Genomic DNA, 56,594 nt, shown 5'->3' with positions numbered 1-56,594 from the left:
TGGCGGCGGGGGGGGGGCGGCGTGCGCCGGGGCGCGGGCGCCCGGCGGCCGGCGGCGGCCGGCGGCCGGCGGCCGGCGGCCGGCGGCGGGCGGCGGGCGGCGGCCGGCGGGCGGCGGGCGGCGGGCGGTTGCCAGTAGCGGAGCCTTTGGAGCTGATGTCGCAGACGAATCAGTCCGCCAAGCGCCCGCCGCCCCCGACCCTTCCTGTTGATCAAGAGGTTTCCGTCAACAATCACGCGCAGAATGACGCAAACCTCTTGATCAACAGAATGATCGACTCGGGTTCCCGGAAACCGGGGTGTCCTGGTCGCTCGGACACCCCGGTTTCCATCAAGGCTAGTCGATCAAGGTTGGGTGCGGGCGAACGCGCCGTGGCCCCTGCCTTGCCGACGAGGCCCCGTAGACGCCGCGCCCCGCGCACCTCCCGCGATCTTGCACTTACTGTCGCGACCAAAAGGGCATCGCACGCATTCTGGCAACCGAAAGTGCAAGATCGGCGGGGGCGCGCGGGGCGGGGGCAGGGCGCGCGGGCGCGCGGGCGCGGGCGCGGGGCGCGCGGGCGCGGGGCGCGCGGGCGTGCTCGGTTCTCAGCCTGGTTCGACGACGATCAGTTCGCCGACCTGTTCGCCGATGGTGGTGCGGGCCTCGGCGGGCAGCCCGGCATCGGTGATCAGCACGTCGGCGGCCTCCAGCGGGGCGATGGTGGCGATGCCGATGGTCTCCCACTTGGTGTGGTCGGCGAGCACCACGAGCCGACGGGCGGCACCGATCAGGCAGCGGTTGACCCCGGCCTCCAGGAGGTTCGGGGTGGTGAAGCCGGTCCGGGGGCTGAGGCCGTGCACGCCGAGGAAGAGCAGGTCGACGTTGAGCGCGCTGATCGCCGCCTCGGCCACCGGCCCGGTCAGCGCGTCCGACGGGGTGCGGATGCCGCCGGTCAACACGACTGTCTGGTCGGCGCGCGGGTTCTGGTAGAGCGCGTCGGCGACCGGGATCGAGTTGGTCACCACGGTCAGCCCGCGTACGTCGGAGAGGAGCGTGGCAAGCGCGGCGGTGGTGGTGCCGGCGGAGAGCGCGATGGCCATCCCCGGCTCCACCATCGTCGCCGCCCGCTCGGCGATGGCCCGCTTCTCCGCCTGCTGGCGGATCGACTTCGCGGCGAAGCCGGGCTCTTCGGCCGATCCTGGCCCGGCCAGTGTCGCGCCGCCGTGCACCTTGTCGACCAGGCCGCGCTCGGCCAACACCTCCAGGTCACGCCGGATCGTCATGTCGGACACGCCGAACCGACTGACCAGGTGGCTCACCCGCACCCCGCCACGTTGGCGGATCAGGTCGAGGATGGCGGTCTGCCGCTGTTGGGCGAGCATGTGGGGAACTCCTTCGCGCGGTGGCGGTCAGGCCGGGTCGTGTGGCTGGTCCTCGCGGACGACTGCCACCTCGCCGGCCGGCAGCGTCAGCTCACCGGCACATCGCGATCCGGTCAACAGCTCGACGCCGCTCACCGGGAGCCGGACCCCGGTCGGGGTGTGGTTGATCGCGAACAGCCAGGTCCGGTCGCCGTCGCGGCGGCGGACCACCTCCACCCCGGACGGCGCCGGCACGGCCGGGCGGACGCCGGCCTCGTCGACGAGCCGGGCCACCAGCCGGTCGGTGGCCGGCTCGTCCAGCCGGGTGCCGACATACCAGGCGGCGCCGTCGCCCACCCGGTGCCGGGTCAGCGCCGGCACGCCCGGCAGGGGCCCATCGGTGTACGAGGCGAGCACCTCGGCGCCGTCGGGGTGCAGCCACTCGGTCCACACGTCGGCGGTGCTGCCGTCGTCGAGTCGGACCTGCTCGCCCTCGCGCAGCGGGAAGAACTCCTCGGTCCGGACGCCGAGCAACTCCCGGAACGCGCCCGGGTAGCCGCCCAGCCGGATGTGGTCGTTGGCGTCCACGATGCCGCTGAAGTAGGTGACCGCCGCGATCCCGCCGCCCTGAACGTAGCGGTGCAGCGCCTCGACGTCGGCGTCCCGAACCAGGTAGAGGGTCGGCACCAGGACCAGCCGGTAGCGGGCGAGGTCGGCCGACGGGTGGACGATGTCGGCGGTCACACCGGCCCGCCACAGCGAGCCGTACAGGGCGTTGAGCCGGTCGGCGTAGGTGACGTCGACGCTCGGGTGCGAATCCAACTCGACGCCCCACCACGCCTCCCAGTCGAAGAGGATGGCCACGTCGGCGTCGACCCGGGCGCCGCGTACCTCCGCGAGGGCCTTGAGGTCCGCGCCGAGCTGGCACACCTCGCGGAAGACCTTGGTGTCCGGCCCGGCGTGCGGCACCAGCGCGGAGTGGAACTTCTCCGCGCCCGCCCGGGAGGCGCGCCACTGGAAGAAGAGCACACCGTCCGCGCCGCGGGCGACGTGGGCCAGGCTGTTGCGGCGCAGTTGGCCGGGCAGCTTGGCGACGTTGCGGGGCTGCCAGTTGACCGCGCTGGTGGAGTGCTCCATCAGCAGCCACGGGTCGCCGCCGGCGACGCCCCGGGTGTGGTCGGCGGCGAGCGCCAGCCCGAGGTGCCCCTGCGGGTCGGCCGCGGTCAGGTAGTGGTCGTTGGACACGAGGTCGACGTCGGAGGCCCAGGAGTGGAAGTCCAGGTGCTTGACGTCCAGGCCGATCATGAAGTTCGTGGTGATCGGCTGCCGGACGAGGGTCTGCAACACCGCACGCTCGGCGCGCAGCTGGGCGCGCTGCTCGTCGGAGGAGAACCGCAGGAAGTCCAGTTGCTGGGTGGGGTTGGCGAAGGTCGGGGCGGTGCGTGGCGGGTTGATCTCGGCCCAGTCGCCGTAGCGCTGGCTCCAGAAGGCGGTGCCCCAGGCGTCGTTGAGCCGGTCCAGGTCGCCGTACCGCTCGCGCAGCCACCCTCGGAACGCCTCGGCGCTGACGTCGCAGTAGCAGTGCACGTTGTGGCAGCCCAACTCGTTGGAGATGTGCCACATGACCACGGCGGGGTGCTCGGCGTACCGGTTGGCGACGGCACGCACCAGCTCCAGCGACCGCTCCCGGAACACCGGGGAGCTGGGGCAGTACGCCTGTCGTCCGCCCGGCCAGAGGATCGCACCGTCGGCCCGGCGGGGCAGCGTCTCCGGGTGCGCGCGGGCCAGCCAGGGCGGTGGGCTCGCGGTGGCGGTGGCCAGGTCGACCTGGATGCCGCCGTCGTGCAGCAGGTCCAGCACCCGGTCCAACCAACCGAACTCGAACCGGCCCGGAGTGGGCTCCAGCAGGGCCCAGGAGAAGATGCCGACGGAGACCAGGTTGACCCCGGCCCGGCGCATCAGGGCCACGTCCTCCGCCCAGGTCTCCTCGGGCCACTGCTCCGGGTTGTAGTCGCCGCCGAAATAGATGCTGTCGCCCTGCCATCGCCGCATGACAGCTGAGGGTGCACCCGCCGGCCCGGCGAAGTCAACAGGTTCCAACATCGAACTTCTCTTCGACACGCATCAGATCACGGCCGTGTCACGACTGGATTATCAGAGGCGATCTGCCCTCTTGACAGCGCCCGACCGCAGGGTAGCTTGAGGCCCCAATGGCCGTTCGTGTTCGCCAATGTGGATTCTCGGTGGATCTCAATGTGTGATCACGACGCCGGACCTGCCTTCACCACCCCTGACGGCCCTTGGGCGTAGCTCCTTCTCATCCGCAGGAGGCACAGATGTCCCGTCCCCAATCTCAAGCCGAGTACCTGGCTCGGCTCGTACCGCCCTCAGTCGCCGGCATCAACCGACGATCGGTGCTGGCCGGCGCGGCCGGCACGGGTGCGCTGCTCGGCACCGGCCTGCTCGCCGGCTGCGGCGACGACTCCGGCTCCGGTGGGTCCAGCAAGGACGTGTCGCTCGGCTCGAACCAGTCCGACCCGAAGCCGAAGGACGTCCTGGTCAAGGTCACCGACGGGTTCAAGGGCTCGTCCGGGGTCCAGGTCGGAATCAACACCGTCGACCACAACACGTTCCAGGAGAACATCAACAACTACCTGCAGGGCAAGCCGGACGACGTGTTCACCTGGTTCGCCGGCTACCGGATGCGCTTCTTCGCGCAGAAGGGCCTGGCCAGCGACATCAGCGACGTGTGGAGCAAGCTCTCCGGCTACTCCGACGCCTTCAAGAAGGCATCCACCGGCGACGACGGCAAACAGTACTTCGTACCGGGGACGTACTACCCGTGGGCTGTCTTCTACCGCAAGTCGGTCTGGCAGCAACGCGGCTACCAGGTGCCCACCACCCTGGACCAGTTCACCGCCCTCGGCGCGCAGATGAAGAAGGACGGCCTGACCCCGATCGCCTTCGCCGACAAGGACGGCTGGCCGGCGATGGGCACCTTCGACATCCTCAACCTGCGCATCAACGGCTACCAGTTCCACGTCGACCTGATGGCCGGCAAGGAGGCCTGGACCTCCGACAAGGTCAAGAAGGTCTTCGACACCTGGGCCGGCCTACTCCCCCTGCACCAGCCCGACAGCCTCGGCCGCACCTGGCAGGAGGCCGCGCAGTCGTTGCAGCAGAAGAAGAGCGGCATGTACCTGCTCGGTCTCTTCGTCGGTCAGCAGTTCAGCAACGACGAGCAGGACGACCTGGACTTCTTCACCTTCCCCGAGATCGACCCGGCGATCGGCGCCAAGGCGCTGGACGCCCCGATCGACGGTTACATGATGGCCCGCAAGCCCAAGAACGAGGACAACGCGCGCAAGCTGCTGGAGTACCTCGGTGGCAAGGCGGCCGCGGACATCAACCTCAAGAACGACCCGGCCGTGCTCGTCGCCAACAGTGGCGCGGACGTCGGCGGCTACACCGCGCTGCAGAAGAAGGCCGCCGAACTGGTCGGGTCGGCCACCGAGATCGCCCAGTTCCTCGACCGGGACACCCGACCGGACTTCGCCTCCACGGTGATCATCCCGGCGATCCAGCAGTTCATCAAGAACCCCAAGGACATCGGCGGGCTCACCTCGTCCATCGAGAACCAGAAAAAGTCGATCTTCACTGACTGACGGCGGAAGGGGGAGGACATCGTGTCCGACCTGCCCCTGATCCAAGCGGATCGCGCCGTGCCACCGCCGGCCACGACCACCTCCACGGGTGGTCGTCGTCGGCGGCTACGGCTCCTGTCCCGCACCGACCGCGTGGTCATCACGCTGATGGTGCTCGTCCCGCTGCTGCTCGTCACCGGGTTCGTCTGGTTGCCGGCGGCTGCCACCGTGCTGCTCTCCGGCACCAACTGGGACGGCATCGGCCCCCTCAACGAGATCGAGTTCGTCGGCGCGCGCAACTACAGCGACGTGGTGAACATCTACCCGCCGTTCGTGCCGGCGATCCAGCACAACCTGCTCTGGCTCGCGGCGCTGTTCGTGGTCGCCACCCCGTTCGGCATGTTCCTGGCCGTGCTGTTGGACAAGGAGCTGCGCGGCAGCCGCTTCTACCAGACCGCGCTCTACCTGCCGGTGGTGCTCTCGCTGGCGCTCATCGGCTTCGTCTGGCAGCTGCTCTACTCCCGCGACCAGGGGCTGATCAACGCGGTCTTCGGTAGCAGCATCGACTGGTACGGCGACTCGAGCGTCAACATCTGGGCGGTGATGATCGCCTCCGGGTGGCGGCACGTCGGGTACATCATGCTGCTCTACCTGGCCGGCCTGAAGGGCGTCGATCCATCGTTACGCGAGGCCGCGGCTGTCGACGGCGCCTCGGAGAGCCGGACGTTCTTCCGGGTCGTGTTCCCGGTGCTGCGGCCGATCAACATCATCGTGCTGGTGGTGACCGTGATCGAGTCACTGCGCGCGTTCGACCTGGTCTGGGTGGTCAACAAGGGCCGCAACGGGCTGGAGCTGATCTCCGCGTTGGTCACCCAGAACGTGGTGGGTGAGGCGAGCCGGATCGGGTTCGGCTCGGCGCTGGCGACGATCATGCTGGTCGTCTCGCTTGTCTTCATCACCATCTACCTGGCGACAGTGATGAGGGAGAACCGGGAATGAGCGTCGACACTCCGGCCCGTCGCCGCCGGCTGACCCCGGCGCGGCTACTGCTGCACGGTTTCCTCATCGTCGTCTCGCTGGCCTGGCTCTTCCCGATCGCCTGGGCGGTGCTGACCTCGCTGCGCTCGTACGACTACACCGCCGCGAACGGCTACGTCTCCCTCGGCGGCTGGACCTTCGACAACTACCTCACCGCCTGGCGGACGGCGGAGTTCGGGCAGCACTTCCTCAACTCGGTGTACATCACCGTGCCGGCGGTGCTGCTCACCCTCTTCCTCGCCTCCTGCGTGGCGTTCGTCATCGCCCGGTTCAGTTGGAAGCTCAACCTCGTGCTGCTCGGGGTGTTCACCGCGGCCAACCTGCTGCCTCAACAGGCGCTGCTCATCCCGCTGTTCCGGCTGTTCACCGAGGTGCCACTGCCGGAGTTCATGAGCGACTCCGAGCTGCTCTACGACAGCTACTGGGGCCTGATCCTGATCAACGTGGCCTTCCAGTGTGGCTTCTGTGTCTTCGTGCTCAGCAACTACATGAAGGCGCTGCCCCGCGACCTGTACGAGGCGGCGATGGTGGACGGGGCGAGCATCTGGCGGCAGTACTGGCAGGTCACCATGCCGCTGTGCCGGCCGGCCCTGGCCGCGCTCGCGACGCTCGAGGTGACCTGGATCTACAACGAGTTCTTCTGGGCCACCGTCCTGATGCGCACCGGCGACAAGTTCCCGGTGACCAGCTCGCTGAACAACCTGCGCGGTGAGTTCTTCACCGACAACAACCTGGTCTCGGCGGGCAGCGTGCTCGTCGCGATCCCCACCCTGGTGATCTTCTTTATGCTCCAGCGGCACTTCGTTCGGGGCCTGACCTTGGGAGCCTCAAAGGGATGACGATCCTGCACCTGCGCCGCGCGCGGACCAGCCTGGTGCTCGACGCGCGCGGCCCGGGGCTGCCCCGGGTCGTGCACTGGGGCGGCGACGTCGGCGACCTCGACGACGACGGCCTGCGCCACCTCACCGACGCGACAGTACCGCCGGTGGTGCCGAGCAGCTTCGACGAACCGACGGTGCTGTCCCTGCTGCCCGAGGCGAGCGCCGGCTGGAGCGGCCGACCGGGGCTGGCCGGGCACCGCGACGGGCGGGACTGGTCCACCTCCTTCCGCCTCGACGGCGTGGACGTACACGACAGCGGGGCCGACGCCGCGCTGCTGACGGTGCGGGCGTCGGACCCGGCCGCCGGGTTGAGCCTGGCCACCGAGATCACCCTCGACCCGCACGGCCTGCTGACCGTTCGGCACCGGCTGCGCAACGACGGCGACAGCGCGTACGAGCTGCGGGAGCTGACACCGGTGCTGCCGGTGCCGGCGGTCGCCACCGAACTGCTCGACCTGACCGGCCGGTGGTGTCGGGAACGGTCCCCGCAGCGGCACCCGTGGCCGCACGGCGCCTGGGTCCGCGAGGGCCGGCGCGGGCGCACCGGGCACGACGCGACCCTGCTGCTGGTGGCCGGCACCGCCGGGTTCGGCTTCGGCCACGGCGAGGTCTGGGCGGTGCACACCGCGTGGAGCGGTGACCACGTGACGTTCGCCGAGCGGCGGCCCACCGGCGAGTCGACACTCGGCGGCGGCGAACTGCTGGCCCCCGGGGAGGTCCGGCTCGGCCCCGGCGACTCGTACCACACCCCCCTGCTCTACGCGGTCTGGTCCGACGCCGGCCTGGACGGACTCAGCCACGTGCTGCACCAGCACGTACGGGCCCGCCCCGGGCATCCGCGCTCCCCCCGCCCGGTGACCCTCAACGTCTGGGAGGCGGTGTACTTCGACCACGACCTGGACCGGTTGCGGGCGCTCGCCGACCGGGCCGCGCAGATCGGCGTGGAACGGTTCGTGCTCGACGACGGCTGGTTCCGCGGCCGCCGCGACGACACCGCCGGGCTCGGCGACTGGTACGTGGACGAGGGGGTCTGGCCGGACGGCCTGCAACCGCTTGTCGACCACGTCACCGGCCGGGGGCTCCAGTTCGGCCTCTGGGTCGAGCCGGAGATGGTCAACCCCGACTCGGACCTGTTCCGTGCGCACCCCGACTGGCTGCTCTCCGTGCCGGGGCGGCTGCCGCCGGCCTGGCGTCACCAGCAGGTGCTCGACCTGAGCCGCCCCGAGGCGTACGACCACGTCGTGGAACGCCTCGACACGCTGCTCACCGACCACCCCGGCATCAGGTATCTCAAGTGGGACCAGAACCGGGACCTCACCGAGGCCGGGCACCACGGCCGCCCCGGCGTGCACGGGCAGACCCTGGCCGTCTACCGACTCTTCGACGAGTTGCGTAGCCGGCACCCGGGTGTGGAGATCGAGAGCTGCTCGTCCGGCGGGGCCCGGGTGGACCTGGCCATCCTGGCGCGCACCGACCGGGTCTGGGCCAGCGACTGCAACGACGCGCTGGAGCGGCTCAGCATCCAACGCTGGACGGGGCTGCTGCTGCCACCGGAGCTGATCGGCACCCACGTCGGCCCGGAACGCTCACACACCACCCACCGCGTACACGACCTGGGTTTCCGGGCGGCGACGGCGCTCTTCGGCCACCACGGCATCGAGTGGGACATCGCCTCGATCAGCGCCGCCGAGCAGACCGAGCTGGCCGCCTGGGTGGCACTGCACAAGCGGCTGCGCCCGCTGTTGCACGCCGGTCGGGTGGTCCGGGTCGACCACCCGGACCCGGCCGTCTGGGCGCACGGCGTGGTCGACCATGACAACACCCGAGCGGTGTACGCGGTGGCACGACTGACCACGTCGGTGACGCAGGTGCCCGGCCCGGTGCGGCTGCCGGGCCTCGACCCCGACCGGCGGTACCGGGTGCGACAGGTGTCGGGCGTACCGGCCCCGGCGACGATCGACCTGGCGGCGCCCGCCTGGCTGGCCGGTGGGGCCACCCTCAGTGGAGCGGCGCTGGCCCGGGTGGGTGTGCAACTGCCCGCTCTGCACCCGGAGCAGAGCCTGGTGCTGGAGGTCGACGCGGTCGGCTAAGAATTCTTCGCTCGGGGTGTCGAGAACGGCGGCGCCTGCTTCTACCTCAGGGTGAGAGCACCGACCAGGGTGCGCGGGTGTGAGGAGCCAACCATGAAGTACATGCTGCTGATGCAGTTCAGCGCCGCCGGGACCGACTTCCCGGGCATCGACACCTGGACGCCTGAGGAGATCCGGGCGCACATCGCGTTCATGGGCGAGGTCAACGCCAAACTCACCGCCGCCGGGGAGTGGGTCGACGGGCAGGGCCTCGGTGGCCCACAGCAGGCCCGGATCGTCCGCGCCGGTGAGGGTGGAGTGCCGGTGGTCACCGAGGGGCCGTTCGCCGAGACCAAGGAGTTCCTGGCCGGGTTCTGGATCGTCGACTGCGAGAGCCCGCAGCGGGCGGTGGAGCTGGCCGCGCACATCTCCACCGCACCCGGCCCCGGCGGCCGACCGCTGAACATGCCGATCGAGGTGCACCCGGTGATGTCCGCCCCGCCGCAGGAGCTGTGAAGGGCTGAACACCGAACCCGACGTCGAGGACCTGCTGCGCGAGTTGGCGCCGCAGGTCCTCGGCGTGCTCAGCCGCCGCTTCGGTGACTTCGCCACCGCCGAGGACGCGGTGCAGGAGGCGCTGCTCGCCGCCGCCACCCAGTGGCCGACCGAGGGGCTGCCGGCGAACCCCCGGGGTTGGCTGATCCAGGTCGGTTACCGCCGGATGATCGAGCTGGTCCGCGGTGAGCAGGCCCGACGCCGCCGGGAGGACCTGGTCGCCCGCCAGGATCCGGAAGACCGCGGGTACGCACCGGCCGCAGACGAGGAGTTGACCGCCGAGCGGGACGACACACTGGTTCTGCTCTTCCTCTGCTGCCACCCGGCGCTCGCCCCGACGTCGGCGGTGGCGCTGACCCTGCGCGCGGTCGGCGGGTTGAGCACCGCCGAGATCGCCCGCGCGTTCCTGGTGCCCGAGGCGACGATGGCGCAGCGGATCAGCCGGGCCAAACACCGCATCCGTTCGTCCGGGCTGCCGTTCCGGATGCCCGAGCCGGCGGAGCGCGCGGCGCGGCTGATCGCCGTACGACAGGTGCTCTACCTGGTCTTCACCGAGGGGCACACCAGCACCGCCGGCACGGACCTGCGCCGGGTCGACCTCGTGGCGGAGGCGATCCGGTTGACCCGCGCGCTGCACACGCTGCTGCCCGACGACAGCGAATCGGCCGGGCTGCTGGCGTTGATGCTGCTCACCGAGGCACGCGGCCCGGCACGGACCGGACCCTCCGGCGAGCTGATCTCGCTCGCCGACCAGGACCGCAGCCGCTGGGACGCGACGGCGATCGCCGAGGGCATCGCACTTGTCACCCGGGCCCTGCCGCGCGGGCCGGTCGGCCCGTACCAGGTGCAGGCCGCCATCGCCGCCGTGCACGACGAGGCGCCGAGCACCGAACAGACCGACTGGCCGCAGATCCTGGCACTCTACGAGGTGTTGGAACGCCTCGCCGGCAGCCCGGTGGTGGCCCTCAACCGGGCCGTGGCCACCGCCATGGTGTACGGCCCGACCGCCGGCCTGGCCGCCCTCGACGCGCTCGCCGACGACCCACAGTTGACCGGACACCACCGGCTGGCCGCCGCGCGTGCCCACCTGCACGAGATGGCCGGCGACCGGGCCCAGGCGATCGCCGACTACCGAACCGCCGCCGCCCGTACGAACAGCCGCCCCGAACAGCTCTACCTGACCATGCGGGCAGCCCGGCTGGCCGCCGAGTCCGCGCTCAGCGGGTGGTGTTCCGCGCCGCCTTCGGAGCTAATGCCATAGACGAGTCATCGCATCGGAGGGGTCCCAGGTCACGATGCGGGTGCGGGCGCTTTGGAGCTGATGCTGTAGACGATTCATCCATCGGGACGGGCGGGCGGCGCCCTGCGCGGCCGATTCGTTTGTGACATCAGCTCCAAAGGGGTGCCGTGGCAGATGTTGGGGCCGCGCGGACGTCACGCTGACGGACGGCGGCTGGACGAAAGCGTCGTCCGCACTAGCCTGGGCGGCGACGGGTTGACCGACCACGGAGGACCGAGGGGACGCATGGCGTACGTGCTGCTGGGGATCGCCATCCTCGCCGAGGTGATGGCGACCAGCCTGATCAAGAGCACCGCCGGCTTCAGCCGCCTCTGGCCGACGGTGGCGTGCCTCGGCGGGTACGCGCTGGCCTTCCTCCTGCTGGCCCAGGCCGTCAAGGAGATCCCGGTGGGGGTGGCGTACGCGCTCTGGTCGGGTCTGGGCACCGCGGCGATCGTGGCGATCGGGGCGGTGTTCCTGGGTGAGTCGGTGGGGCTCGCCAAGCTCACCGGCATCGCGCTGATCATCGCCGGGGTGGTCATCGTGAACCTGGCCGGGGAGCACTGATCGGTACGGTTCCGGTGGTCGGGTCCAGCACCGGACCCGACCACCGCTCCGACGGTCAGCTCGCCGTGCAGCTCACCGCCGGCGGGCTGTTGCTGCCGGTCCAACTGCCGAGGAAACCGAAGCTGACGCTGGCCCCGGCGGCCAGCCGCCCGTTGTAGTCGGTGTTACGCGCGGTCACCGTGGTTCCGCTGCTGGTGAGGGCCACATTCCAGGACTGGGTGACACGTTGGCCGTTGGCGAAGGTCCACCCGGCGGTCCAGCCGGTGATCGCCCTCGCGCCGGCGGTCACCCGCACCTCACCCTGGAAGCCACCCTGCCACTGGTGGGTCACCGCGTACGTCGCCGTGCAACCACCGGCGGGCGGTGGCGTCGTCGGCGGTGGCGTCGTGGGTGGGGGTGTCGTCGGCGGGGGTGTCGTCGGCGGGGGTGTCGTCGGCGGCGGGGTGCCGCCGAAGACGCTTGCCTCGCGGGCGGTCTGCCGGATGCCGTTGGCGCCGTTGAAGAGACGCTGACCCCAGTCGGTCAGGCTGGCCGGGTTGAAGTTGGTGGCCAGGTCGAGATACTCGACGCCCCCACCGTTGCCGCTCCACGACCAGCCCAACCAACCGATGCCGTTGGCCTGGCTGTACGCGAGGATGGCGTCCTCGTCCGGGTTCCCGTCGGAGTGGTTGAAGCCGAACTCACCGACCACGATCGGCAGCCCCGCAGTGCGGAACCGACCCAGGTAGTCGCTGATCTCCGCGGCGGTGTCGAACACCCCGTACATGTGCACTGAGAAGACCGTGTTGCGCGCCGGGTCGGCAGCGAAGACCGACGCGGCGTTGTCGCGCATCAGGAACCCCCAGTCCTGCCCCCAGTTCGGCGCGTCCACCATGATCGTGTGGGTCAGGCCGCCGGCCCGCAGGCGCTTGATAGCACTGGCGTTGTCGGTGGCCCACGAGCCGTAGTTGTAGTTGCCGTACGGCTCGTTGCCGATGTTGACGATGACGTAACGCTCCTGGCCGGCGAGGACGTCGGCGAGGCTGAGCCAGTAGTCGACCGCGCGGGCGAGGGTGATCGCGCCGCTCTGCTCGCCGTACCCGGTGGTGTCGTGCACCTCCAGCACGCAGATCAGCCGGTTGGCCTTGCAGAGCGAGATGACGTTTGCGACGTCGGCGTTGGTGTTGCGGGTCCACCTGTCACCGCTGGAGAGCACCACCCGCACGGTGTTCGCGCCGAGCGCCTTGACGTCGGCGAACGAGCTGGTCTGCTGCGGGTACCAGGTGTGCGCGTGGTTGACGCCGCGCATGATGAATTCGGCGCCGTTGGCGTCGTACAGCTTGCCGCCGGAGACGGAGAAACCAGCCGCAGCGTGCGCCGGCTGGCCGAACGCCAGCACGGTGACGAGCAACGCGAGCAGTGTCGCGCCGGCGGCGGAGAGTCGAGTCTTCATGGCCTTCCTCAGGGAGGACCCCCGGTGCCCGACAGGGGTGGGGACGTGACAGGGAAGGCGGCTGCAGCCCGGCAGCCGCGCCCGGCTCCCGGCGCAGGCATCAGCGTAGGACGATGGACTGGCCCTCGCAACCGGTTCAGTTGGCAGGCCCGCAGCCCGGACAGCCGCAACGGCCCACGCAGGCGCAGGCCGTCACGGGGCGGTCATCCCCACCACAGGATGTGCGCCACACCCGGCTCTTAACCGGTTAAGAGCGACGGTAGGCAGGTGGCCGCGATCCGTCAAGCATCGCGGTGGCCGAACCGGACGCGAGGGTTGAGGGTCGTGCACCGGGGTATCCCGGGAACGATTCGTCAGCGAGAGGGGCAACCACATGGTCAGCGTCGGCTACACCCTGATGAGCGAGCAGGCCGGGCCCAAGCAGCTGGTGGACCATGCGGTACGGGCCGAGGCGGCTGGCTTCGACCAACTGGTGGTGTCCGACCACTACTACCCCTGGCTGGACTCCCAGGGGCACTCCCCGTACGCCTGGTCGGTGCTCGGCGCGGTCGCCCACGCCACCTCCCGCGCGGAGCTGATGTCCTTCGTGACCTGCCCGATCCGCCGCTACCACCCGGCCGTGGTCGCGCAGAAGGCAAGCACCATCGGTGCGCTCTCGGACGGCCGGTTCACCCTCGGCCTGGGCGCCGGGGAGAACCTCAACGAGCACGTGGTCGGCGGCTGGCCGCACGTCCAGCAGCGGCACGAGATGTTCGAGGAGGCGTTGCAGATCATCCGGCCGCTGCTCAACGGGGAGACACTCACGTTCTCCGGCAACCACTTCGACGTGCCCGACGCCTACGTGTGGGACCGCCCGGACCAGCCGGTGCCGATGGCCATCGCCGCGTCCGGTCGGCAGTCCGCGACGCTTGCCGCCGAGTACGGCAGCGGCCTGATCTCCACCGAACCCGACCGGCACATCATCGAGATGTACGACGACGCCGGGGGCGCCGGTCAGCCCCGCTACGGTCAGGTGGCGATCTGCTACGGCCCCGACGAGGCGGAGTGCCGCAAGATCGTGCACGACCAGTTCCGCTGGTTCGGGATGGGATGGAAGGTCAACGCCGACCTGCCCGGCCCGGACTCCTTCGCCGCCGCCACCCAGTTCGTCCGCGAGGAGGACGTCGCCGAGGGCATCTCCTGCGGTCCGGACGTGGACGCGCACGTCGAGGCGTTCCGCTCGTTCGTCGACGCCGGCTTCACCCACGTGGCGATCATCCAGGTCGGTGGGGAGACCCAGCCGATGTTCCTGGACTGGGCGCAGGACCACCTGCTGCCCCGGCTGCGCGAACTGTGAACCGCGGCAGCATCAGCCGGCGGACAGGTCCATCGTGGCGAGCAGCGGATAGTGGTCGGAGGCGGTGGCTGGCACGCCGCCACGGACCACCCGGCAGTCGCGTACCCGTTGCGCCACCGCGAGACTGCCGAACAGGTAGTCCAGCCGCATACCCGCGAACTCGGCCCCGCCGAGTTCGGTGGGCACGGTGAGGCCGGCGGCCTCCGGCGCGTCCGCGTTTGCCGACGGCCAGAGGTCGACGAGACCGGCGTCGAGCAGCCGGGCGACCGCGCGGGTGTCCACCGCGTCACCGGAGCGACGGAGGTGTCGCCGCCGGTAGAGGGTGGGCATGCCGGCCAGCCGCTCGGTGTGCTCGACGGTCGGGTCGAGCGAGTTGAGGTCACCTGTGACGATCGTCAGCGGCCCCTGGTTGCGGCGCATCGCGGCGACCAACCAGTCGACCTCCATCCGTCGCCGGCCCCCGGAGTACGGGTAGAGGTGGGTGCCGAGCACCGTCAACGGACCGGCGGACGTGGCCACCACGACCCGGGCGGCGGCGTGGTGGAACGGGCGGCGCACCGGCCCCGCGTCGACCACCCGGTACGGCGGCCGGACCAGCACCGCCACCGGCTGACCGAAGCAGGACCGGGCCAGGTGGGGGGTCATCCCCACCCGGCCCGCCACGGTGGCCATCAGCCCGTCCCGCTCGAAGCCGCGCAGCTCCTGCAGGGCCAGCACGTCCGGTGCCTGCTCGTCGACGACCTGGACCACCTGGTCCAGCCGGTCGCCGCCGCCGCGATCCCGGCCGCCGGTGCGGATGTTCCAGGTCATCACCCGCAGCACGACGGCCGCGCCTAGTCGGCTCGGCCGGCCCGCGCCAGCTCGTCGTCGAGGGTGTCCACGTCCTCCGACTCAATGGCCGGTTGGTTGCCGTCCTTCAGGTCCTCGTTGGGGCGGATCACCAGGTAGAGCAGGCCGATCCAGAGCGCGGAGAGCAGGATCGCGCCCATGAAGTCGGTCGGGTGGTGCATCCCCCGGTACATCCGGGAGGTGGCCACCCCGACCGGCATGAGCACGGCCAACCCCACGAAGATCCAACGCCACCACCGGTCGGTACGGGGGAACACGATGAGGGTGATCGCCAGCCAGACGCAGATCGTGGCCGCGATGTGCCCGGACGGGAACGACGACGTCGGCATCTGCCCGTCCAGGTTCTCCACCGGCGGACGCGGCCGGTCGACCGCGCGGGCCGACGCGAGGAAGAGGGTCAGCTCACCCACCATCGCCAGCGCCACGAAGAGCACCGGGCGCCAGCGCCGCCAGACCGCCAGCACCAGCGGGCAGAACACCAGCGAGATCAGCAGGATGGCGTGGGTGTCACCGAACTTGCTCCACCACCAGCTCACCTCGGTCAGCACCTCGGTGTGCCGCTCGGCGAACCACCGCGGCACCTCGGTGTCGAGGGTGTCGAAGAAGGTGCCCTTGGCGTGGTAGCTGACGTACGTGCCGAAGCCGTACAGCGCGCCGAACACGATCACCCAGCCGACCAGCAGCTCGGCCACCGCCGATCGGGGGTGGGCCAACACGTGTTCCTCGGCCGGGGCGGGCGCGATGTCGTGCCCCGCCTCCGGCTCCAGGCCCTCGGTCAGCGGCGGCACCGGCTTTCCCCGCTCCCGTCGCCACAGCCGGAAGGCGTACGCGGTGACGCCCAGCCAGGCGGCCCCGAGCAACCAGGCGGCCAACACGTCGGAGACGAAGTGCACGCCGAGCGCGATCCGGGTCAACCCGATGAGCGCCACCAGCACACCGACGCCGACGATGGCCGGCTTGCGCCAGCGCGGCGCCATCGCCGGCAGGAACACCAGCAGCAGCGCCCCGTACGCGACGAAGGAGCCGAGCGCGTGCCCGCTCGGGAAGCTGTTGCCGGGTGCGCTGGCGATCGGCACGTCCACCACCGGGCGAAGCCGGCCGACGAGCGTCTTCAGCGACGGGTCGAGGATCAGACCCCCGACCCCGGTGATGATCAGGTAGACGGCGAGTCGGGGTTGGCGCCGGATCAGCAGCCCGACCACGGCGATGGTGACCAGCCAGATGAGGATCGGCCGGCCGCCCAGGTCCGTCACCGCCTGGAGCACGGTGACCAGCGCGTGGTGGGGAGCGACAAGCCCGTTGAACCACTCGGCGAGCGCGTGGTCGGCATCCTGGAGCGGGCTCCACCGCACCCGGACGAGCAACAACAGCAGCCCGAAGGCCACCCCGGCACCGGTGACGGCCACCAGACCGGCAATGCTCCGTTCGGCGAAATGACCGATCGGACGGTGTGCCACCTCTTTGACCGCGGCCACCCCGCACCTCCCTTTCCTGTCTGGCGAGGCGCTTTACCCGATCCGCGTCAGTCGTACACGCGGGTGCCGGCTTCGGACCCGCGGGTGCCGTCAGAGCGCCGACATGTCCCCGGTGTCGTACAGCTCGGCGCGGTCCGGGTCGGGCTCCCACAGGTCCGGTTGGGCGGGCTCCTGCACGCCGATGCGCAGCGCCTCCAGTTGGGCGGCGAAGGCCAGCCCACCGAAGAGCGCCATCCCGGTCAGGTTGGCCCAGAGCAGCAGCGCCATCATGCCGGTCAGGGCGCCGTAGGTCTGCCCGAAAGCGTCACTGAACCGCACGTACGCGGCGAGCAGCAAACTGGCCAGCCACCACAGGGCCGTGGCGATGCCGGCGCCGAAGAACAGCCAGGACAGGCCGGGCTGGTTGCGACGCGGGGCGTGCCGGAACAGCACGGCCACGGCGACGACGGTCAGCCCGAGGCTGAGGGGAAAGCGGACCACGTCCCAGATGACGTTTGCGAGCGCGCCCCACTCGTAGTGTTCGCGGACCGAGTCGCCCATCGCGCCGCCGCCGACCAGGATCAGGAAGCCGGCAAGCGCGGGCAGGCCGGCGGTGACCGCCAGGACGGCGGCACGCAGGTACTTCCGCAGCGCCGGGCGGTCCCGTTCGACGCCGTAGATGCGGTTGGCGCCCCGCTCGATCTGCGCCATCGTGGTGGTGAGCGCGAACAGACCGGTGAGTAGACCGAGGGTCAGTGCCAGCTCCCCGGCGTCTTCGACGCGTTCGCCCTCGCCGAGCAGGTCACCGACGACCTGGTCGCTCTGACCGGGGGTGAGCGCCAGCACGGTGTCGGCGACGACCCGGCCGCCCTCCGCGACGCCCAACTCGCTGATCAGGCCGGTGAGGGCGATCAGGAACGGCACCACGGCGAGGCAGAGTTGCAGCGCGAAGGCTCGGGAGTGGCTGAAGCCGTCGCCGTAGCGGAACCGGATGAACGCGTCCCGCAGCAGGTGCCAGCCGCCCTGCCGGCGCAGTGTGTGCCAGGCGTCGTCGGCGGACAGCTCCTCGTCGGCCATCAGCCGGGTCTCCGGCACGATGCGGGTGCTACTCACGGCGCGCTTCCTCGATCAGCTGCTCGCCCCGCTCTCCGGCGCCCTGTGCGTCGACGGCGAGGTCGGGGTCGTCCTCGGGCTGCGGTACGCAGAGCCAGAGCGCCTGGGGCCGGACCTCCGCGTGCAACTGCCGGCCCGGGGAGATCAGGTCGCCGTCCAGCTCCCGGGGCTGCGCCCGGTTGCTGCTGACCACCACACGTCGACCCCGGAACACCTCAAGCTGGGGCACCTGGCCGCTGCGGCGGATCACCGCCCAGCCGAGCGCCAGCCAGTGCCGCAGGTTCTTGGGGGTGAGCACGGCGACGTCGAGCCAGCCGTCGTCGGGCTCGGCCTCGGTCAGCAGGGTCACCCCGCCCTGTAGCCGGCCGACGTTGGCGATCAGGACCGAACGGGCCCGGCGGCGCACCGGCGGTCGGTCGTCGATCCGGATCTGCACCCGCATCGGCCGGTCCCGTAGGTGGCGGACGGCGCCCATCACGTACGCCGGCCAGCCGATGCGGGCCTTTGTCGTCTCGTTGGTGGCGGCGAGCATCTGGGCGTCGAAGCCCATGCCGGCCATCACGGTGAAGTACTGGTCCTCGACAGCGCCGACGTCGAGCAGTCGCCGGCCGCGTTCGACGGCGACCTGGAGCCCGGCGGCCAGGTCGGTGGAGAGCCCCAGGTTGGCGGCGAGCAGGTTGCCGGTGCCCTGCGGCAGCACCGCGAGGGCCACGTCGGTGCCGACCAGCCCGCTGACGCAGGCCATCACGGTGCCGTCGCCGCCGCACGCGAACACCAGGTCGACGCCGGCCTTGACGGCCTGCTCGGTCTGGCCCCGGCCGGGGTCTTCGACTGTCGTCTCGTACCACTGCGGCTCGGGCCAGCCGGCCGCTTTGAGGGCGTCGTCGACGGTGCGGCGCAGCTCGTCGAGATCGTCGACCTTCGACGGGTTGACCACCACGGCGGAGCGCAACCCGCCATCGCCGCCTGCGGGCCGCCTGTCCTGTCCAGCATCCACGGCGACAGTGTGCAGCACCGGGACGGCTTCAGCGACCCGGCGACCGGCAGGCGTCGGAAGTGCCACAGACAGGTTTCAGAACGGCCCGACCCGTCAGGCCGCCGCCCGCAGCGCGAGCTCCACCCTCCGCCGTAGATCATCGAGGTCGACGCCGGACTCGGTGAGCACCAACGCCCCCAGCCCCTGCCCCTCCCGCAGCACCCCGAGCAGGATGTGCTCGGTGCCGATGTGCTTGTGCCGCAGACGCAGGGCCTCCCGCAGGGACAGCTCCAGCGCCTTCTTCGAGCGGGCCGAGAACGGGCCGCCGAGGTAGCGCTTGCGCCCCCATCGGCGGCGCGGCGCCGGCACCGCCTCCCGTAGTGCGTCCGGACCGAAGGACTGCTCGATGCGGGCCACGATCGCGGCCAGGTCGATGCCGATCTCCCGCAGCGCCGCCGCGTCCGCGTCGCCGAGGCCGGCACCGCCGCTGACGGTGTGCCGGCGGACGCGTTCGCGCAGGTCGTCGGCGCGTACCCCGGCGTCGGCGAGCACCCGGCTGGCCAGCCCGGCGTCGTCGGCGAGCAGAGCGAGCAACAGGTGCTCGGTGCCGACCGGCCGCTGGCCCTCGGCCCGCGCCTCCTCAAGCGCCCGTCGCACCACGTCGCGCGCCCGGTCGGTGAACCGTTCGAACATCACGCCTCCCAGGATGAGTTGACCGCCGGTCGCCCGGCGTGCTTCTTGTGCACCGCCTGTCGGCTGACCTCGAGCGCGTCGGCGATCTCCTGCCAGGACCAGCCCTGTCGTCGGGCGTTGTCGACCTGGACCACCTCAAGCCGCTCGAGCAGCCGGCGCAGCGCGCGGACGGCACGCAGCCCGACCCGGGGGTCGGTGCTGCCGGCGGCCGCCGCGAGTTCCGTCGCCTGACTCATGCCGTCAACATAGGTTGACAGCACGCCCCGTGTCAACCCTCGTTGACATCGCTCGTGCGCAACGACGGCAGCCGTCGCGCGCCCGAGCCCTCCCGACCGAGCACGTCGCGGGGATTGGTCAGGTGACAGACCCGCAGCGACAGGCACCCGCAGCCGATGCACTCGCTGAGGTCGTCCCGGAGGGCCTGCAACTGCGCGATGCGCGCGTCGAGTTCGGTACGCCAGGCCGCCGACAGCCGAGCCCAGTCGTCGGGGGTCGGGGTGCGCTCCCTGGGGAGCCGGTCCAGGGCGTCGCGGATCGTCGTCAGCGAGATGCCGACGTGCTGGGAGGCCCTGATGAACGCGACCCGCCGCAGGGTGTCGCGGCTGTACCGGCGCTGGTTGCTCGCCGTCCGGGTGCTGCTGATCAGGCCCTTGCGCTCGTAGAAGTGCAGCGCGGAGATGGCGACACCGCTGCGGTCGGCGACCTGCCCGACGGTGAGTTCGTGGAACGTGGTGCGGGGCCTCGGCATGGATCGACGGTACCGCTTGACCTCAACCGTGGTTGAGGCCAGAGGATCAGCGTCGTCCCCGAACCGCGACCGAGGAGTCTTCCCGTGACCACCGTTCTCGTCACCGGCGCCACCGGGCGCCAGGGCGGCGCCGTCGCCGACCTGCTGCTCCAGCACGGCCACGCCGTCCGCGCCTACGTGCGCTCACCCGAGTCGCCGCAGGCCCAGGCACTGGCGGTCGCCGGTGCCCGACTCGTCGTCGGTGACCTCGGCGACCTGGAGGCGCTCGCTGCCGCCACCCGGGGCGTCGAGGCGATCTTCGGACTGTCCGTACCGTTCGGCGCCGGCGGCAAGGACGAGGAGATCAGCCGGGGTCGCCTCCTTGTCGACGCGGCGGCACGGGCCGGAGCGCACCTCGTCTACTCGTCCGTACGCGGCGCCGATCGGCTGGTCGAGACCGACATCGACCACGCCGACAGCAAACAGCACATCGAGGCGTATCTGCGCGAACGGCAGACCCCCGCGACAGTCCTCGGCCCGGTGTACTTCATGGAGAACGTCCTCAACACCGGGTTCAGCCGGCTCACCGACGGCGTCCTGGCCAACCCGCTCTCCGCGGGCAAGCCGCTGGACCAGGTCACCGTGCGGGACATCGCCGGCCTGGCTGTGCACGCCATCGAGCACCCCGAACGGTTCGTCGGCGAGCGGGTCGACCTGGCCTCCGACCGGGTGACCGGCGAGGAGGCGGCCCGCATCCTCAGCGACGTGCTCGGCCGCGAGATTCCGTACCGGCAACTGCCGTTGGACCAGATCCGGCAGTGGGCCGGCGACGAGATCGCCGACATGTTCCAGCGCTTCGAGGAGAACACCGACTTCGTCGACGTCGACGCACTGCACGCCAGGTACCCCGACGTCCACTGGCACCGCTACGCCGACTGGGCCCGCACCGTCGACTGGGATCACGTCCTGAACGGCGGCACGAGGGTGCGATAACGCAACGACGCCGCGCCGCCGTGCTCATCCGACTACCCTCGGTCAGGGGACAGCTTGGTCGTGCCGGGCGCGACGCCCGGGAGGTGATATCGGATGGCCGCACCCGCCGACGCAGCGGTGCTCGTCGGCCTCGGGTCGGAGCTCGACCTCCCGGTCGTCGAACAGGCCGCGCAGGAGGCCGCCGGCCACGGCCGGCCACTGCACCTGCTGCACACCTTCGACTGGCGCGCTGCCTTCGCCGCGGAGACCGTGGCCGCACCCCGCGACCAGGCCGAGAAGCTGATCACCCGCGCCGCCCAGCTCGCCCACCAGACCGAGCCGGAGTTGACCGTACGCGGGGAGATCGTCGAGAGCGCCATGCTGCCCACCCTGATCCGCCGCTCGGAGGCCGCCTTCCTGCTGGCCGTCGGCGACAGCGGCATGGCCGGCAGCGGCCAGTGCGTGCCGGCCGAGACGACAGCCGTGCAGTTGGCCGCCCGGGCCGGCTGCCCCCTGCTGGTGGTCCGCCGTGAGCCACCGCCGCAGGGTCCGGTGCTTGTCGGCGTGGACGGCTCCCCCAGCTCACACCTCGCCCTGCAGTGGGCGGTGCGGTGCGCGGCCGGTCGGGGTGCCCGGCTGCTGGCGCTGCGGGTCGTGGAGTACGACGAGGACACCGACGCGGTCGCCGAGCAGCTCGGTGAGGCACTGGCCCAGCACACCGACCGCAACGGCGCGGTGCCGACCGAGTGTCGGGTGGTCCGCGGCGACCCCGCCGAGGTGCTGATCGACGCGTCCCGTACAGCGCAGGCGGCACTTGTCGCCGCGCGCGGCGACGAACCGGGCCGGGCCATGCTGGGCGCGGTCGCCCAGTCCCTGCTCTACCACTCCCCGGCCCCGGTGGTCGTCGTCCGCGGCCTGGCCCAGGCACCGCTGGCCGGGCCGGTGCGGGACCAACGACCCTGACCCCGGGCGTCCGCAGTGGCCAGGCCGGAGCCCGCACGTCCACTCCTACCCGCGAGAGGCAGCATGATGGAGACCGCTCTCGACGTGCACCGCGCCCTCACCGACGACGAGCTGCGTCGGCTGGACGCCTACTGGCGCGCGGCGAACTACCTCACCGTCGGGCAGATCTACCTGCTGGACAATCCGCTGCTACGCGAGCCGCTCACCCCGGACGACATCAAACCCCGGCTGCTCGGGCACTGGGGCACCAGCCCCGGCCTCAACCTGATCTACGCCCACCTCAACCGGGTGATCGTGGCGCGCGACCTCGACGCCATGCTCGTCACCGGCCCCGGCCACGGCGGCCCGGCCATCGTAGCCAACACCTGGCTGGAGGGCACCTGGTCGGAGCGCTACCACGACGTGGCGCGCGACGAGGTCGGGATGTCCCGGCTGTTCCGCCAGTTCTCCTTCCCGGGCGGCATCCCCAGCCACGTCGCCGCGGACGTGCCGGGTTCGATCCACGAGGGCGGCGAGCTGGGGTACGCGTTGAGCCACGCCTACGGCGCGGCGTTCGACCACCCGAACCTGCTGGTGGCCTGTGTGATCGGCGACGGGGAGGCGGAGACCGGGCCGCTCGCCGGCAGTTGGCTCTCCGACGTGTTCCTCAACCCGGCGCGCGACGGTGCGGTGCTGCCCATCCTGCACCTCAACGGTTACAAGATCGCCAACCCGACCGTGCTGTCCCGGATCCCCGAGACCGACCTGATCGACCTGCTCCGCGGGTCGGGCTACCAGCCGTTCGTGGTGGCCGGTGACGAGCCCGACCGGGTGCACCGGACCCTCGCCGCGACGCTGGACCGCGTGCTCAACGAGATCACCGAGATCCAGCGGCGGGCCCGCTCCGGAGGCGTCGTCGAACGCCCCCGTTGGCCGATGATCATTCTTCGGACGCCGAAGGGCTGGACCGGCCCACGGGAGGTGGACGGCGTCCGGGTGGAGGGCACCTACCACGCCCACCAGGTGCCGCTGTCGGGCGTACGTGACAACCCGGCGCACCGGGCCGAGCTGGAGCGCTGGCTGCGCAGCTACCGGCCGGAGGAGCTGTTCGACGCGACCGGCGCGCCGGTGGACGAGCTGCTCGCGCTGCCACCGCGCGGTGACCGGCGGATGAGCGCCAACCCGGTCACCAACGGGGGTCTGGTGCTGCGCGACCTGGCCCTTCCGGACTTCCGCGACTACGCCGTGGAGGTTCCCGAACCGGGTACGCCGATCGCCGGCGCGACCGGGGTGCTCGGCCCGTGGATCCGCGACGTGATCAGCGCCAACCCCGAGACGTTCCGGCTGTTCGGCCCGGACGAGGTGGCGTCCAACCGGCTGGGGGCCGCGTTCGAGGTGACCGACCGGGTCTGGGTGGCCGCCACCGTGCCCGGCGACGACCACCTCTCCCCCGACGGGCGGGTCATGGAGGTGCTCTCCGAGCACCTGTGTCAGGGCTGGTTGGAGGGCTACCTGCTGACCGGCCGGCACGGCGTGTTCACCAGCTACGAAGCGTTCATCCACATCGTCGACTCGATGCTCAACCAGCACGCCAAGTGGCTGAAGGTGACCCGGGCCATCCCCTGGCGGCAGCCGATCGCCTCACTGAACTACCTGCTGTCCAGCCACGTCTGGCGGCAGGACCACAACGGCTTCTCCCACCAGGACCCGGGCTTCATCGACCACGTCGTCAACAAGAAGGCGGAGGTGGTGCGGGTGTACCTGCCGCCGGACGCGAACACGCTGCTCGCCACCATGGACCACTGCCTGCGCAGCCGGCACTACATCAACGTGGTGGTGGCCGGTAAGCAGGCCGCGCCGAACTGGCTGACGATGACCGAGGCGATCCAGCACACCCGTCGTGGTCTGGGGATCTGGGAGTGGGCCAGCAACGACGGCGACACCCAGCCGGACGTGGTGCTCGCCTGCTGCGGAGACGTGCCCACCCTGGAGACCCTGGCCGCAACCGAGTTGCTGCGCCAGAACCTCCCCGAGCTGAAGGTGCGCCTGGTCAACGTGGTCGACCTGATGCGACTCCAACCGGACACCGAGCATCCACACGGCCTGACCGACAACGAGTTCGACACCATCTTCACCGAGGACCGGCCGGTCATCTTCGCGTACCACGGTTACCCGTGGCTGATCCACCGCCTCACCTACCGCCGCAGCAACCACGACAACCTGCACGTACGCGGCTACAAGGAGGAGGGCACCACCACCACTCCGTTCGACATGGTGATGCTCAACGACCTGGACCGCTTCCACCTGGTCATCGACGTCATCGACCGGGTGCCCGGGCTGGGTGCCCGGGCCGCGCACCTGCGCCAACGAATGGTCGACGCCCGACAGGCGGCCCGCGACTACACCCGCCAGTACGGCGAGGACGACCCCCAGGTCGCCGAGTGGCGCTGGATCCGCGAGACCGACCCCACCACCCCCTGAAGGAGGACGACGTGCGCGATGCGGAGATCCTGGTCGGCTACGACGGCTCCACCGACGCCTCGGTCGCCCTGAACTGGGCGGTGGAGGAGGCTCGGCACAGCGGCCAGCCGGTGCGGCTGGCGTACGTCTTCGAGTGGCTGACCGTGGCCAGTTGGGTCGGCCCGGGTGTGGCGCCCGGCGTGTGGCCCGACGACACGGCCCGCCGGCAGGTCGACGACCTGGTCCGTACGGCCGCGGCGGACGCCGCCACCGCGAACCCCGGCCTGACGGTCACCGGCGAGGTGTACGACGGGCCGCCGGCGCTGGTGTTGCAGGAACGCTCGGCCGAGGCCGGGTTGCTGGTGCTCGGCAGCCGGGGGCACGGTGGCTTCAGCGGTCTGCTGGCCGGGTCGACGGCGGTGTCGGTCGCCGCGCACGCGCACTGCCCGGTCGTGGTGGTCCGGGACGGGACGGCCGGCGGGCGGGTCGGCCCGGTGGCGGCCGGCGTGGACGGCTCGGACGCGTCGCGGGTGGCGCTCGGTTTCGCGGCCGAACGGGCCGCGCAACGGCGGGTGCCCCTGCGAGTGCTGCACGCCTGGACACCCGGGCCCGGCGGAGCCGCCGGGGTCCCCGACGAGCGGGCGTCCGTCGAGGCGGCGCTGGAACCGTGGCGGCGGACGTTCCCCGAACTGGACATCACCGTCGACCTCGTCGGGGGCAGCCCGGCGTCGATGCTGATCGAGGCGAGCGGCGACGCGCAACTGGTGGTGGTCGGCAGTCGGGGCCGGGGCGGGTTGGCCGGAATGTTGCTCGGCTCGGTGAGCCAGCAACTGATCCAGCACTCCCACTGCCCGGTCGCGGTGGTCCGGGAACGCTGACCGTTGACCTCGGCGCGGACCACGGTCAGGAGGCGAGCACCGTGGCCTCAAGCATCGGGTCCAGTCCGACCGAGCTGCGGTGCGGTCGCCCGGCGCGCGGCGGAACCGCACGACGACGCGGGGGACCAGTTCGCACCGGAGTCACCGCACCACATCCGCGCCGGTGAGCAGGCCGAGCTCCGCGCGCGTCGGCAGGCCCTCCCAATCGCCCGCGGTGGACACCGCGAACGCCCCGCAGATCGCGCCGCGGGTCAACCGGCCCACCGGAGGCAGCCCGTCCAGCAGACCCGACAGGTAGCCCGCGACGAATCCGTCGCCCGCCCCGACGACGTCCACGGCCGTCACCGCGACGGCCGGCACCCGTGCCACGTCGCCACCGGACAGCACGAGGGCGCCCTCCGCCCCGAGCTTCACCACGACCTCCTCGGGACCGAGCTCGGCCAGCCCACAGGCCAACCGCACCGCGTCCACCGACCCCGGTCGATCGAGCACGAGAGCGGCCTCCTCGACGCCGGCGAACACGGTCGCGGACCCCGCAACCAGTCGACGCAGCACCGGCCGGGCCTCGACCGCCGACCACAGACGACGCCGGTAGTTGACGTCGAAGGAGATCCGGGTGCGGGACCGGCGGGCCGCCGCCACGATCGCCTCGACCGCGGCACGTGGTTGTTCCCCGAGCGCCGGGGTTATCCCGGTCACGTGCAGCACGCGCGCCGGCAGCGCGTCGGCGGGAACGTCCTGCGGCCCCACCGCCACCCCGGCGCCGCCCGCGCGGTAGTAGGCCACCACCGCCCGGTCCGCGGTACGCCGATGACGGACCAGCAGACCGGTGGGCCGGCCCGCGTCGCGAGCGACCGCGTCGACACCAACGCCTTCGGCGCGCAGCGCGGCCAGGATCATGTCACCGAAGGCGTCCGAACCCAGACGCCCGATCCACCGCGCCGAGTGGCCGAGCCGACGGACCCCGATCGCGACAGTCGACTCCGCCCCGGCGAACGACAACTGCGCCGCGGCGCCGGGCTGCGGCGGGCGCATGGCCGTGGCACGCACGACCGCCATGGTCTCGCCAAGCGTGACCAGATCAGGCATCGACCGGCTCCTTCTCCGCGGTGCTGCTGGTGGTGGCGTGCGTCCGGCCGCCTCCGGGTCGGCTGTGCCCCGCTCACCCGCCGAGCGGCTTGGCGGCGAACCTCAGCTTCTCGACCTCGTGGAAAGCCTGGCCTCCTTCGTGGCCGTTGAACGGGTAGACGCAGATCTGCTTCGGTCCGGCGTAGTGGTTGTACGAGGCATACACGGTCGAGGGCGGGCAGGCCTGGTCCATCAGCCCGACGGAATAGAGCGCCGAGGCGCTGGCCCGCTTGGCGTGGTTGACCGTGTCGAAGTACGAGAGCGTTCGCATGACCTGCTCCCGTTCGTCTCGGCGGACCTTGAGATAGCTGGTGATCTCCGCGTACGGCGAGGCGTCGGTGATGGTCAGCGCACGGGGAAAGTCGGCGAGGAACGGAACGTCGGGCATGGCGGCCACCAGACCTGAGGCGAGGCCGGCCACGGCGGTGGCGATTCCGCCGCCCTGGCTGGTCCCGGTGACGGCCACTCTGCTCGGGTCCACATCGGACAACTCCCGTACGGCGTCGATGGCCCGGACCCCGTCGGTGAAGACCCGGCGGTAGTAGTAGGTGTCCGGACTGGCGATGCCTCGGGTGGTGAAGCCCGCGATCGCGGGGTCACCAGTGGGGTCGGGATCGGGTGTGTCCCCCCTGGGGCCCTTCGCGCCCTGACCTCGGGTGTCCATGATGAAGTGGGCGTATCCGGCCATGGCCCACAGAGGTCTCTCGTGCGGCAGGCCGCGTCCCCCGCCGTATCCGACGTACTCCACCACGGTGGGCAGCGGACCGGTGCGGGTGACCGGCAGGTGCAGCCACGCCTTGACCGGGTTGGCGTCGTAGCCGGCGAAGGTGACGTCGAAGGTGTCGATCAGCGCGAGTTCGTTGTCGACCGGAGTGACGGTGAGGTTCAGCTGATGGGCGCGCGCCTCCTGGAGCGTCGCGCTCCAGAAGCTGTCGAAGTCCTCCGGTTCCGCGACGGCGGGCCGGTAGCTGCGTAGAACGTCTTCGGGCAGGTCGAACAGTGCCATGGCATCTCCACGGTGGCTGGTTGGTCGGGAGTCGGATGGGCCGTCACCACTCGGTGAACGCGCCGTCCGGGCCGCGCCAGACGGGCGAACGGAACCGGTGGCCTCGTGCCGCCGCTTCGCGCACCGCCCTCTCGTCGACCTCGATGCCGAGGCCGGGCGCGTCGAGGCGCTCCACGTGCCCGTCGCGCAACCGCAGGACGTCGGCGTCGACGAGATAGTTCAGGCCGTCCTGGCCGTTGTTGTAGTGGATGCCAAGGGCCTGTTCCTGAATGAGAAAGTTGGGTACGGCCAGGTCGATCTGGAGGCATGCGGCCAGGGCGATGGGGCCGAGCGGGCAGTGCGGGGCCAGGACGGCGTCGTACATCTCGGCGACCGCGGCGATGCGCCGGACCTCGGAGATGCCCCCGGCGTGCGAGAGGTCGGGTTGGACGACGGCCACGCCGGCGTCCAGGACGTCCCGGAACTCGCGCCGGGTGTAGAGCCGCTCGCCGGTGGCGATCGGCAGCGACGTCGCCGTGACGATCCGGTCGATGTCGCTGGAGTACTCCGGCCGCAGCGGTTCCTCGACGAACAGGGGCACGTACGGCTCCAGCAGTGGCAGGAGGCGACGGCTGGCGGCGATCGAGGCCCGGCCGTGCAGGTCGATCGCCACGTCGTTGTCGGGGCCGATCGCGTCGCGGACCTTGGCCAGGAGATCGACGACGGATCGCAGACCCGCGGGTGTGTCCAGGAACGCCATCGGGCCCGGCGGTGCGATCTTGACGGCGGTGTAGCCGGCTGCGATCGCCGTCGCGGCGGCTTCGGCGACCTGTTCGGCGGTCTCACCGTACGCCCAGCCGTACATCCGGATGCGGTCGCGGACCGGGCCGCCGAGCAGGTCGTGGACCGGCGCCCCGCGGACCTTCCCGGCGATGTCCCAGAGCGCCTGGTCGATGCCGGCGACGGCGCTGGAGAGTACGGGGCCGCCGCGGTAGAAGCCACCGCGGGTGAGGACCTGCCAGTGGTCTTCGATGCGCATCGGATCGCCGCCGATGAGCAGGGCGGACAGCTCACCGATCGCGGCCTGGACGGTCTCGGCGCGGCCTTCCACGACCGGTTCGCCCCAGCCGACGACACCGTCATCGGTGGTGATCTTCAGGAAGAGCCAGCGGGGCGCTACGAGGAAGGTCTCGAGACGGTCGATCCTCATGGGGCCACGATCCCGCCGTCGAGGTGCCGTACCTGGGCCGACCACCGTTCGTGGCGGTGCTCCTCGGGCGGGTACTTGGCCGCCTCCGCCTCGTCGAGGTCGATGCCCCACCCGGGTGCGTCCGACGGATAGAGGAAGCCGTTGCGGGGTGCGAGCGTGCCCGGGAACACCTCGTGGACGGCGGGCGGGTACTCGTGGCCCTCCTGGAGGACGAACGCCGCGCTTGTCACGTCGAGCGCGACGTTCGCCGCCGCGCCGACCGGGGACACGTCGGCCGGCGAGTGCCAGGCGGTGCCCACACCGTGGAGTTCGCACAGGGCGACGAGCTTGCGCGCCGGGCTCAAACCACCGATCGACGAGATGTGCAGACGCAGCAGATCGACGCCGCCACCCGTCAGGAGCCGGGCCGCGTCGGCGACCGACGCCAACTGTTCCCCGGCGGCGATGGGCATGGGTGCGGCCGCGCGGACCTCGCCCAGCCGGTCGTAGAACTCCGGGGCGATCGGATCCTCCAGGAAGAACAAGCGGTACTCCTCGAGCTGGCGGACCAGTCCGACAGCCTGCTTGACGGTCAGCCGGGAATGGACGTCGTGCATCAGGTGCGGTTCGGGCCCGAGGGCCGCGCGGGCCTGCGCGAACAGGTCCGGGGTGTCACGCAGGTAACGGTGCACGTCCCACCCGCCGGGGTGCGGTGTGCCGGGGTACCCGCCGGGCGTGGCCGGAGCGCCGTAGGTTCCGGCGCCGGGGCTGCCGACCTGCAACCGGACGTGCCGGTACCCCCGGTCGAGCAGGACGCGGGCCTGCTCCAGGGTGGCGTCGACGGTGGCCCCGCCGGCGTGCAGGTACGTGTCGGCCGCCGCTCGGACCCGCCCGCCGAGCAACTCGTAGACGGGCATGCCGGCCCGTTTACCGGCGATGTCCCACAGCGCCTGGTCGACGCCGGACAGGGCGTTGTTGGTGACCGGGCCGCTGCGCCAGTACGACGAGAAGTGGATCATGCGGAAGATGTCCTCGATGTCGGCCGGATGGCGGCCGACGAGCAGCGGCGCGACATGACTGTCGACGGTGGCGGCGACCGCGTGGAACCGCTGGGTGAATGTCGCGCACCCGAGCCCGTACAGGCCGGGATCGGTGGTGTCGACCCGGACGACGACGAGCGGCACGCCCTCCGGGGCGGTGACGATCGACCGGACGCCGGTGATGCGTAGCCGGTCACGGCCGGGCCAGGGCGCCTGTGTCTCCGGCATGGGTTCGAGGGGCACTGACGTGGTCTCCTGTTCCAGGAACGGTGCTTCGATGGGCTGCGACGGCAGACCGTCAGGCGTAGGCCCGCACGGCGATCAACTGGGCCGAACCGGTGCCGTTGGTGGCGGTGACGACAACCCTGATCCGGTCGGTCACGATCGGCGCCGCGAGACTGTGTGTGCGGCGCCGCTGCCGGTTGTCGGCCACCGACACGAGCGGTTGCCAGCCGACCCCGGCGACGCCGGCCTCGATCCGGTAGTCGCGCACGAGCGTCGGCATGAGCGTGAACGGCATCCGGTGCCGGGGCAGATTGATCAGGTCCTCGTTGACGTCGTCGTTGGCGATGATCTCGACCCGGCTCACCGTCACCGGCTCCGCCCAGGCCAGTTGCAACCACGGCTCGCCGTCCGTGGCGAGGGGCCGCGACATCCACAGGTGCGGTCCGGCGAAGGGCCGCAGGTAGCCGTCGACCACCTTGTCGGCGGAGTAGGCCGCCGTCGGACCGGTGCGCAGGCAGAAGGTCCGGCGGCGCAGGGCGGCGCTCTTCCACTCGAGCACCGGTTGCCGCTCCCTGCGGTCCGTCGGCGGCGGCACGTGGGACAGGGACAGGACGCCGGGGACGGCCGTGTCCGCGACGTGCAGGGTCACGGCACGGTTGGCCCGTACCCGCAGGAAGGCGTTGCGCGCGGTGGGCGGCTTCCACGCCAGCGGAAGGCGCACCCACTGCCGGGCGCCCGCGGCGACCGGGACCTCCGCGGTGTCGATCAACGCGCCCGGTACGTAGTTCTGTCCGAGACCGGTGTCGTGGAGGTCCACCACGAGCGTCGTGGCCTCGGCCGCGTCGACGAGAAGCTCCGGCTCCGCCAGGGCGGGATCGACCGGCAGCACGATGCCGGCGTCCGCGCCCAGCGGCCACGGTTCAGCCGGTTCGGTCACCTCGATCCCGTCCTGCGTCGAGGACGCCGTCACCAGCGCCGCGCGGGCCTGGTCGGTGGGGTCGGCCGCGGCCACGCCGATGAGGGACGCGTCGGAGCGCAGCAGGGTCTGCTGGAGGTGCCCCGCGTCGAGATCGCGTGGGGCCACCTGCCGGTCGAGGCACAGGGCGGCGGCGGTTCCCGCCGCCTGGCCCAGCGTCGCGCAGGTGGCCATCACCCGGGTCGACCCGAACGCGATGTGGCTGGCCGAGACGTTGCGTCCGGCGAACAGCAGGTTCGTGGTGTTCACCGAGTACAGGCAGCGGTAGGGGATGGGGTAGACGCCGTCCGGGTGCAGGTGTTTCGAGGCGGCCTCCGTCGCGTACATGCCCTGCGGGGGATGCATGTCGATGGACCAACCGCCGAAGGCGACCTGGTCGGGGACCTCCGTCTGGCCCATGATGTCGTGCTGGGTCAGCACGTGGTCGCCGATGAACCTCCGGTACTCCCGCTTGCCGGGGACGGCCCCGACCCACTCCAGGGTCATCGTGTCCGCGTCGAACCGGCCCGAGTTCTTGATGTGGTCCCAGATGCCGTAGATGACCGACCACAGTTCGTCCCGGATGACGTCGTTGTCGTGGACGGTGTCCAACTCCCCGCCGTACTCGATCCACCAGTACGCGGTGCCGTTGTCGCCGGCCCGGATCAGACGCTGCTGCGGGATGCTGGTTTGCGTGATGTCCTTGGCGAACGACGGCGCCACGTAGGTGACCGGCTCACCGGCGTCCTTGGTGTAGAAGAGCAGGGTGCTGCCGAGGGTGATGTCGTCGGCCTCGACGGGCGCCCAGGGTTCGCCGTACTGGCTGCTGGCCTCGCGGCCGATGCGGTACTCGGCGCCGGCCAGGTGCCCGACCAGGCCGTCGCCGGTGCAGTCGAGGAAGATCGGCGACGAGAAGTGGATGAGCCGTTCCGAGCCCATCATCCACCCGGTGACGGTGTGGATCCGCCGCGCCTGCGGCGGCCCGTCCGCGTCGACGTCCCGGACGTCGGTGTTGAGATACAGGGAGATGTTCGGCTCCGCCCGCACGGCGTCGAGCACGACCGTGTCCCACACGTACGGGTTGCCCTGCGGGTTGCGGTACTGGTTCTCCACGAACAGCTCACCCATGATCCCGCCTTCGCGGGCGTAGTGGTTGTCGCCGTGGCTCGTGGCGCCGACCACCCAGACCCGCACCTCGCTGCTGGAGTTGCCACCGAGCACCGGCCGGTTGTTGATCAGTGCGACCGTCCGGCCGAGGCGGGCGGCGGCGATGGCGGCGCAGACCCCCGCCAGACCACCGCCGACCACCGTGATGTCGTGTCCGGCGTGTTCAACGCGCATTGTGGTGAGCCTCCGTCGGTGTCACTTGAGCCCGGTGCGGCTCAGTGCGGACAGGAACTGGCGCTGGAACACGAGGAACACGATGATCATCGGTACGACCGACGAGGTGGCTGCGGCCATGGACAGGCCACCGGCGAGGCCGCCGTCGCCGTCGACGAATCGGGTCAGGCCGACGGGAAGCGTGTAGTTCTCGTCGGTGGACAGCATGATCAGCGGTGTCTCGTAGCTGTTCCACGACCAGACGAAGCCGAGGATCGCCAGTGCCGCGAGGACGGGCTTGGCCATCGGTAGGTAGATGCGCCAGTAGATCGACCACTCGCCGGCACCGTCGATGCGGGCGGCCTCGGCGAGTTCCCCGGGTACGGCGGAGAAGTGCTGGCGCATCAGGAAGGTGCCGAAGACGGTGAACATGCTCGGCAGGATCAGCGCCCACAGGGTGTCGTACAGGCCGACGGCCTGAAAGAACATGAACCGGGGCACGAGCAGCAACTGGGTCGGCACGATCGAGGTCGCGATGTAGAGCAGGAAGAGGCGGTCGCGACCCTTGAACCGCATGCGGGCGAAGGCGTACCCGGCGAGGGAGGACGTGAACAGCTCGCCGGCGACGGCGACGACCGCCACGATCAGCGAGTTGCCGAAGTAGCGCAACAGGGGCGGGTCACCGGCCCAGACGTCGAGATAGTTGACCCACCGGACCGGATCGGGAATCCACGTCACCGGGAGCGTGAACACGTCGATGTTGCGTTTGAGCGAGGCCGAGATCATCCACAGCAGCGGAAGGGCGAAGAGCACCGCGACCGCCCACATGACGACACTCAGCACCCAGTCGTGCAGGCTCCGGGCATTACGGCTGCGGGTCATGTGTAGAGCCCCCGTCCCTTCTGGAACCGCCACAGCAGCAGCGTCAGCAGCAGCACCGCGGCGAACGTGACGACACCTATCGCGGCGGCGTAGCCGAACTTGTAGGCCTGGAATCCGGACTGGTACATGTAGTAGGCCAGCACGGTGGTGGACTCCCCCGGGCCGCCGCCGGTCAGGAAGGCGATCAACCCGAACCCCTGCGATGTGCCGATGAACGACGTGATCGCCAGGAAGATGGTGGTCGGCATGAGGCTCGGCCAGGTGATGGTGCGGAACCGGCGCCACGCGCCGGCCCCGTCGATCATCGCCGCCTCGTGCAGGTCCTGGGGCAGCTCCTGGAGAGCGGCCAGGTAGATCACCGCCTGGTAGCCCATGCCGGCCCACACCTGGATGAGCACGAGCGCCGGCAGAGCCCAGTCCTCGGAGACCAGCCAGGTCGGCGGCTCGGACAGACCCAGGAACCGCAGGGCCTGGTTGAGCAGCCCGGCGCTGGGGTTGAGCACGAGCAGCCAGACCATACCGATGGCCACCGTGTTGACCATGCTGGGCACGAAGAACACGACCCGCAGCGCGGCCCGGCCGACAAGCGGCCGGTTGAGGGCCAGTGCGAGCAGCAGGCCGAAGGCGATCGACAGCGGTACGCCGAGGCCGGCGAAGAACACCGTACGGCCCAGGGCCTGCCAGAACTTGGGGTCGGCGAACAGCTCGGCGAAGTTGTCCAGGCCCACCCACTCGATTCCGCCCAGGCCGGACAGCACGTTCCAACGGGTGAACGCGATGCCCAGCCCGGCCAGCATCGGCCCCAGGGTGAAGGCGACAAGTCCGACGAGATTGGGGGTGATGAAAAGCCACGGCAACCAGGAACGAACCTCGGAGGGCCGGCGCCTCTTCTCCCGTACGACGGGCGCCACCGGTGACCGGGCCGGCCCAACCAGAGTCTCCATGTGTCTCTAGCCCGCCTTTTTGATCGCTGCGTCGCACTGTTCCTTGGCGGTCCGGGCCCACTGGTCGAGGCTGATGTTGCCGAGCAGGACCCGCTGGTTGAGCCCGTTCACGATCGTGGAGATCTCCGCGTGTGCCGTCTGGATGGTGTCCACGGGGATCCGTGCGTCCGAGGTCAGCAGGTTGCTGACCAGCGACGTGTCGTCGAACAGCTTCGCGGCGTCGGGTCCGCCCAGATCGGCGGCCAGTTTGGCGGTGTCGCCCCCGGGCAGCGACGGGAGCCGGCCGCCGGGCACCATGTGTGCCGCGCCCTCACCGAGCCAGAACCGCAGGAGCGTGAAGGCGGCGTCCTGGTGGCGGGACTTCTTGGTGATGGCCACGTTGTCGCCGTAGCCACCGGTGTTCCAGAACGGCACGCCCTTCTGCGGCGCCGGCATCGGCAGCAGGACGGTCTGGAAGTCGTGCGGATACTCCTTGGTGTCCTTGATGTAGCGCAGGACGAACGGCTGGGAGATCCACATCGCCACCTTCCCCGTGAGGAACGGGGTCTGGGCGAACACGTCCCACTTCTGCGCCACGATCTCGGTCATCGGCGCGGCCGACTTCTCGGCCATCATGTCCAGCCGGAGTTGGAAGTTCTCCCGGAACGCCGGGTGGTCGAAGTTGGACTCGCTGCCGCCGGCCTTGTAGGTGAAGTCCGGGCCGATCTGCTGGCGGGCAAGGTCCGGCGGGATCAGACACCCGTACACGCCGTTGCCGGAGAGCTGTTTCGCGATCGCGCGGAAGTCGGCGGTCGTCCAGTCCGCCGGGACGGTGACGCCGGCCTTGTCGAGCAGGCTCTTGTTCGCCAGCACCGTCTCCACGCTGCGGCTGGCCGGAGCGGAGTACGCCTTACCGTCGAAGAAGTTGTTGCTTGCCGGTTGCGCGCCGGGGGCGAACACCTTCAACGCGGTGTCACCGGCGAGCCGGTCGGTGAGGTCGGTGAGCAGACCCGCCTCGACGCGTTTGGCCAGGGCCGAGCGGGCGTACGACACGACCACGTCGATGTCGAGACCGCCCTGCAGCGCGGTGTCGAGCTTGAGGTTGCCCTGATCGTCGTTGACGTAACGGGTGTACTTGACCTTGATGTTCGGGTGCTTCGCGGTGAACGCGGCGAACAGGGCGTCGGGCCCGCTCTCGGCGGGGACTCCGCCCCACACGTTGAGGGTCACCGTGCCGGCGTCACCGGACTCGTCGCCCTTGCCGCAGGCGGAGAGGACGGCGGCGGAGGCCAGTCCGGCCGCGCCCGCGAGCAGGCGTCGGCGGCTGATCGTACGTGTCATGGCGTCACTTCCTGAGGTGAGGTTGGTGGCTGTCCGGGAGGGGACAGTGGGTGAAGGTGCTCGGGGGTGAAGCCGAGCAGCCGGGTGGCCCGACCGGTGTCGATGGCGACGCTCCGGCCGGGCAGTCGCGTCCGCCGGGGCACCCCCGGCAGGTGCTCGTCAAGCAGCGCCTCCGTGTCGGTGGCGCTCAGGGTGTCCGGGGCGGCGACGAACACCGGGTGGAATCCCGTCACCGGGGCGGTGAGGGCCAACAGGCCGGCGCGGGCGGCGTCGCGGGTGTCCAGGTAGGCCCACATCTCCTTGGCCCCCCACGACGGGTGTTCGGCGTAGTTGCGGGCGTAGGTGTCGAACTGGTCGCCGGGACCGCCGAGCAGTGGCAGGCGCAGTGCGACGACGGTCATGCCGTGCCGGCGGGCCATCATCGCGCCGATCGCCTCGTCGGTCTGCTTCGACAACGCGTACGGGTCGGCCACCTGTAGTGGCAGATCCTCGTCGACGGGCAGGTAGGCCGGTGTCCGCGGGTGCGGCGACCAGGGCAGACCGGTGACCGACAGGCTGCTGGCGAGCACGGCCCGGCCGACGCCCTGCTGAGCCGCCTCCTCGAGCACGGTGAACGTCGCCTGGGTGTTGGTGGTGAACACCTCGTGCGGTGTGCCGAGGGTGGGGGCGGGGATCGCCGCGCAGTGGAAGACGGCGTCGACCCCCGCGAGGGCGTCGCGTACCACGATCGGGTCCCCGGCGGATCCGGTCACCATCCGGTCCGCCCGGGTGTCGCCCGGGTCGTGCAGGTCGAGACCGGTGGTGGGGATGAGCCGGTCGGCGAGGAGCGTCAGGGCCGCCCGCCCCAGCCGTCCGGCCGCACCGGTGACCAGGATCCGCCGGGGCCCGCTCACGGCGCCATCACCTGCACCGGCCGGAACTCCGCGGTGTTCTTGGCCAGCACGATGCCGCCGCCCCACTGGATCCAGCCGGCCCGGCCGATGCCGTCGTCATCATCGTTGACCACGAAGGACAGAGCGACCGGTGCGGTCGGCGGACCGCTGAGCCCGAGTGCGGACCAGGGCACCGACACCCGGTAGGAGGTGGTGGTCCCGCTGCGGACGATCGCCGCCGTCGCGCCGGGCGTCGCACCGGCCACTCCGCCGGCCGGTGGCGTGAAGGTGTACACGGCCGGACCGGTGCCCAGCAGCGCCGCACCGATCTCGACGCGGGAGGTCGAGCGCCCCGGCAGGTCGGGGCTGACCGCCAGTTGGATGGAGTCGCCGTCCCACATGCTGCCGGCCGTCTTCGTCTGGGCGTGGTTGTTGTCGGTCACGTCGGCCGTCAACCACAGGGCGTCCGCGGTGCGGGTGAGCTTGACGGTGCCGGACAGGTCCGACGCGCCGCCGTAGGGAACCCGCCGGTAGTCGACCGCACCGTCGGCCGTCAGATTCACCGGGCCGGCGGCGTTCTGTCCGTCGGCCTCGATCGGGTTGAAGCCGACGGGCCCACCAGCACGGAAGGCGCCCAACTGTGCCGTGTCGACGCGCACCGACATGTCGTAGGACTTCCACGGGACGATCCCCGAGACCGGGATGTCGACCGAGGTGACGGAGTTCGGCGGGACCGGGGCGACACCTGTCGCCGTGCCGCTCTGCGTCCCCACCGTCCAGGCGATCTGGGAGACGTTCAGAGCGGTCGCCGACTTGTTGTTGGTGATCTTCACCCGGAGCGAACCGCCGAGCGGCCCGACCGACGTCACGATCGGATCGACTGTCGCCACGACCGGGTCGGTGATCATCGCGTCGTCGCGCAGCACCATCGACGCCGATCCCCCGGACCCGGCCCGCACGTGCACCGTTCGCGGGCCCTTCACCGTGCTACCGGGAACGCTTACGGTCTTCGTTCCCACCTGCCCGGCCGGCGCGTACACCGCATAGGTGTCGTCCTCGACGTGGAAGTTGGTCCACGTGCCTCCACCACCGTGGGTCCGGTCCACCTTCAGCGTCACCGGGATGTCGTCGCCGACGGCGACCGTGTCCGGCACCGAGACGGAGTACACCTTCGGGTTGCTCACCGCGAGGGCCGTCGGCTTGCCCCGGGTGAAGACCGGGTGCTCGGTCAGGTCCAGCGTCACCTTGCCCTGCAGGGGTTCCAGGGTGTTCGACCGGCCGTAGGCGTTGGTGACCGTGACCGGGGTGGTGGTGCTCAGCTCCACCTGGGTCGGTGTGGTCGCCCACATCACCCGGACCGGCACCTTGCCGGGCCCCCCGGCGAACTCGTACGAGTGGACACCCGAGCCCAGGTTGTCGGCGGCCCGGAAGTCCAGACCGGCGAGCTGGCGGATCAGCACCGACTGCGTGACAAGTGCCGGCTTCGGCGCGTAGGCGTTCATCCCCAGGTACCCGGGACGGCGCATCACGCCGAAGTTGTACTCCTGGTTCGACGCAGTCGTGCCGTCGTTGAGGAAGTCGTACCAGTAGTAGCGGCTGGCCCCGTTGGCCACGGCCAGGCTCGCCGTGCGGACCAGGTAGTCGCCCTGCTGCAGTTCGGTGACGCCACCGCTGGTGTGGGTCGGGTACCCGTTCTCGGTGATGTCGACAGGCATGTCACGACCGTTGTTGTAACGGCGGATCAGGTCCTTGAACGTCGGGATCATGGTCACGCCGCGGACCTCTGGCGGTGCCGGGAAGCCGTAGAGGTGCGCGCTGAAGCGGTCCATGTACTTCAGGCCGCCGATCTGGAACAGCTCCTCCCACCACGCCGGCCCGCCGCCGGCCGGGGCGACGACCTCGGCCTGCGGGTGGTCGGCCTTGACCTTGGCGTAGGTCTTCTGCAACAGAGGCAGGTAGCACTCCGGGGTACGACCGCACAGGCCGTTGTTGAAGCCCCCGTCGAACTCGTTGTACACCTCGATCTTGTTGGTGCCGGAGAGGGTGAGCATCGCCGAGGCGTAGGCGGCGAAGGCCGCGTGGCCCTCCGGGGTGCTCGGCGTCTTCCCGCCGTCGTAGAGCGGATTGGCGAACGCCGCGACCAGCAGGGGCTCCATGCCGTTGGCGGCCAGCCCGTTGAGGAACGGGGCACCGTAGCTGGGCATGGTGTAGGTGCCGGCGGTCTTCTCCACGTGCTGCCAGGACAGGGCGTCGCGAACGTGGGTGTAGCCGACCTTCGCCATGGTGGGGATGAGACTTGGCGGGTCGCTCTGGGAGAAGTGGGTGCCGACCCCCCACGGCGCTCCGGGCCGCCGGGCGTCGGCGGGAAGCGCGTCCAGCAGCGCCACCGGCGTGTACCGGGTGACCGGCAGTCCACCCACCTCGGCCGTGACGCCGAGGGTGTAGTAGCCGGGCTTGACCGTGGCGAGGTTGACCGTCGCCGTGCCACCGGACACCGCGGCCGTGCCGCTGCCCGCCGGCACGCCCTGCTCGTCGGCGACCGCCCAGCTCACGCTGGCCGCACTGGAGGTCACCGGAATGGTCCGCGGCTCGGATCCACTGAAGACCAGGTTCGTCGCGGTGATGCGCACCGCCTCGGCGGTGCTGAAGCTGACCGAGACGTCGGAGACGCACAGGTCGGTGGCCGACCGCCCGAGCCGGCTGTCCCAGGAGGCGATGCGGAAGTCGGCGCCGGACGGCAGATCGCCTTTGAACTCGGCGTCGGACAACTGGAAGACGTAGGAACGCCAGACGTTTCCGCCGGTCAGCGGGACGGCGTCGCCGGCCCGGTTCTGCCCCGTGCCGTCGTACTGGATGGTGAAGTGTCCGGGGCCGGCGTCGAAGTAGCTGACCTTGACGAACGCGTAGCCGGTGGTGGTCGGCTGCCGGGCGGCGTCGACCCGGAAGTACAGGAAGTCATTGGTGATCGGCGTCTGCGTGGTGGTCCAGCAGGGGCGGCCGCCCCGCTCGGTGGCCGCCGTGGAGATCTGGCCGGACGCGTCGCCGGGGTTGCCGGCCATGCCGTTCCACTGGGGGGTCGCCGAGAGCACCGCGGAGGCCGCGGGCGCGTCGGCGATCGCTGGGTGCGCGACGCCGATCATGGGCAGACCGATGAGAACGGCCAGTCCGGTCGCGACGCGGGTTCGCCACCGCCGGGAGTGCACATTCGAGGGTCGTTGCAAGGTCATCACCTCTCGGCTCAGCCACGGTCCGCGCGTCGGCGCGTCGTCGTCCCGTGACGGTGCGTGGCGAGCCGACCAGCTCACCACGATTCGCAGCATGTGGCGCCTTTCCGTCCATGGCGGCAGCCCGCCGGACCCACCCCGTGATGTGGCAAACCGACCCGGGCAACAGTCATCGCGCCTGCTGCAGCAGGGTCAACTACGGCGACCAGGCGGGATCGTTGGTCAAGTGCGGCGAGCGTAATGGTGCAGTAATAGCACCGTCAAGACACGTCGATGAAACCCAGGCGACACGAGCCCGTAGCGCTGCGCAACGAAGTGATGCTATAAATGCAACATGCTGCCGTCTCAGCCGAACAAATCACTCCAGGACGGGCTCGACTGCCTGCAGTTGCTGGCCAGTTCCGCTGAGGCCCTCGGCTCTCGCGAGGTCGCACGACGGCTCGGGCTGGAACCCTCCCGCGCAAACCGTCTACTCAAGACCCTCGCGCACATCCGGCTGATCGAGCAGAACGAGCGACGCCGCTACCGTCCCGGCCCGGGAATCCATGCCCTGGCCGCGCAGAGCCTCTTCGGGTCCGGCCTGATCCGCCGCGCGCTCGGGCCGCTCGGCGAGCTGCACGCCCACGGCCACACCGTGGCCATGGGCGTGCTCTGGCGCGACCAGATGTCGTACCTGTACCACGCCGACCCGGGCATGGACACCAGCACGGCCCTCGGCCGGATCGGCCTCTTCCCGGTCGCCCGATCCGGGCTGGGGATGGCCCTACTGGCCTGTCAGGACGACGAGAGCGTCCGCGCCATGTGGGCAACCAGCGCGAACGAGACTCCGGTCGAGCCGATCCTCACCGACCTTGCGCAGATCCGCGAAGCCGGCTTCGCCCTACGCCCCGGCAAGACCGAACGCACCGTCGCCGTCACCGTCGGCGCGACACCGTACGCCGCGATCGGCATGTCCGGCCGCTTCCCCGACGAGCACATACCTGACCTCGTCGGCGCACTCCGGCACGCGGCGGAGAAGATCGAGAAGAACGGCTGAGGCGGCGCCGCCGTTCACCTGTCACCCGTCGCCGTCGCAGTCAACGCGACCCGGCGACGCAGCAGCGCCACTCGCGCCCGACGGGCCGCGCGCAGGTGCACGACCGCCACCGCGCCGAGCACGAGCACGACCCCCAGCAGCACCGGCTCGACCTCGCGTCGCGCAACGGTGATGGCCAACGCGCCGACGCTGAACACCAACCAGGCCCCCACGCCGAGCCAGCCGGCGACCACCCGGTCCCGGGCGAACAGCGGCGTCCGCCGGATCACGGCCCAGCCACCGAACGCCGCCCAGCACAGACCGATCGCCACCAGGGCGGCGAAGGCCAGGTGCGTACGCGTCGGCAGGCCGGGCTCGGTCGCCCAGAGCAGACCGATCAGCGCGCTCGCGGTGAGACCGGCAAAGGCCACGGCCAGATAGAAGACCCGCCTGCGCAGCGACAGGGGCGCGTCCAGTCGCGCCAGCACCTCTTCCGGAGTCATGCCTCGTACCCCTTCCGCACCAGCTCGTGACGTAACAACCTGCGGGCCCGGTTGAGCCGCGACTTGACCGTGCCGACCGGTACGGCGCAGATCTGCGCGCAGGCATCCAACGGCAGATCCTCCAGGTAGAACAACAGCAGCACCTCCCGTTCCCGGGCCGGAAGCACCGCCAGCGCGCCGGCGAGCGTCTCCCGGTTGACGACCTCCTCGGTCTCGTCGTCGCCCGGCAGGTCGTCGATCGGTTCGGGCTCCGGGCGGGCGTACGCGTCCCGCAGCCGGTTCAGCACCGCCCGACGGGCGATGGTGAACAGCCACGGCGTGAACCGGTCCGGTTGCCGCAACCTCGGCAGCCCCTTGAGGACCGCCAACCAGATTTCCTGCACCACATCGTCGTCGGACCCGCCGAGCATCCGCCCGACGTACCGCTCGACCGCCGGGTGCCAGCCGCGCACCAGTTCGGCGAACGCCTCCCGTTCGCCCAACTGGCAGCGGACCACCAACAACTCGTCGCTCATCGGCCCTCCTTCGCCTATTCAGTCGGCGGGAGAGCCCGGCAGGTTCACGACCGGCCGACCCCCGTCCAGCATGCAGGAAGATCGCCCAGGGCATGGTCGACGGAGTCGCCGGTTGCGAGAGTGCTTCAATGTGCCCGACCGCTACCCGAGGCTGGCTCGACGTCGGCACGACCCGGACGGAGAAGGGGATGTCCAGCACACCGCTGTCCCTGCCGCAGCCATCCGCGCGGGCCCCCGAGTTCGGCCGGGACGCCCTCATCGTCTGCGAGAACCTGGTCCGGATCTACCAGACCGGTTCGATCGAGGTGCAGGCACTACAGGGGCTGGACCTGGCCGTGGAGAGCGGTGAGCTGGTCGCGGTCGTCGGCGCCTCCGGCTCGGGCAAGTCGACGCTGCTCTCCATCCTGGCCGGCATCGACGCCCCCACCGCCGGGCGGGTCCGGGTCGACACCTGGAATCTGCTGTCGATGTCCCGCGCGGACCGGGTGGACTACCGGCGGCGCACCGTCGGGTTCGTCCGGCAGCAGACGGCGAGCAACCTGATCCCCTACCTGACCGCACGGGAGATGGTGGACCTGCCGATGACGGCGGCCCGCACCCCGAAGCAGGAGCGCCGGGAGCGCGCCGCCGAACTGCTGGCCAGCCTCGGTGTCGCCGACTGCGCCGACCGGCGCCCCGGGCAGCTCTCCGGGGGGCAGCAGATGCGGGTCGCGATCGCCGTGGCGCTTGCCAACCAGCCGCGGGTCCTGCTCGCCGACGAGCCGACCGGCGAGTTGGACGCCGCCACGTCCGCGGAGGTCTTCGGCGTGCTGCGCGACGTCAACCGGCGCTACGGCGTCACCGTCGTCGTGGTGACCCACGACCCGGCGGTCAGCGGCCAGGTCGAACGGACCGTCGCGATCCGGGACGGACGCACCAGCAGCGAGGTGCTGCGCCGCACCACCACCGACGCGGCGGGCGACACACACCTGATCGCCGAGGAGTACGCGGTGATGGACCGGGCCGGGCGGGTCCAGGTGCCCCGCGAGTTCCGCCAGGCGCTGGCGCTGACCCGACGGGTCCGGCTGGCCCTGGAGCCCGACCACATCACGATCCGCCCCGACTCGGGGAGCGGCGAATGAGCAGCGGGTCGCTGCTGAGCGTGCGCGGCGTACACCGGAGCTTCCGCACCGGACCGGCCGTCGTACACGCCCTACGCGGGGTGTCGTTCGAGGTGGCCGCCGGGTCCATGGTCGCGCTCGTCGGCCGGTCCGGCTCGGGCAAGACCACCCTGCTCAACATCATCGGCGGCCTGGACCGTCCGGACGCCGGCACCGTGCACGTCGACGGCACCGACGTCACCGCCCTCGACGAGGACGGCCTGTCCCGGCTGCGGCGCGAGAAGCTGTCGTACGTCTTCCAGAGCTTCGGGTTGATCCCGGTGTTGTCGGCCGCGGAGAACGTGGCGGCCCCGCTGCGGATGGCCCGCGTCGCCCCGACCGAGCGCGAGAAGCGCGTCGACTTGCTGCTGGATCTGGTCGGTCTGGCCGACCACTCCCAACAGCGGCCGGCCGAGTTGTCCGGCGGGCAGCAGCAGCGGGTGGCGATCGCCCGCGCGCTGGCCGCCTCGCCCCGACTACTGCTCGCCGACGAACCCACCGGGCAACTGGACGCCGAGACCGGCCTGTCGGTGATGGCCCTGTTGCGCGGGATCGTCGAGTCCGAAGGCGTCACCGTGCTGGTGTCGACGCACGACGCGGTGATGATGGCGCTTGCCGACCGGGTCATCCGCATCCACGACGGGCACCTCGACGAACAGGCCGCCGGGCAGCCGCACGCGTCCGCGCCGGACGTCAGGTGACCCGACGATGCTGAGGCTGGTCCGCCGGCGCGCCCGTGCGCAGTGGCAGTTGCTCGCGGCGCTCCTCGGGGTCGTCACGATCGGGGCGACCCTGCTGGGCACCTGCACCCTGCTGGTCACCCGCACCGCCGAGCGGGCACTCGAGGTCGCCATGGCCCGCGCCGACCCCGCCGCCGTCGATGTGACCGTCTACACCGGCACGGTCGAGGGCCCCGACACACCGGCCGTCGCCACCGACACCCGCGCCGTGGTGACCGCCGCGCTCGCCCCGTTTCCGGTGACCACGACCGCGCGGGCATCGACAGTGCTGCGAGCACTGCCGCCCGCGCTCGCCCCGGGCACCACCGTCGGGCCCCAGGCGTACCTGTCCGGGCTGGACGACCTGCCGGCCCGAGCCGAGCTGGTCACCGGGCGCTGGCCACAGCAGCCCGGAGACGCGGTGCTGCTGGAGTCCACCGCCCGACAACTCGGCCTCACCCCCGGTCGCCGGGTACGCCTCGGCGCCGAACTGGCCCACGCGCCGGTCCCGGCCATCGACGTGACGGTCGTCGGTGTGGTGCGTCCCCTGGCCGGGCGCGGTTGGGACCGCGACCCGTTGGCCGCGGCCGGCTCTGCCACCGGCTACCGGGACGGCCGCTTCATGCAGCCGGTCAACGCCTACGGACCGTTCGTCGTCGACCTCGCCGACCTGGTCGCCACCGGTGCCACGGTCGACCGGATGGAGGTCACCGCCCACCCGGACCTGTCCCACACCAACCGCCGTGACCTGGAGACCGTGGCCGGGGCAGTCGACAGCGCCGACCGCCGGCTGGCCGGCACCCTCGGCGACCGCGTCCAGCTCGCACGGGTCTCCTCGGAGCTGCCGCTGACCCTGCGGGCCGCCGACGACCAACGGCAGGTCACCGCCTCCGTCGTGCTCGCCATCGCCGTCCTCTGCGGTGTCCTGGCCGCGACGGCGCTCGTCCTCGCCGGCCGGCTGACCGCTGGCGTCCGCGCCGACGAGACCGCCCTGCGCTCCGCGGTGGGCACCAGCCGTCGCCAACTCGCCGCCACCGCGACCCTCGAGGCCGGGCTGGTCGCCGCCGTCGCCGCCGCGCTCGCGATACCTGCCTCGTCGACTCTGCACGCCGGCCTGACCCACCTTCCGCCGTTGGACAGCGCCGGCCTGACCGTCCGGCCGGCCATCACCGGTGTCCAGGTCCTCGCGGTCACCGGCGGCGCGCTGCTGCTCGCCGCCGTCCTCACCGTCCTGGCGACCCGGCCGGTCCCGGCAGCCGGCGACCGGCGCACCCGCCGCGAACTGCTGGCCCGCTCCGGCGTCGACCTGTTGCTCGCGGCTTTCGCCGCCGCCGGCTGGTGGCAGCTGTACGCGCAACCCACCGCCGCCAGCCCCCGCGCCGACACGGTCCGGGTGCTCGCACCGGCGCTGCTGCTCACCGCAGGGGCCGCCCTGGCGCTGCGGGTGGTACTGCCCGCCCTGCGCGGCGCCGACCGGCTGGCGTACCGCGCCCGCGGGCTGGCGTTTCCGCTTGCGGTCGCCGAGGCCGCCCGCCGGCCGCAGGCGGTCGCCGCCGGGCTGCTCGTCGGCCTGGCCTGCGCGGCCGGAACCTTCGGCCTCGCCTTCGACAGCACCTGGCACCAGTCGCAGCGCGACCAGGCCGCACTCTCCGTCGGCACCGACCTGGCACTCGGTCTCAGCACGGCGCCGGTGGCCGGCGACGGCGCGATCGTCAGCGCGGCAACCGCGGGTGTGGTGAGTCCGGCCGTCAACCGCGGTACGACTGTCGGTCAGTGGCTCGGCAGCGACGGCGAGGCACCACGCCTGGTCGCCGTCGACACCACCCGCGCCGACGCGCTGCTGCGTGGGCGGGTCGACGACGACCGCGACTGGGCGGACGTGGGTGCCACGTTGGCACCACCCACCCCGGCCACCGGACTCGCCATCGCGGCTGGCACCCCACTCGTGCTGAGCGGAACCGCCGCTGGCGGCACCCCGCTCACCGTGACACCCCAACTGCTGCTACAGGACGCGAACGGCCTGCGTACGCCCTGCGCCGGTCCCGCCGTACCCCTGGACGGGCGGGAGGTTCGGCTGCCCGCCTGCGCGACGGCCGACGGGCTGCGCCTCGTCGCGGTCGCCCTGCCGGTCACCGTCGAACCGGTCGGCGGACGCGTCGCCATGGCCGTCACGCTCACCGTGCCGGCCGTCGGGTCGGCGGAGCGGTCCGGCGACGGGTCGGACTGGACCGCCACGTCCGCGCCGCCGGTCCCGGGCAAACTGAGCGACCCGACCGTCGATGTTTCCGCCACGTCGACGGGGACCGCGCTGCGAATGGCCGCGACCGTCGACATCGGCGGCAGCGACGAGGAGCCCGCCCGGACCCTCGTCGCCACCGCCTTCCCGAACCCCGGCCGGGTGCCCGTCGCCGTCTCCGCCCGCTTCGCCAGCGAGGTCGGCGTCCACAACGGCAGCGGGCTCACCGTCACGGTCGGCATCACGCCCGTCCCGATCGTCGTCGCCGAGGTCGTGCCGACCGTACCGTCCGCGCCCGGCGCCGCCGCCGTCCTGGCCGACCTGGACCTGCTGTCGCGGGCCCGCGCCGTCGCCGGAGACCTGACATTCCCGGTGGACGCCTGGTGGGTCGGCCACCCACCCGGCCCCGGCGCCGCCGAGCGGGCCACCGCCCTGCACCTGGGCACCGTCACGACCCGCGAGGCGGAGACCGCCCGCCTCACCAGCGGCCCGTTGCGCGCCGGGCTGCCGGCCGCGCTCCGGCTCATCGTCCCGGCCGCGGCCCTGCTGCTGCTCGCCGGCGTCGTCCTGCACGTCACCTGCGACCTCCAGGCCCGCGCCGTCGACGTGACGCGGCTGCGCGGCCTGGGAATGACCCGGCGCGACATCCGGACCGTGCTGCTCGGTCAGCATGCCGGCGTCCTGCTGCCCCTGCTCGCGGCGGGCGCGGCCGTCGGCGCGCTCGCCACCCGCGTCGTCGCCCCCCTGCTGGTGCGCTCCGACACCGGCGCCGCGCCCGTGCCGGTCGCCCAGCCGCACTGGCCCTGGCAGACCGAGGCCGCCCTGCTCGCCGTGCTACTTGTCGGCTGCGTGCTGGCCGTCGCCGTCGTGGTCACCGTCCAGGTCCGCCGGGCCGACGCCGCGCACCTGCGGGTGGCGCCGTGAACCGGTGGCCGACCCGCCAGAGGCTTTCGCGCCGCCAGTGGCTGACCCGCCGCCGTTGGCTGACCCGCCGGTGGCCGGCGCTGCACTGGCCCAGCATCCGCGGCCGTGGCCGTGCCGACATCGGGCCGCTGCTGCTCACCGCCGCCGTCATCGCGGCCGTCGCGCTGCTCGCCGGAGCCGTGCCGGCGCTCCTGCGCGCCGCCGCCAACGACGCCGTCAAGGACACTGTCCGCCACGCCGGCCCGGACGCGAACGTCCTCGTGCGCGCCGAGTGGCAACGCGACGACGGCCCCACCGGCGGGCGGGTCCGGGTGCCCCGCCTCGCCGATGAGGTCGACGACTTCCGGGCCCGGGTCACCGGCGCGCTCGGACCCGACCTGGACGCCGCGCTGCGTCCGCCGGTCACCGTCGTCGACGGCCCGATCCTCACCGTCACCGACGGCAGCGTGCCGCGTACCTTCCAGTTCACCTTCCTGGCCGGTGACCCCGGCGGCCCGGACGTGACCTGGATCGCCGGCAGCGCACCCGGCCCCGCCGTCTCCGCCGAGTACGTCGAGATCCCCTACGACGGGCAGCCCTGGCCGGTGCAGGTCGGCCTCTCCGAGGCGGACGCCACCGCACTCGGCCTCGGCCCCGGCGACCGGATCCCGGTCAAGGACAGCCGGGGCCGCGACAAGGACATCCGGATCAGCGGAATCTACCGGCCCACGGACAGCGCCGACCCGGCCTGGCGACTCGCCCCGGCACTCCTGCGCCCCGTGCCCGGCGTCGACGGCGTGGGGATCACCCGGTACGCCGGCCTGCTGTCGCGCGAATCGCTACCGGACGCCCGGATCGCCGTCAACGAGGACGAACTACGGCGTACCGTCCACTTCGCCCCCGAACCCGACTCGCTCACCTGGGACAGCACCGCGGCGCTCGAGGGCCAGGTAGTCAAACTCAAGGCCAGCTCCGGCGCGTCGAACGACCGCGACGAGTCGCTGAAGTGGCAGTCACAGCTCGACGCCGCCCTACGCGACGCCCGTACCCGGAGCAGCGCCGCGTTCGCCCAGGCCGCGGTCCTGCTCACCGGGGTGCTGACCGCCACGGTGCTGGTCCTGCTGCTCGCCGCCGACCTGCTGGTCCGCCGCCGCACACCGGCGCTGACCGCCGCCCGGCACCGTGGGGCGGCACTACCCGACCTCGGCACGGAACTGGTCGTCGAGTCCACAGTGGTGTCGCTGTCGGCCGCCGCCGTCGGGCTCGCTCTCGCCCGCGCGGCCGCCCCGGGCGTCTCCTGGGTCTGGGCCCTTCCCGTGGTCCTGGCCGGTGCGCTAGCCGCGCCGGCGTTCGGCACCCTCGCCGCCGCCCGCGCCAGCCGTGACCGCCGCCAACCCGCCAACCCGGCCGCCCGGCGCTGGATCCGGGCCACCGGCCAGCTACGCCGCGCCGCCCTGGAGGCCGCTGTCCTGCTCGCCGCGGTCGCCGCCTTCGTCACGCTGCACCAGCGCGGGCTGCTGCCCGTCGCCTCCGACGGCGACACCGGTGAACTGACCGGAGACCTGCTCCTGCCGATCAGCGCCCTCACCCTGGGCGCGCTCGTCGGCGCGCTCCTCCTGCTCCGGCTGCTGCCCCTCGGGGCGCGGCTCGCACTCCGCCAGGCCCTGCGCTCGCGCCGTCCGCTTGCCGTGTTCGGTGCCGCCCAGGCAGCCACCACGGCCGGGCGGGCGCTGCCGCTGCTGGTTCTGGTCAGCACCACGGCACTCGCGTCGTTCGCCCTCATCCTCGGCCCCACCGTCAGCCGGGGTATGAGCGACGGCGCGTGGAGCACCGTCGGCGCCGACGCCCGCCTCGACGTCGGCGCCGACGCGGTGACCGCCACGCCCGCACTCGCCGAGCGCATCGCCGCCGCACCCGGGGTCGAGCAGGTCGTCGCCGCGCAGGTGACCGATTCGGCGCGCGTCTTCGCCGACTCGACACTGCTCACCCCGCGCCTGGTCGTCGTGGACACCGCCGCGTTCCAGCGCCTGCTGGCCACCACCCCGTTGCCCGACGCACCGGCCCTGACCCGACTCACGGCACCCCGTCGCGGGGACGTCCCAGCGCTCGTCCGATCGAGCAGCGGCGACCTGTCGACCGGCACCCTGCTCCAACTGCCCCGCGACGACGCCCCGGCGATCCGGCTCGCCGCGGTCGGTCGCGCCCCCTCCGTCGGCGGTGCCGGCGACGTCGTCATCGTGGACGCCACGGCCCTCGCCGACGCCGGGCTGCCCGCCGTCCCGAACACCGTCTGGGTGACCGGCCCGGGCGCGGCGCGGGCCGTGTCGAACACCGGCGTCGCCGCCGACACCGTGCTGCGCGCGGACGTCCTCCGGGCGCAGCGGGCGGCGCCGCTGACCGCCGGGCTGATACGGCTGGCGTGGACGGCCGCCGCCGTACTGCTGGCGCTGGGGTTGCTGGGCCTCGCGCTCGCCGCCGCCGCCGGTGCGTCGCAGCGGTGGCAGACCCTGACCCGGCTGCGGACCCTCGGCCTGCGGCCCCGCGACGTCCGCTGGGTCGCCGCCGGAGAACTGCTGCCGCCGGTCGTGGCCGCCGCGGTGTGCGGTCCGCTCCTCGGAGCCCTGCTCGCCCGCCTGACGCTCGGCCCGATCGACCTGCGGCTGCTCACCGGTCAGACCGCCGACCCGACGACCGTCCTGCCGTGGTGGCTGCTGGGCCTGGTGGGCGTTGCGCTGGTGGCCGCGGCCACCACGGTCGTCCCGGTCGAGTCGGCGTTACGGCGACGCGACCGACTCAGCGAGGTGCTACGCGCCGGCGAGTAGGCGTGGCCGCCCGCGGACGACGCCTGCGGAACGTCGAAGCTGTCGTCGCTTGGCAATGACGAAAGGCCACATCCGCTGCTGGGATGTGGCCTTCGAGCTGGTGGGCGATACTGGGTTTGAACCAGTGACCTCTTCCGTGTCAAGGAAGCGCGCTCCCACTGCGCCAATCGCCCGTGGCGACCGCCGAACCCGGCGGCCAGGCCCCGATGGGGCAGATCGAGAGCGGACGACGGGATTCGAACCCGCGACCCTCACCTTGGCAAGGTGATGCGCTACCAGCTGCGCTACGTCCGCACGCCCCGACTCGCGTCGGCGACAGGTGAACTCTACCCGATCCCAAGATCGGTTGGCACGGCACCCTGGGCGGTCGACGGTTGCGCTGGTCGCCACCGGGGTACTGAGGGGCACGACAGCGCACCACACCCCCTAAGGAGGCTGTCGTGGGTATCGGCACCAGCATCTTCCTGATCGCGCTCGGCGCGATCCTCACCTTCGCCCTCGACGCCAGCGTCGGCGGCATCAACCTCGACGTGGTCGGCTGGATCCTGATGGGGGCCGGCGTGCTCGGCCTGATCATGACCACGCTGATCTGGGGTCGCCGCCGCCAGGTCGTCACCACCACCGAACAGCCGGTGGAGTACCAGCGGGTCGAGGAGCGGCGGGACATCGCCCCTCCGCTGTGAAACGGCCACACCCTGCCGCTCGCCGAGTCGGCACACCGACGTGACTCCGGGCCGGCCGCCGCACCCAGGGCGACCGGCCCGTCGCACCATCGCCTCCGCGCGGTACGCGCCGCCTCCGAACCCGGACCGCGCCGCCCAGCGCGTCAGCGCGTCAGCGGCGCAGCGGCGCAGCGGCGCAGCGGCGCAGCGGCGCAGCGGCGCAGCGGCGCAGCGGCGCAGCGGCGCGAGGTTCCAGATCCTCGGCGCTGCGTCGGTGGTGACTTCTCCGCTGGTCAGGAGGCATTCCGGGCGCCGACGTGCCCCGCCCGCCCAAGATCCGAACGCCTTCCCGAGACACCAGGATCCACGTTCGGACGGCCCCGACCCCCGCTGGCGTGCAAATCGCCGAGACCACCACCCTCTGCCGCCCGCCGCCGCCACCTATCCCGCCGGAGACGAGCCTGCCGCCGGCCGCTTGTCAAGATCGTGCTCGTTCCAGGATCGAGTGGCCTCACCGACCGGCCGATGCCACTACATCCTGGTTCGAGCACGATCTTGGGCTAGACGTGGGGCGCGAGGTGCGCGTCATGCGCGGTACGGCGATGGTCGGCGGGGAAACCATTGACTACGGCGGTCAGACAGCGTTGTCTTTCCTGTGGCACCTGGGGAGGGAGAGCGGTGGTTGACGATGTGTCTCTCGTGTTCTGTGTGAGCGCCGACGTGTCGGTACGCGAGCGAATGGTGCGGCGACTCGACGGGCTTGGCACCCTGGTGATCTGCACCGACCTGGCCGAGTTGCAGGCGATGATCGGCCCGCCCACGCTCAACGGCCCGGCCCCGCTCCTCAACCCCACCGCTGAGCCGGCAGCCAGCGCTCCCGCCGCCGAAGGAGCCGCACCCGGGGCAGCCGGAGCGCCTGCCGCCGCGCCCGGAACCGCCGGGACGCCCACCGCCGCGCCCGTAACAACCAGGACGCCCACCGTCGTCTACGGAACAGTCAATGCGCCCACCGCCGGCGCTCCTGCCGCCGGTGCCCACACCACCGGTGCCCACACCACCGGTACTCGCACCCCCGGGGCTCACACCCCGAGTGCTCACACCACCAGGGCTCACACCCCCGATGCTCCTGCCGCCGCGGCCCGAGCCGCGGGCACTTCAACTGCCGCGCCCAGCGTCGCCGCCGTTCCCATTGCCGCCTTGGCCTCGGGACGGATCAGTCTGCGTGATCTTGAGATCTATCCGCTCGACCATCTGGTGACCTGGCGCGGGCAACCGCTGAGCCTGACCCGGCTCGAGCGCAACCTCCTCACCCAACTCGCCACCGCGCCGGTAGGCGTATGGACGTACGAAAGGCTCTTCGAGTCGGTCTGGGGTTGCGCGTACCTCGGCGACACGTCGATTCTGCACTCGGCGGTGAAGCGGTTACGGCAGAAGCTGCGCGCCGCCGATGACACCTTGCGCGTGCATACCGTGCGCGGGATCGGCTACCGCCTCAGCGTGGGCTGACAGCACCAGCAACCAGCACCAGCACCAGCACCAGCACCAGCACCAGCACCAGCACACCGTCGCGCACAAACAAGAAACGGCTCGTCACCGGGTCACTCCGGTAACGAGCCGTTTCCTCTGGTGGGCGATACTGGGTTTGAACCAGTGACCTCTTCCGTGTCAAGGAAGCGCGCTCCCACTGCGCCAATCGCCCGTGCCTTGTTGCCGAGGTGGGGACGGGATTTGAACCCGCGTACACGGCTTTGCAGGCCGTTGCCTCGCCTCTCGGCCACCCCACCGAGGTTGCCCCCGTCATGCGTGGCGGCAGCTCCGAGCGGACGACGGGATTCGAACCCGCGACCCTCACCTTGGCAAGGTGATGCGCTACCAGCTGCGCTACGTCCGCACGCCCCCGGACGTTCCCGGGTGACGGATGAGAACTTTAGCCGAGTAGGTGTTTGACTGCCAACTCGGGGTCGCCTCGGCGCGTCAGGCGTGGCCAGGGTGGGCTCGGCGCCACCCCCGGCCGGCTTCCTAGGCGGCTGGCCTGGCGTCGGAATGTGCCACCGTCCGTCACACTCCGACATCACTAGGCAATGATCGTCATCGTCGCGTCGCATGCCCGACCATCGACGTCTCCGCCCCCCGGCAGTGGGCAGCGGACCTCGATGAACACTCTCTGTTGAACGACCGGAGGGGCTTGGGGAAAGTGTCCGGCTTCCGACTGTCGCCGCGCTGATCGGCGCATGTTCGTAACTGTTCGTGTTCGGTTGGATGGGCTACGGTAACGGTCGTGACGAGACGTGCGGCCGAGATCCGCCTGGATGCCCTGCTGCGCACCGCCTGCGACGTGATCGTGGAGCGCGGTCTGGCCAACACCCGGACGGCGGACGTGGCGAATGCCGCGGGCGTGAGTCAGGCGTTGGTCTTCTACCACTTCGCCACCAAGGAGCGGCTGCTCGCGCAGGCCTTCGCGTACGCGGTCGAGCAGGACCTGGCCCGACTGGACGCGGTGACCCGCTCCTCGGCTCCACCGCTGACCAAGCTCCGCCGGATCCTCAAGCTCTACACGCCGGCCGGGCGGGCAACCTCCTGGTCGATGTGGATCGACGGCTGGTCCGAGTCGCTGCGTACCCCCGAGTTGGAGAAGGTCTCCCGCCGGCTCGACCTGCGCTGGCGGCAGGACCTGGCGGCGGTGATCAGCGCCGGGGTGGCCGACGGCACCTTCCAGTGCGCCGACCCCGACGGGGCCGCCTGGCGGATCAGCGCGGTGATGGACGGCCTTGCCGTTCAACTCGCCGTGCACGACCGGGTGATCTCCCGTCGACAGTTCGGCGAGTGGGTCCGGCTGGTCACCGCCCGAGAGCTCGGCCTGGACCTGGCCGACCTGGACTGAGCTGGGCGACAAGCACCGATCCTCCGGCACCAGGCCGGGCAAAACGGGCTCGGCCGGCCCTTTCGACCGGAACAATCGGCAGCATGGATCTCCTGGAGGCGTACCGCCGAAGCCTGGCCGAGTTCATCGACCGGGTGGACCAGATCGAGCCCGGCCAGTGGTCCGACCCGACGCCCTGCTCGGACTGGGACGTCCGCACGCTTGTCAACCACGTGGTGACCGAGGACAGGTGGAGCGTTCCGCTGCTCGCCGGCCGGACCATCGACGAGGTCGGCGACCGGCTCGACGGTGACCAACTCGGTGCCGACCCGATCGCGACGGCGCGGGAGGCCGCCGCGCAGGCCGAGATCGCCGCCACCCACCCCGGCACGATCGACCGCACCGTGCACCTCTCCGGCGGCGACACTCCGGCCAGCGAATACCTTCAGCAGCTCCTCGCCGAGCACCTCGTGCACGGCTGGGACGTGGCGGTGGCGATCGGCGCGCACCCGCAGCTCGACCCGGACGCGGTGCACGCCGCCGCCACCTGGTTCGCCGGCCAGATCGACGCCTACCAGCGCAACAACCTGGTCCACACCGGGGTACGGGTGCCCGACGGCGCCGACGAGCAGGACCACCTGCTGGCCGCGTTCGGCCGCGACCCCAACTGGGCGCCCGGCGACTGACCACGGCAGCGCCGGACCGACCGACCACGTCCCGACAAACCGAGGCGAACGACCACGCCCCAACCCCCCGAGCGACCGCCACCCGCGGTCGCTCGTCCGGCTGTGCCGCGAGTCGACCTTCGCCGACGGCGACGGCCCTGGACCTTGCCGCGATCCCGGCCTCCTGATATCCACAGATGCGCATGCGTTACCGCGCAGCGACGGCCGGCGACCGCCGGCCATCCCGCTCCCACGAGGAGGTCCCGTGCCACAACCGGAGTGGTCACCCCCGATGAGCCGGCGTCGACGCCGGCTCATCGCCATCCTGGCGACGACAGCGACGGCCGCCGCGCTGCTCCCCACCGGCGTGAGTAGCGCGGCCCCCACCGGCGGGGCGGCGTCCACCGAGCGCCGGTCCGGGCCGTTCGCCGAGGGGCACGCGCCCGCCGACGCCGACAACCGCACCGGTACGGCGGCACCCGACGCCCGTCAACGCGGCCTGGCCCGCGCGGTCGACCCCGACGTCAGGTGGAACCGGCTCGGCACCCCGCAGGCGCTGGGCCCCGGCCGTACTCCCCTGGCGACCGGGCTGCCCGCCGACCCGGAGGCCGCCGCCCGCGCCTACCTGGCCGCGAACCCCGACCTGTACGGCATGGACGCCGCGGCGGTGGCCGGCATGGAACGGGTGCTGGTCCGCCCGATCGGCAGCGGCACGGTGGTCACCCTCCGGCAACGCTTCGGCGACCTGCCCGCCGGGCCGGACGGCCTGGTCACCCTCGCGGTCGCCGGCGGCGCGGTGCTCTCGGTCAGCTCCTCGCTGGCCCGCGACACCGGCACGCCGGTACCGGCCACCCGCACCGCCGAGCAGGCGTACGCCGCCGCGCTCGCCGACGCCAAGCTGACCGCCGGCGCGGTGGCCAGCCACACCGTCCGGGAAGTGGCCGTGCCCACCCCGCTGGACGGGCCCCGGGCCGCCTACGAGGTGACCATGATCGGCGCGGACACCGAGCACCCGACCGCGTTCACCAGCTACGTGGACGGTGGCACCGGGCAGGTGCTGGTCCGGGAGGACCTGGTCGACTACGACTCGGACAACCCGAGCTGGGCGGTGTTCCCGGCCACCCCGCCCCGCGACCTCGGCCCGGGGCAGGACCCCCGGGTGCGCTGGTGCGGCGACCCGACGCCCGGCTGCCAGGCCGCCTGGCGCGACCCGGCCACCGGCCAACCGTGGGACGTTGACGCCGCCACCGGCACGCCGACGTTCACCTCGCGCGGCAACTCGGCGAACACGGTGTTGTCGTGGGGTGCGAACACCGCTGTCGTACCGGCCCCGGCCAGCCCGGAGCGCCGCTACGAGTACCCGTTCACCGACCAGTGGCACCAGGCGAAGTGCAACCCGGCGGTGTTCACCTCCGCCCAGCGCAACGACGCGGACGCCTCGATCGCCAACCTCTTCGCCATGCACAACCGGATGCACGACTGGTCGTACCAGTTGGGCTTCACCGAGTCGGCGTGGAACCTCCAGGCGGTCAACCTCACCCCTGCCGGCCTGGGCGGTGACGCCGAGCAGGGCCGCGCCCAGCAGGGCGCCCTCAGCGGCAACCGGAACAACGCCAACCAGGGCACGCCGCGTGACGGCCTGCCGCCGACCACGAACATGTACCTGTGGCAGCCGCAGGCCGGCGGGCCGTACCCGCCGTGCGTGGACGGCGACTACGACATGACGGTGATCGGCCACGAGTACACCCACGCGATCACCAACCGGATGATCGCCGGCCCGGACAGCGGGATCAGCGGCCACCAGGGCGGCGCGATGGGTGAGTCGTGGGGCGACCTGCTCGCCGCCGAGTACCTCTTCCAGCACGGGCTGCGCGCGCCAGGTGAGACGCCGTTCATCACCGGCGGCTACGTCACCGGCAACCTGGTCAGCGGCATCCGCAACTACGACCTGAGCCGCAGCCCGCTCAACTACTCCGACATCGGCTACAACACCGCCGGCCCCGCCGTGCACGCCGACGGGGAGATCTGGGGCGCCACCAACTTCCGGGTCCGCTCCGCGCTCGTCAAGCGGTACGGCCTCGGCACCCCACAGCGGCAGCTCGACTGCGCACAGGGCAAGGTCGCGGCGGACCAGTGCCCGGGCAACCGGCGGTGGTCACAGCTGGTCTTCGACTCGTTCCTGCTCCAGGCCGCCAGCCAGGTCAGCATGCTCGACATGCGGGACAACATGCTCACCGCCGACCTGCTCCGCTTCGGCGGCGCGAACCAGGACCTGATCTGGGCCGAGTTCGCCCGCTCCGGGATGGGCCGGGACGCCGCCACCAACGGCGCCGCCGACACCGACCCGACACCGAGTTTCGCGTCGCCGCGCGGCGGCAACGCGACGCTCACCCTGCGTCCCCGGGGGGACAGCGCCGACGCGCCGATCCGGGTGTACGTGGGGGCGTACGAGGCGCGGGCCGTGCCGGTGGCCGACACCGACCCGGCGACGCCGATCCCGGACACCGTGCAACTGGTGGCCGGCACGTACGACCTGCTCGCGGTGGCCCCCGGCTTCGGGCACCAGCGGCTCAGCGTCACCGCCAAGGCAGACCAGGAGGGGTACGTGGACCTGCGGCTGAGCCGCAACCTCGCCTCCACCGCGTCCGGCGCGACGGTCAGCGGCGACGGGGTCAACCTGGACCGGGTCGTCGACGACACCGAGGCGACGAACTGGGCCGCCCTGGACGGGGTCGCCGGCCGGCAGCTCACCGTGGCCCTGCCGGGCGGCACTCCGCAGACGGTCAAGCGGGTGAACGTCAGCGCGATGCTGCGCCCGGCGATCACCGGTGACGCCGACACCGGCGCGCAGAACGCGCTCAGCGCCCTACGGTCGTTCGCGGTGTCCGCCTGCAACGCGACGACCACCGACTGCGCGGACCCGACGCGCTGGCAGCGCATCTACACCAGCGCCGCCGACGCGTTCCCGGGCGGGGCGTACCGGGCGTACAGCCGGGACATCAACCTGCGCACGTTCGCGGTACCGACCACCCTCGCCACCCACCTGCGCCTCGAGGTGCTGGCGAGCCAGTGCACCGGCGGGCCCCAGTACGCGGGCGAGCAGGACGACGACCCGGCCACGACGACGGACTGCGCGACCGCCAGCCCGGCCCGGAGCCAGGTCAGGATCGCCGAGTTCCAGGCGTTCTCGAAGTGACACCGTGGGGCCGGCGGACATCCGCCGGCCCCACAACCCCCGATCAGCGATACGCCCGCGGACCCCC

43 protein-coding genes, 5 tRNA genes and 1 pseudogene are annotated in these 56,594 nt (G+C 71.6%); 22 read left to right on the top strand and 27 right to left on the bottom strand.

The window, feature by feature from the left end; genetic code table 11:
* Positions 1 to 587 precede the first annotated feature (587 nt).
* On the bottom strand, positions 588 to 1,364 hold the full coding sequence (locus AB0C15_RS09230) for a DeoR/GlpR family DNA-binding transcription regulator (protein WP_357350332.1): 777 nt from the start codon (positions 1,362 to 1,364) through the stop codon (positions 588 to 590).
* 27 nt (positions 1,365 to 1,391) lie between these two features.
* Positions 1,392 to 3,395: a beta-galactosidase gene (locus AB0C15_RS09225; protein WP_357350330.1), complete on the bottom strand. Its 2,004-nt coding sequence runs from the start codon at positions 3,393 to 3,395 to the stop codon at positions 1,392 to 1,394.
* A gap of 284 nt (positions 3,396 to 3,679) precedes the next feature.
* On the opposite strand from AB0C15_RS09225, the gene AB0C15_RS09220 reads away from it, so the two are divergent.
* The 7 genes from AB0C15_RS09220 (at position 3,680) to AB0C15_RS09190 (ending at position 11,376) form a co-directional block, all read left to right on the top strand.
* Complete coding sequence (locus AB0C15_RS09220) at positions 3,680 to 5,008, top strand: ABC transporter substrate-binding protein (protein ID WP_357350328.1); 1,329 nt, start codon at positions 3,680 to 3,682, stop codon at positions 5,006 to 5,008.
* A gap of 21 nt (positions 5,009 to 5,029) precedes the next feature.
* Complete coding sequence (locus AB0C15_RS09215) at positions 5,030 to 5,986, top strand: sugar ABC transporter permease (RefSeq protein ID WP_357350326.1); 957 nt, start codon at positions 5,030 to 5,032, stop codon at positions 5,984 to 5,986.
* Positions 5,983 to 6,864, top strand: a complete 882-nt coding sequence (locus tag AB0C15_RS09210) for a carbohydrate ABC transporter permease (protein ID WP_357350324.1) — start codon at positions 5,983 to 5,985, stop codon at positions 6,862 to 6,864. Before AB0C15_RS09215 ends, AB0C15_RS09210 begins: the two co-directional genes overlap by 4 nt.
* The gene (locus AB0C15_RS09205; RefSeq protein ID WP_357350322.1) at positions 6,861 to 8,996 is read left to right on the top strand and encodes an alpha-galactosidase; all 2,136 of its coding nucleotides are present in this window, start codon (positions 6,861 to 6,863) and stop codon (positions 8,994 to 8,996) included. The genes AB0C15_RS09210 and AB0C15_RS09205 overlap by 4 nt, the downstream gene beginning before the upstream one ends.
* A gap of 93 nt (positions 8,997 to 9,089) precedes the next feature.
* Entirely contained in the window at positions 9,090 to 9,491 is a 402-nt protein-coding gene (locus AB0C15_RS09200; RefSeq protein WP_357350320.1) for a YciI family protein, read from the top strand.
* A gap of 4 nt (positions 9,492 to 9,495) precedes the next feature.
* Complete coding sequence (locus AB0C15_RS09195; RefSeq protein WP_357350358.1) at positions 9,496 to 10,791, top strand: sigma-70 family RNA polymerase sigma factor; 1,296 nt, start codon at positions 9,496 to 9,498, stop codon at positions 10,789 to 10,791.
* A 264-nt stretch (positions 10,792 to 11,055) separates the two neighbouring features.
* Positions 11,056 to 11,376, top strand: a complete 321-nt coding sequence (locus AB0C15_RS09190; RefSeq protein WP_357350318.1) for a multidrug efflux SMR transporter — start codon at positions 11,056 to 11,058, stop codon at positions 11,374 to 11,376.
* Between the two features lie 55 nt (positions 11,377 to 11,431).
* Here the strand turns inward: AB0C15_RS09190 and AB0C15_RS09185 are convergent, their stop codons facing one another.
* Positions 11,432 to 12,808, bottom strand: a complete 1,377-nt coding sequence (locus AB0C15_RS09185) for a cellulase family glycosylhydrolase (protein ID WP_357350316.1) — start codon at positions 12,806 to 12,808, stop codon at positions 11,432 to 11,434.
* Positions 12,809 to 13,181: 373 nt separating this feature from the next.
* On the opposite strand from AB0C15_RS09185, the gene AB0C15_RS09180 reads away from it, so the two are divergent.
* Positions 13,182 to 14,144, top strand: coding sequence for a TIGR03557 family F420-dependent LLM class oxidoreductase (locus tag AB0C15_RS09180; RefSeq protein ID WP_357350314.1), 963 nt, complete (start codon positions 13,182 to 13,184; stop codon positions 14,142 to 14,144).
* A gap of 12 nt (positions 14,145 to 14,156) precedes the next feature.
* Here the strand turns inward: AB0C15_RS09180 and AB0C15_RS09175 are convergent, their stop codons facing one another.
* The 7 genes from AB0C15_RS09175 to soxR form a co-directional block, all read right to left on the bottom strand.
* A complete protein-coding gene (locus AB0C15_RS09175; RefSeq protein ID WP_357350312.1) occupies positions 14,157 to 14,966 on the bottom strand; it encodes an endonuclease/exonuclease/phosphatase family protein in 810 nt (269 codons plus the stop codon).
* An 11-nt stretch (positions 14,967 to 14,977) separates the two neighbouring features.
* Positions 14,978 to 16,468 carry a phosphatase PAP2 family protein gene (locus tag AB0C15_RS09170; RefSeq protein WP_357350310.1) on the bottom strand — a complete coding sequence of 497 codons (1,491 nt, stop codon included), beginning with the start codon at positions 16,466 to 16,468 and terminating at the stop codon, positions 14,978 to 14,980.
* 90 nt (positions 16,469 to 16,558) lie between these two features.
* Complete coding sequence (locus AB0C15_RS09165; protein ID WP_357350308.1) at positions 16,559 to 17,560, bottom strand: YihY/virulence factor BrkB family protein; 1,002 nt, start codon at positions 17,558 to 17,560, stop codon at positions 16,559 to 16,561.
* Positions 17,553 to 18,557: a diacylglycerol kinase family protein gene (locus tag AB0C15_RS09160; RefSeq protein ID WP_357350306.1), complete on the bottom strand. Its 1,005-nt coding sequence runs from the start codon at positions 18,555 to 18,557 to the stop codon at positions 17,553 to 17,555. The genes AB0C15_RS09165 and AB0C15_RS09160 overlap by 8 nt, the downstream gene beginning before the upstream one ends.
* Before the next feature lie 93 nt (positions 18,558 to 18,650).
* On the bottom strand, positions 18,651 to 19,229 hold the full coding sequence (locus tag AB0C15_RS09155) for a Clp protease N-terminal domain-containing protein (protein ID WP_357350357.1): 579 nt from the start codon (positions 19,227 to 19,229) through the stop codon (positions 18,651 to 18,653).
* The gene (locus tag AB0C15_RS09150) at positions 19,229 to 19,465 is read right to left on the bottom strand and encodes an HTH domain-containing protein (protein ID WP_007457155.1); all 237 of its coding nucleotides are present in this window, start codon (positions 19,463 to 19,465) and stop codon (positions 19,229 to 19,231) included. The genes AB0C15_RS09155 and AB0C15_RS09150 overlap by 1 nt, the downstream gene beginning before the upstream one ends.
* A gap of 32 nt (positions 19,466 to 19,497) precedes the next feature.
* The gene (gene soxR, locus AB0C15_RS09145) at positions 19,498 to 19,977 is read right to left on the bottom strand and encodes a redox-sensitive transcriptional activator SoxR (RefSeq protein ID WP_357350304.1); all 480 of its coding nucleotides are present in this window, start codon (positions 19,975 to 19,977) and stop codon (positions 19,498 to 19,500) included.
* 84 nt (positions 19,978 to 20,061) lie between these two features.
* On the opposite strand from soxR, the gene AB0C15_RS09140 reads away from it, so the two are divergent.
* The 4 genes from AB0C15_RS09140 (at position 20,062) to AB0C15_RS09125 (ending at position 25,208) form a co-directional block, all read left to right on the top strand.
* Positions 20,062 to 20,949 (top strand): NmrA/HSCARG family protein, encoded by an 888-nt coding sequence (locus AB0C15_RS09140; RefSeq protein WP_357350302.1) that lies wholly within the window; start codon positions 20,062 to 20,064, stop codon positions 20,947 to 20,949.
* 93 nt (positions 20,950 to 21,042) lie between these two features.
* Complete coding sequence (locus AB0C15_RS09135; RefSeq protein WP_357350300.1) at positions 21,043 to 21,891, top strand: universal stress protein; 849 nt, start codon at positions 21,043 to 21,045, stop codon at positions 21,889 to 21,891.
* A 66-nt stretch (positions 21,892 to 21,957) separates the two neighbouring features.
* A complete protein-coding gene (locus tag AB0C15_RS09130; RefSeq protein ID WP_357350298.1) occupies positions 21,958 to 24,351 on the top strand; it encodes a phosphoketolase family protein in 2,394 nt (797 codons plus the stop codon).
* 11 nt (positions 24,352 to 24,362) lie between these two features.
* The gene (locus AB0C15_RS09125) at positions 24,363 to 25,208 is read left to right on the top strand and encodes a universal stress protein (RefSeq protein ID WP_357350296.1); all 846 of its coding nucleotides are present in this window, start codon (positions 24,363 to 24,365) and stop codon (positions 25,206 to 25,208) included.
* A gap of 141 nt (positions 25,209 to 25,349) precedes the next feature.
* Here AB0C15_RS09125 and AB0C15_RS09120 read toward each other — a convergent pair whose 3' ends face one another.
* The 10 genes from AB0C15_RS09120 to AB0C15_RS09075 form a co-directional block, all read right to left on the bottom strand.
* Complete coding sequence (locus AB0C15_RS09120; RefSeq protein WP_357350294.1) at positions 25,350 to 26,297, bottom strand: sugar kinase; 948 nt, start codon at positions 26,295 to 26,297, stop codon at positions 25,350 to 25,352.
* A 73-nt stretch (positions 26,298 to 26,370) separates the two neighbouring features.
* On the bottom strand, positions 26,371 to 27,342 hold the full coding sequence (locus tag AB0C15_RS09115) for an acetylxylan esterase (RefSeq protein WP_357350292.1): 972 nt from the start codon (positions 27,340 to 27,342) through the stop codon (positions 26,371 to 26,373).
* A 43-nt stretch (positions 27,343 to 27,385) separates the two neighbouring features.
* Complete coding sequence (dgoD, locus tag AB0C15_RS09110) at positions 27,386 to 28,531, bottom strand: galactonate dehydratase (RefSeq protein WP_357350291.1); 1,146 nt, start codon at positions 28,529 to 28,531, stop codon at positions 27,386 to 27,388.
* Positions 28,528 to 29,778: an enolase C-terminal domain-like protein gene (locus AB0C15_RS09105; protein WP_357350289.1), complete on the bottom strand. Its 1,251-nt coding sequence runs from the start codon at positions 29,776 to 29,778 to the stop codon at positions 28,528 to 28,530. Before AB0C15_RS09105 ends, dgoD begins: the two co-directional genes overlap by 4 nt.
* Positions 29,779 to 29,848: 70 nt before the next feature.
* Positions 29,849 to 32,071, bottom strand: a complete 2,223-nt coding sequence (locus tag AB0C15_RS09100) for an FAD-dependent oxidoreductase (protein ID WP_357350287.1) — start codon at positions 32,069 to 32,071, stop codon at positions 29,849 to 29,851.
* A gap of 21 nt (positions 32,072 to 32,092) precedes the next feature.
* A complete protein-coding gene (locus AB0C15_RS09095; protein WP_357350285.1) occupies positions 32,093 to 32,932 on the bottom strand; it encodes a carbohydrate ABC transporter permease in 840 nt (279 codons plus the stop codon).
* Entirely contained in the window at positions 32,929 to 33,876 is a 948-nt protein-coding gene (locus AB0C15_RS09090; RefSeq protein WP_357350283.1) for a sugar ABC transporter permease, read from the bottom strand. The genes AB0C15_RS09095 and AB0C15_RS09090 overlap by 4 nt, the downstream gene beginning before the upstream one ends.
* Before the next feature lie 6 nt (positions 33,877 to 33,882).
* On the bottom strand, positions 33,883 to 35,196 hold the full coding sequence (locus AB0C15_RS09085; RefSeq protein ID WP_357350281.1) for an extracellular solute-binding protein: 1,314 nt from the start codon (positions 35,194 to 35,196) through the stop codon (positions 33,883 to 33,885).
* Positions 35,193 to 36,089, bottom strand: a complete 897-nt coding sequence (locus tag AB0C15_RS09080; RefSeq protein WP_357350279.1) for an NAD(P)-dependent oxidoreductase — start codon at positions 36,087 to 36,089, stop codon at positions 35,193 to 35,195. Before AB0C15_RS09080 ends, AB0C15_RS09085 begins: the two co-directional genes overlap by 4 nt.
* Positions 36,086 to 39,208: a sugar-binding protein gene (locus AB0C15_RS09075; RefSeq protein WP_357350277.1), complete on the bottom strand. Its 3,123-nt coding sequence runs from the start codon at positions 39,206 to 39,208 to the stop codon at positions 36,086 to 36,088. The genes AB0C15_RS09080 and AB0C15_RS09075 overlap by 4 nt, the downstream gene beginning before the upstream one ends.
* 418 nt (positions 39,209 to 39,626) lie before the next feature.
* Between AB0C15_RS09075 and AB0C15_RS09070 the strand changes: the two genes are divergently transcribed.
* On the top strand, positions 39,627 to 40,328 hold the full coding sequence (locus AB0C15_RS09070) for a helix-turn-helix domain-containing protein (protein WP_357350276.1): 702 nt from the start codon (positions 39,627 to 39,629) through the stop codon (positions 40,326 to 40,328).
* A 14-nt stretch (positions 40,329 to 40,342) separates the two neighbouring features.
* Here AB0C15_RS09070 and AB0C15_RS09065 read toward each other — a convergent pair whose 3' ends face one another.
* Positions 40,343 to 40,810: a hypothetical protein gene (locus AB0C15_RS09065; RefSeq protein WP_357350274.1), complete on the bottom strand. Its 468-nt coding sequence runs from the start codon at positions 40,808 to 40,810 to the stop codon at positions 40,343 to 40,345.
* On the bottom strand, positions 40,807 to 41,325 hold the full coding sequence (locus AB0C15_RS09060) for a sigma-70 family RNA polymerase sigma factor (RefSeq protein WP_357350272.1): 519 nt from the start codon (positions 41,323 to 41,325) through the stop codon (positions 40,807 to 40,809). Before AB0C15_RS09060 ends, AB0C15_RS09065 begins: the two co-directional genes overlap by 4 nt.
* A 188-nt stretch (positions 41,326 to 41,513) precedes the next feature.
* On the opposite strand from AB0C15_RS09060, the gene AB0C15_RS09055 reads away from it, so the two are divergent.
* Genes AB0C15_RS09055 through AB0C15_RS09040 form a run of 4 tightly spaced genes read left to right on the top strand, consistent with a single transcriptional unit; the run spans position 41,514 to position 49,144 of the window.
* Positions 41,514 to 42,446 (top strand): ABC transporter ATP-binding protein, encoded by a 933-nt coding sequence (locus AB0C15_RS09055; protein WP_357350270.1) that lies wholly within the window; start codon positions 41,514 to 41,516, stop codon positions 42,444 to 42,446.
* Positions 42,443 to 43,165: an ABC transporter ATP-binding protein gene (locus AB0C15_RS09050; protein WP_357350268.1), complete on the top strand. Its 723-nt coding sequence runs from the start codon at positions 42,443 to 42,445 to the stop codon at positions 43,163 to 43,165. Before AB0C15_RS09055 ends, AB0C15_RS09050 begins: the two co-directional genes overlap by 4 nt.
* 7 nt (positions 43,166 to 43,172) lie before the next feature.
* Positions 43,173 to 46,343, top strand: coding sequence for a permease (locus tag AB0C15_RS09045; protein WP_357350266.1), 3,171 nt, complete (start codon positions 43,173 to 43,175; stop codon positions 46,341 to 46,343).
* A complete protein-coding gene (locus AB0C15_RS09040) occupies positions 46,340 to 49,144 on the top strand; it encodes an ABC transporter permease (protein WP_357350264.1) in 2,805 nt (934 codons plus the stop codon). Before AB0C15_RS09045 ends, AB0C15_RS09040 begins: the two co-directional genes overlap by 4 nt.
* 98 nt (positions 49,145 to 49,242) lie before the next feature.
* Here AB0C15_RS09040 and AB0C15_RS09035 read toward each other — a convergent pair.
* Together AB0C15_RS09035 and AB0C15_RS09030 are read right to left on the bottom strand one after the other, a co-directional pair.
* Positions 49,243 to 49,317, bottom strand: a tRNA-Val gene (locus tag AB0C15_RS09035).
* A 48-nt stretch (positions 49,318 to 49,365) separates the two neighbouring features.
* Positions 49,366 to 49,438: transfer RNA gene (locus AB0C15_RS09030), tRNA-Gly, on the bottom strand.
* A 146-nt stretch (positions 49,439 to 49,584) separates the two neighbouring features.
* Here AB0C15_RS09030 and AB0C15_RS09025 point away from each other — a divergent pair.
* Positions 49,585 to 49,827: a DUF6458 family protein gene (locus tag AB0C15_RS09025; protein ID WP_124819826.1), complete on the top strand. Its 243-nt coding sequence runs from the start codon at positions 49,585 to 49,587 to the stop codon at positions 49,825 to 49,827.
* Between the two features lie 1,203 nt (positions 49,828 to 51,030).
* A pseudogene (locus AB0C15_RS09020) lies at positions 51,031 to 51,312 on the top strand (winged helix-turn-helix domain-containing protein); the annotation flags it as partial.
* Between the two features lie 118 nt (positions 51,313 to 51,430).
* Here the strand turns inward: AB0C15_RS09020 and AB0C15_RS09015 are convergent.
* The 3 genes from AB0C15_RS09015 to AB0C15_RS09005 form a co-directional block, all read right to left on the bottom strand.
* A tRNA-Val gene (locus tag AB0C15_RS09015) sits at positions 51,431 to 51,505 on the bottom strand.
* A gap of 14 nt (positions 51,506 to 51,519) precedes the next feature.
* A tRNA-Cys gene (locus tag AB0C15_RS09010) sits at positions 51,520 to 51,590 on the bottom strand.
* Between the two features lie 34 nt (positions 51,591 to 51,624).
* Positions 51,625 to 51,697, bottom strand: a tRNA-Gly gene (locus tag AB0C15_RS09005).
* A gap of 387 nt (positions 51,698 to 52,084) precedes the next feature.
* On the opposite strand from AB0C15_RS09005, the gene AB0C15_RS09000 reads away from it, so the two are divergent.
* The 3 genes from AB0C15_RS09000 to AB0C15_RS08990 all read left to right on the top strand — a co-directional run bounded on the left by AB0C15_RS09000 (position 52,085) and on the right by AB0C15_RS08990 (position 56,527).
* Positions 52,085 to 52,687, top strand: a complete 603-nt coding sequence (locus tag AB0C15_RS09000) for a TetR/AcrR family transcriptional regulator (protein ID WP_357350262.1) — start codon at positions 52,085 to 52,087, stop codon at positions 52,685 to 52,687.
* 83 nt (positions 52,688 to 52,770) lie between these two features.
* Complete coding sequence (locus AB0C15_RS08995; RefSeq protein ID WP_357350260.1) at positions 52,771 to 53,352, top strand: TIGR03086 family metal-binding protein; 582 nt, start codon at positions 52,771 to 52,773, stop codon at positions 53,350 to 53,352.
* A gap of 244 nt (positions 53,353 to 53,596) precedes the next feature.
* The gene (locus tag AB0C15_RS08990; RefSeq protein ID WP_357350258.1) at positions 53,597 to 56,527 is read left to right on the top strand and encodes a M36 family metallopeptidase; all 2,931 of its coding nucleotides are present in this window, start codon (positions 53,597 to 53,599) and stop codon (positions 56,525 to 56,527) included.
* The last annotated feature ends 67 nt before the right edge of the window (positions 56,528 to 56,594 follow it).

The organism is Micromonospora sp. NPDC048835 (assembly GCF_040649995.1).
In the GTDB taxonomy this organism is placed as follows: domain Bacteria; phylum Actinomycetota; class Actinomycetes; order Mycobacteriales; family Micromonosporaceae; genus Micromonospora.
The sequence above is the reverse complement of the archived record's forward strand: the minus strand, read 5'-3'. Positions and strand labels throughout refer to the sequence as shown.

Bases quoted from the DNA above. Each gene is read 5' to 3' on its own strand.
- AB0C15_RS09090 (WP_357350283.1), bottom strand. From the start codon at position 33,876: ATGGAGACTCTGGTTGGGCCGGCCCGGTCACCGGTGGCGCCCGTCGTA.
- AB0C15_RS09130 (WP_357350298.1), top strand. From the start codon at position 21,958: ATGGAGACCGCTCTCGACGTGCACCGCGCCCTCACCGACGACGAGCTG.
- AB0C15_RS09060 (WP_357350272.1), bottom strand. From the start codon at position 41,325: ATGAGCGACGAGTTGTTGGTGGTCCGCTGCCAGTTGGGCGAACGGGAG.
- AB0C15_RS09055 (WP_357350270.1), top strand. From the start codon at position 41,514: ATGTCCAGCACACCGCTGTCCCTGCCGCAGCCATCCGCGCGGGCCCCC.
- AB0C15_RS09155 (WP_357350357.1), bottom strand. From the start codon at position 19,229: ATGTTCGAACGGTTCACCGACCGGGCGCGCGACGTGGTGCGACGGGCG.
- AB0C15_RS09205 (WP_357350322.1), top strand. From the start codon at position 6,861: ATGACGATCCTGCACCTGCGCCGCGCGCGGACCAGCCTGGTGCTCGAC.
- AB0C15_RS09050 (WP_357350268.1), top strand. From the start codon at position 42,443: ATGAGCAGCGGGTCGCTGCTGAGCGTGCGCGGCGTACACCGGAGCTTC.
- AB0C15_RS09180 (WP_357350314.1), top strand. From the start codon at position 13,182: ATGGTCAGCGTCGGCTACACCCTGATGAGCGAGCAGGCCGGGCCCAAG.
- AB0C15_RS09225 (WP_357350330.1), bottom strand. From the start codon at position 3,395: ATGCGGCGATGGCAGGGCGACAGCATCTATTTCGGCGGCGACTACAAC.
- AB0C15_RS09230 (WP_357350332.1), bottom strand. From the start codon at position 1,364: ATGCTCGCCCAACAGCGGCAGACCGCCATCCTCGACCTGATCCGCCAA.
- AB0C15_RS09135 (WP_357350300.1), top strand. From the start codon at position 21,043: ATGGCCGCACCCGCCGACGCAGCGGTGCTCGTCGGCCTCGGGTCGGAG.
- AB0C15_RS09095 (WP_357350285.1), bottom strand. From the start codon at position 32,932: ATGACCCGCAGCCGTAATGCCCGGAGCCTGCACGACTGGGTGCTGAGT.
- soxR (WP_357350304.1), bottom strand. From the start codon at position 19,977: ATGCCGAGGCCCCGCACCACGTTCCACGAACTCACCGTCGGGCAGGTC.
- AB0C15_RS09100 (WP_357350287.1), bottom strand. From the start codon at position 32,071: ATGCGCGTTGAACACGCCGGACACGACATCACGGTGGTCGGCGGTGGT.
- AB0C15_RS09065 (WP_357350274.1), bottom strand. From the start codon at position 40,810: ATGACTCCGGAAGAGGTGCTGGCGCGACTGGACGCGCCCCTGTCGCTG.
- AB0C15_RS09200 (WP_357350320.1), top strand. From the start codon at position 9,090: ATGAAGTACATGCTGCTGATGCAGTTCAGCGCCGCCGGGACCGACTTC.
- AB0C15_RS09185 (WP_357350316.1), bottom strand. From the start codon at position 12,808: ATGAAGACTCGACTCTCCGCCGCCGGCGCGACACTGCTCGCGTTGCTC.
- AB0C15_RS09150 (WP_007457155.1), bottom strand. From the start codon at position 19,465: ATGAGTCAGGCGACGGAACTCGCGGCGGCCGCCGGCAGCACCGACCCC.
- AB0C15_RS09105 (WP_357350289.1), bottom strand. From the start codon at position 29,778: ATGCCGGAGACACAGGCGCCCTGGCCCGGCCGTGACCGGCTACGCATC.
- AB0C15_RS09220 (WP_357350328.1), top strand. From the start codon at position 3,680: ATGTCCCGTCCCCAATCTCAAGCCGAGTACCTGGCTCGGCTCGTACCG.
- AB0C15_RS09120 (WP_357350294.1), bottom strand. From the start codon at position 26,297: ATGCCTGATCTGGTCACGCTTGGCGAGACCATGGCGGTCGTGCGTGCC.
- AB0C15_RS09115 (WP_357350292.1), bottom strand. From the start codon at position 27,342: ATGGCACTGTTCGACCTGCCCGAAGACGTTCTACGCAGCTACCGGCCC.
- AB0C15_RS09045 (WP_357350266.1), top strand. From the start codon at position 43,173: ATGCTGAGGCTGGTCCGCCGGCGCGCCCGTGCGCAGTGGCAGTTGCTC.
- dgoD (WP_357350291.1), bottom strand. From the start codon at position 28,531: ATGAGGATCGACCGTCTCGAGACCTTCCTCGTAGCGCCCCGCTGGCTC.
- AB0C15_RS09210 (WP_357350324.1), top strand. From the start codon at position 5,983: ATGAGCGTCGACACTCCGGCCCGTCGCCGCCGGCTGACCCCGGCGCGG.
- AB0C15_RS09085 (WP_357350281.1), bottom strand. From the start codon at position 35,196: ATGACACGTACGATCAGCCGCCGACGCCTGCTCGCGGGCGCGGCCGGA.
- AB0C15_RS09070 (WP_357350276.1), top strand. From the start codon at position 39,627: ATGCTGCCGTCTCAGCCGAACAAATCACTCCAGGACGGGCTCGACTGC.
- AB0C15_RS08995 (WP_357350260.1), top strand. From the start codon at position 52,771: ATGGATCTCCTGGAGGCGTACCGCCGAAGCCTGGCCGAGTTCATCGAC.
- AB0C15_RS09075 (WP_357350277.1), bottom strand. From the start codon at position 39,208: ATGATCGGCGTCGCGCACCCAGCGATCGCCGACGCGCCCGCGGCCTCC.
- AB0C15_RS09190 (WP_357350318.1), top strand. From the start codon at position 11,056: ATGGCGTACGTGCTGCTGGGGATCGCCATCCTCGCCGAGGTGATGGCG.